The sequence below is a fragment of the Magnetospirillum fulvum genome (assembly GCF_900108475.1).
Taxonomy (GTDB): Bacteria; Pseudomonadota; Alphaproteobacteria; order Rhodospirillales; family Magnetospirillaceae; genus Phaeospirillum; species Phaeospirillum fulvum_A.
The window spans coordinates 115,344-172,539 of record NZ_FNWO01000008.1 but is presented as its reverse complement, the minus strand read 5'-3'; the positions used below and the strand labels follow the sequence as shown (position 1 = coordinate 172,539).

The following is a 57,196-nucleotide window of genomic DNA, read 5'->3' as shown; positions in this document are numbered from 1 at the left end:
ATCGTGAGTTAAGGGGGCGTTTCCTAAATCACTCGATACTCATGCGCTGTCCGGAGATGATCCCCGCCGCACCAACCGGTGGGACAGGTCGTCCATCAGCACGAAGATCGATGGCACCACCAGCAAGCTCAGCACCGTCGACGTCAGCAATCCGCCGATCACCACGATCGCCATGGGCTGGCGAAAGCTGGGGTCGGCACCCAGGCCGAGGGCGATGGGCAGCATGCCGGCGCCCATGGCGATCGTGGTCATCAGGATCGGCCGCGCCCGCTTGTGACAGGCGTCCAGCAAGGCGTCGGCCCGGTTCATGCCGTGGTCGCGCCGGGCCATCACCGCGTATTCCACCAGCAAGATGGAGTTCTTGGTTACGATGCCCATCAGCATCAGCAGGCCAATGACGGTGGGCATGGAAAAGGTGTTGCCGGAAACCAGCAGGGCGATCAGAGCACCGCCCACCGACAACGGCAGGGCGGCCAGGATGGTCGCCGGCTGCAAGAAGTCGTGGAACAGCAGCACCAGCACGCCGTAAATGCAGAACACGCCCACCGCCATGGCCACACCGAAGTTGCCGAACAATTCGCTCATGCGTTCCAGTTCGCCCTGTTCCACCAGCCGCACCGATGGCGGCAGCGTGCGCATGGACGGCAATTGCTTGGCCTCGCTCATCACCTCGCCCAATGCGCGGCCGCCCAGTTCCACGGTTAGGGTAACGTTGCGCGAGCGGTCGATGCGGTCCACCTGAGCCGGGCCACTGCCGAAGCCGATTTCGGCCAACGAGGCCAGCGCCACTGGGCCATCGGTACCGCGCACCCGCAATTGCCCCAGCAGGCTCACGTCCCCGCGCACCGTCGGGTCCAGCCGCACGCGGATGGGGATCTGCCGCTGCGGTAGGTTCAGCTTGGGCAAGGCGGTGGAATAGTCGCCATAAGTGGCCATGCGCGCGGTGTCGGCTAAGTCCTGCGAGGTGACGCCTAATGCGGCGGCATGGGCGAAATCGGGGGTGATCTGGATTTCCGGCCGTTGTAGGGCTGCCCCCGAGGTAACATTGCCAACGCCATTGAGAGTGCGTAACTCGGCCTCGACCGTGTTGGCGGCGTTCTCCAGGGCAATCGGGTCGTCGCTGGCAAGGGCAATTTTCAATTGCTCCCCGTTGCCGCCCCTGCCCACTTCGACGCGGGCACCGGGTACTTGGCGCAGCCGCTCGCGCATGTCCGCCTCGATGGCGGATTGTTTGCGGTGGCGATCGCCGCGTGGCTTCAGTTCGACAGTCAGGGCCGCCGTACGCGGGTCGGTGACGGTCGATGCGTCCATTCCGCTCCCGGCGGTGGCGGTGCCCACCGAGATGAATACCTGCGTGACCTCGGGGAGTTGGCGCACGATCTGGCGGGCACGCAGGGCCATTTCGGCGGTGTCGTTCAGCGTGCTGCCCGGCGGCAGAGTCAAGGTGACCTGACTCTGGGCATCGTCCTGGGCTGGCATAAAGCCGGTCGGCAAAGCCGGGATCAGCGCCAGTGACACCGTGAAGAAGGCCAAGCCGCTCAGTGCGGTGCGGCCTGGATGGGCCAAGCAGGTGCGGACCCAGCCGAGATAGCGGGTCATCAATGCGCTGTCGCGCGCCTCGTGCTGTTGCGCGGTCATGAAGGTGGCGGCCATCAAGGGGGTGAGCATGCGCGCCACCAGCAGTGAGAACAGCACCGCCACCGCGGCGGTGACGCCGAACTGGCGGAAGATCTTGCCCGGAATGCCCCCCATAAAGGCGGTGGGCAGGAACACCGCTACCAGGGTCAGGGTGGTGGCGACCACCGCCAGGCCGATCTCGGTGGCGGCTTCCATGGCCGCCTCGCGCGGGGACTTGCCTTTGCGCATGTGGCGGGCGATGTTTTCCACCTCGACGATGGCATCGTCCACCAGGATGCCCACGACCAGCGCCAGAGCCAACAGCGACACGGTGTTCAGGGTAAATCCGGCCCAGTGCATCACGCCGAAGGCGGGAATGATGGACAGCGGCAGGGCGGTGGCCGAAATGATGGTTGCCCGCCCGTCGCGCAGGAACCACCACACCACCACCACCGCCAAAGCCGCGCCCTCCAGCAGCAGATGCATGGAGCCGTGATAATTGTCGATGATGGGGGTGACGGTGGTGCTGGCCTCGGTAATGGTCACTTCGGGGTGGGCGGCGGAGAAGGCCGCCACCTGGGCATGCACGGCGGCGGCGGTGCTGACCTCAGAAAAACCCTTGGTGCGGTTGATCTGGAAGGCGATCACCGGCTGGTTGTCGAGATACGCCAGGGTGCTGCGGTCGGCATAGGTATCAGTCACCCTCGCCACTTGGTCCAGGCGGACGTGGCGGCCGTCGGTCAGCGGGATGGTGATGGCTGCCACGTCGGCGACAGTGGCGACGGCGCCCAGGGTACGCAGCGACTGGCGCTTGCCGCCCACTTCGCCCAGGCCGCCGGAATTGTCTTTCTGCACCGCCTTGAGCTGCGCCGAAACCGTCGAGGCGGTAACGCCCAGTCCGGCCATCAGGGCTGGGTCCAGGTCCACATGCACCTCGCGGTCGATGCCGCCGATGCGGGTGACGCCAGCGACGCCCTTGGCCGCCAACACGGCCTTGGTGATGTCGTTGTCAACCAGCCACGACAGGTCCTGCTCGTCCAGCTTGTCCGAGCGCACCACATAGGTCAGCAGCGCGCCGGTCACGGCGGTCACCTTGGATACGCTGGGGCTTTCCATGCTGGACGGCAGATCGGCCTTGGCGCTGTCCACCGCGTTGCGCACCTCGTTCAGCGCTTCCTCGGCGTTCTTGTCGATGTCGAAGGTGACGGTGATGGCGACGGCGCCATCCGTGATGGTGGTGGTGATGTGCTCGATGCGGGGCAGCGACGCCAGCTTATCCTCGATCTTGCGCGCCACCTCGGTTTCCAGCTGAGCCGGGGCGGCGCCCTCCAGGCTGGCGGAAATCTTCACCGTGGGCAGATCCATGTCGGGAAATTGCTGGATGCCCAAGCGTTGAAAGCTGATCAGCCCCAGCATGGTCAGCACGAAGAACAGCAGCAGGACTGGGACCGGATTGCGGATGGACCAAGTGGCGAAGTTCATGGCCGCGCCTCCGCAACCGTCACGATCGCGCCGTCCGACAGGAAGGCACCGCCCGATTCCACGACACGGGCGTCGGCGGCCAGTCCCTCGGTAATTTCCACCCGGTTGTCGCGTCGACGCGCCGTGGTCACGGTGTGGCGGGCGACTCGGTTGTCTTCGTTCAGGGTGAAGACGTATGCGCGGCCATCGCGCAGAACCACGGCCGATTGGGGCACGGTCAGCGCCGACCGCGCCTCCAGCTCGATTTCGCCGCTGGCGTAGGAGCCGACGGTGGCGCCGCTGCCGCCGGGCAGCGCCACATAGACGATTCCCCGGCTGGTGCTGGCACTCAGGCTGGGCGCCGCCATGCGCACGGTGCCATCGACGCGGGTGCCGCCGGGCAGGATCAAATGCGCTTTCTGGCCCGGCCTGACCAGGGCTAGCTGCTGGGCGTCCAACTCGGCGTTCCATTCCACCCGGTTCTGGCGCAGCAGGCGGAAAAGCTCGGTTCCCGCCGCTACCACGTTGCCCAGGGTGGCCGAACGCGACGTGATCACGCCATCGTCTACGGCGCGGACCACGGTCTTGGCCAGAGTGATGCGGGTGGCCTCCCGGTCAGCCTCAGCGGCGGCCAGGGTGGCCCGCGCGGTTTCCTCGGTGATCAGGTATTCGGTCACCTGCTGCTCGGATAGCGCGCCGCTGTCCTTGACCACGCGGGCGCGGTGGGCGTTGGCCTGGGCCTGGGACAAGCTCGCCTTGTACTGGGCCACCTGGGCCTCCTGCTTGCGCAACTCCGCGCGTGTGCTGTCCTGGGACAGCCGCGCCAGTTCCTGGCCCTTGGTCACCACCGATCCGACGTCCACAAACAACTCGCTCACTCGAAGGCTACCCACCTCGGCGCCGATTACCGCTTCTTGCCACGCCACCAGGGCACCGCTGGCGCTCAGCAATTGTGGCCAGTCCTGGCGTTGGGGGCTGGTCGCGGTGACGGTCAGCACGGCGGGGCGCGGCGCCTCGGCCGGGGCTTGCAGCGCGCGCAGGGCCAAAGCGCCAGTGGCGACGATCAGCATGGCGGCGGCGATGCCGAACAGAATTTTCTTGCTCACGATTGCTCTCCGGACGCGGGCGCGGTGGCGGGGCTTTCCGGCTGCCAGCCCCCGCCCAGGGCCTTATAAAGCGCGATCCAGTACTGGATCTGATCGCGCTGCACGGTGATGAAGCTGATCTCGGCCGACAGCGCATTGCGCCGTGCCTGCTCGCGGTCGAGCAGGCTGGCCCCGCCAGCCCGCCAGTTGCGGTCGATGGACTCGAAATACTGGCGGTAGCCCTGGGCGGCGGCCTGAAGGTCGCCGGTGCGGCGGGTGGCGCCATCCAGGCGCACCAAGGACTGCTCCACCTCCTTGACGGCGGTGCGCACGCTTTGGCGCCAAGCGGCGAGTTGATAATCATAGGCAGCCTGGGCACTGTCCACCGCGGCCGCCCGCTTGCCGGCATCGAACACCGGCAACGACAGGCTGGGACCCACCAGCCAGGTTGTCATCAGCGAGCCCAGGCTGGCGCCCGAGCGGCTGATAGAGCCGCCGAGGGACAGGCTTGGATAGCGATCCGCCTCGGCGGCGCCGATCTCGGCGCTGGCTGCGGCCAGTTCGCGCTCGGCCGAGGCCACGTCTGGCCGCTGGACCAGCAGGCCGGCTGGCACCGCGTCCACCGCGAACACCGTCGGCTGCGGCAGGCGTGCCTGCGACTGTGCCAGGATGTCGTGCAAAGCGGGTTCGGTCGCGCCGGTCAGGTCCACCAGTGACTTCACCAGCACGTCGCATTCGGCGCGCTGGGCGGTCAGGGTCGCCCAGGCACTGGCGGCACCGGCGCGGGCCAGGGCACCGTCGGCTGTCGAGGTGAACCCGGCGCGCACCGACACATTGGTGGCGTCGGCGGTGGCCTGCTGTGATTTCGCCTCGTCGTCATAGGCAGTCACCAGCAACTGGCAGGCGCGGTACTGCACGTAGGTGTCGGCCACCTCGGCAGCCAACGACACGCGGGCATCGTGCCAGTCGTCGGTGCGCGCGGCCTGCCGCGCCTCGGCAGCCTCGGCGGTGCGGCGAAGCTTGCCGAACAGATCGACCTCCCAACTGGCATCCAGGCCGACACTCAGGCTGTTGGAAATCGTGACGGCAGCTGCCGTGGATTGCTGCCTGCCGCGCTGGGCCGAGCCGCTGGCGGTCAGCGACGGCCAGCGATCTGCCTGGTCGCCGGCCAGGGTGGCACGCGCCGCCTGGATTTTGGCCCAGGCCTGGGTCAGCGACGGGCTGTCGATCTCAGCCAAGGTCAACAGGCGGGGCAATGCAGGATCGTCAAAGCGGTCCCACCAGCCGACCAGACCGGCGGTGCTGCCGCCATGGGGCCGCGGCGCCAAGAATTGCGGGGCGGTGCCGGTGGGGGCGGGCGGTGTATAGTCGGGGCCCACGGCGCAGCCAGCGGCGGCCAAGCAGGCAAGGGTAACGAAAAGAAGGCGAAAACGGCACCGCATCACTTTGGCTCGGAAATTTCACTGCCGCCACCCTAGCGCGGAGTTGCGTTAGCCAGGGTAAAGCCTGTGTAAAGTTAGGTAAAAGTTCTCAATCTCCGTTGACAAGCGGAGGGGAAAGCGCAGTTTTCTCAGTATGGTCAAGGTACTACTTGTCGATGACGATTCCGAACTCACCGCCATGCTCTCGGAGTATCTGGCGCAGGAGAGTTTCGACGTTCACGCCGTGCATACCGGCGAGGAAGGGGTGACGGCCGCCCTCGGCGGCGATTACGCCATCGTCGTGCTCGATGTCATGCTGCCGCGACAGAGCGGGATCGAAACGCTGCGCCGCATCCGCCAGAACAGTGCCATCCCGGTGCTGATGCTGACCGCGCGGGGCGACAACATCGACCGCATTGTCGGGCTGGACTTGGGCGCCGACGACTACGTGCCGAAGCCATGCACGCCGGGTGAACTGGTGGCCCGGCTGCGCGCCATCCTGCGCCGGGTGTCGTCACCCGCGCCGGACTTTTTGCCGTCGGCGACCGTGCAGGTCGGCCACCTAACTCTGTGCCCGGCCAGCCGTACCGCGCTGTGGCGGGGCGCGCCGCTGGAACTGACCGGCATCGAATTCAGCCTGCTGGAGGTGCTGGCGCGCAGCGCGGGCCATCTGGTCAGCAAGCAGGACCTGTCGCTTCGCGCCTTGGGGCGCCCGCTGGCCCCCTTCGACCGCCGTATCGACGTGCATATCAGCAGCATCCGCCAGAAACTGGGCGCCCGTGACGATGGCAGGCCGTGGATTCAGTCGGTGCGTGGCCAAGGCTACCAACTGGTGAGCGCCTGACCATGGGCCGGCTGTTCCAGAAGCTGTTCTTCTCGTTCTGGCTGGCCATGATGGTGTCGTTCGCCGCCGGCGCGCTGTTCCTTAGCTTCTTCGGCTACCGCGGCCCGTCGCCCGGTGACGGGCCGCCCATCCTCCTGCCCACCGCCACCGGCGCGCTGGTCGCGTTCGCGTTCAGCTACGCGCTTGCCTGGTATCTGTCGCGGCCGCTACGCCACCTGCGGCAGGCGCTGCACACGGTGGCGAAGGGCGATTTCACCGTGCGCGTGCGTCCCCTCATGGGGCGCCGCCGTGACGAGATCGCCGATCTCTGCCGCGATTTCGACGCCATGACCGACCGGCTTCAGCAATTGGTCGAGACGCGCCAGCGCCTGCTGCACGACATCTCGCACGAACTGCGCTCGCCCCTGACCCGGATGCAGGCAGCCATCGGCCTGATGCGGCAGGACCCAGGTAAGACCGCCGCCATGGTGGACCGCATGGAAGTCGAAACGCAGCGGCTGGATGCCATGGTGGGCGAGGTGCTGACTTTGGCGCGCCTTGAGGTCGATTCCGGCGTCATCGCCCGTGAGCGGGTCGATTTGATCGAACTGCTGGCCGCCATCATCGAGGACGCCGCTTTCGAGGCAGAGGCGGCCGGCCGCCATGTGCGCTTCTCCGCCCACGGAGCCTTCGTTACCACGGTAGCCGCGGAAGTGTTGTGCCGCGCCTTCGAGAACATCATCCGTAACGCGGTGAAGTACACTGCCGAAGGTACCGCTGTGGATGTCACTGCGGAAGTTCTGCCCGGCACCGGCGGGCTGCGGGTGGTGGTGGAAGATAGCGGCCCCGGCGTGCCCGACGACATGCTGGACAAGATTTTCGACCCGTTCCTGCGCTTTGATGCCTCGCCCCAGCGCGAGGGCTACGGCCTGGGGCTCGCCATCGCCCGCCGCGCCATTGAATCCCACCATGGCCGGGTGTGGGCGGAACGCGCTGGCCCCACTGGCGGCTTGCGGCTGGAAGTGCGCTTGCCCGAGGGCGTGGTCTGACACCAGGCAGAGGTTACGCGCGTCAGTTCCTTGCGCTCGGCCCCCCAAGCCGTCTTCGGGCTCCATCTCGTTGGCGACATCCCAGAGCCAGTCTTCGACTACGACCCAGGTCGGTGGTGCCGCGAGCGATGGTCGTGACGCGGGCGATCTTGTTGCGTTGGGTGGTCATCAGGCCGCGTCGGCAACGCCCGTTCGCGGCGTCCAGTTCCACGGAAGCCGTTTATCGAGCCGATGGGGAATCCCCCTATAAATCAATCAGGGTAGATTCCGTGGCTCATCCACACTGGCGATCATGGTTATGATTCCTCGGTGTCGAGGAGCGGCGTGTCGGTTATCGCGACGCTCGTGTTCGGCTCTGGCGTTGGTCGCCTCTATACCGGTCTTGCCACGGAGCCGAGATGTGGATGAATACCAACACCATGTTTCGGGGTTTTTGGCCCGATTGGACGACGCCGAGGCCGCAATTTCCGAACGTGTCACGCAGGGGCTGCCGCGTGAACGGCTTTACCTTTTTCAAGCCGATTGCGGATCTGATCCATGATGCGGTTTCGAGCTTTAGGCTTTGCTCGCCTATGGATTGCTGCTGGGTGAAGTGCCGCTGAGCGTGCCTAGCGCGCTCTGCCTGCTGATGTCGGCCTTCATCCTTCTCATGAGCGTGTTGCCGCAGCGCAAGAAGGAAGCGGCGGCCGATGTCTTGGCCCCCAAGACCGAACCGCACGACCCCGAGCCACCGAAAGGAGCCACACGATGACCGAAAAGAGCGCCAGCGTGCATTGGGAAGGCCAAGGCAAGGGCGGCCAAGGCGTGATCAGTACAGAAACCGGCACGCTGAACCGCATCCCCTATGGATTCGCCAACCGGTTCGAGAACGACCGTCGTGGCACCAATCCCGAGGAGATCCTGGGCGCCGCCCATGCCGCCTGTTTCACGATGGCGTTTTCGTTCGCGGCGGAAAAGGCCGGGCTGGTCATTAGCGAGGTGGACACCTCCGCCAGTGTCCGTCTCGTTACGCAGGGCGAGGGCTTTGCCATCGACCGCATTGCTTTGACGCTGATTGCCACTGGGACGGGCATCGACAAGGCCAAATTCCAGGAGGTGGCTGCTGGGGCGAAGCGTGATTGTCCGCTGTCGAAGGCGCTGGCCAGCGTCCCCGAGATCACGTTGGAAGCGACATTAAAGGAGGAAACTACAGCAACCGGCAAAACGGGATTGGTTCCATGAGCGCCGACACGGTTGCCGATCTGTTCGTCCAGACGCTTGTCCGCGCCGGGGTCCAGCGGATTTATGGCGTGGTCGGCGACAGCCTGAACGGGATCACTGAAGCGCTTCGGCAACAGGGGGAAATCGACTGGGTCCACGTCCGTCATGAAGAGAGCGCGGCCTTTGCCGCCGGGGCCGAGGCGCATCTGACCGACCAACTGGCGGTCTGCGCTGGCAGTTGCGGTCCCGGCAATCTGCATCTGATCAACGGCCTGTTCGATTGCCATCGCTCGCGCGTGCCGGTGCTGGCGATCGCGGCACAGATTCCCAGCGCGGAGATCGGCCGGCATTATTCCCAGGAGACCCATCCGCAGACCCTGTTCGCCGAATGCAGCCATTTCTGCGAAATGGTTTCAACGCCGGAGCAGATGCCGGGCGTGGTGGAAACGGCGATCCGGGCGGCGGTTGGACTGCGCGGAGTCGCGGTGATCGTGATTCCCGGAGACGTTGCCTTGATGAATGTCTCGGCCGAGACGCGGTCCTCGGCCTCCTTGCTGCCGCCGGTTCCAATCGTCTGCCCCGGCGGCACTACGATTGACGCGCTGGCGGCAATGCTCAATGCCGCCTCTCGCGTCTCGTTATTTTGCGGGCGTGGATGCTATGGCGCTCATGACGATGTGATCCGTCTGGCCGAACGGCTGAATGCCCCGATCGTCCATGCTTTGGGCGGTAAGGAAGGGGTGGAGTACGACAATCCCTTCTCGGTGGGGATGACCGGTCTGATCGGCCTCAGTTCCGGCCATCACGCGCTTCAGACCTGCGACACGCTGCTGATGCTCGGAACGGATTTTCCCTATCGGCAATTTTATCCGACCGGGGCGAAGATCGCCCAGGTCGATCTCCGGGTCGAGAATTTGGGGCGGCGCTGCCCGATCGACCTTGGTGTGGTCGGCGATGTCGGGGCGACGATCGCGGCCCTGTTGCCGTGCCTGACCGCCAAGACCGATCGAACCCATCTCGACGAGAGTCTGGCCAAATATGTCCAGGCCCGCCAGGATCTCGACGATCTGGCGGTTGGTCATCCCGGACGGACGCCGATTCATCCGCAATATCTCGCACGTCTCATCAGCGAGCGCGCCGCCGACGATGCCGTGTTCACCTGCGACGTTGGCACGACGACGATCTGGGCTGCCCGCTATCTTCAGATGAAAGACCAACGCCGACTGATCGGCTCGTTCACCCATGCCTCGATGGCTAATGCGCTGCCGCAGGCGCTCGGCGCGCAGGCCGCTTTTCCGGGACGACAGGTGATCTCGCTGTCCGGCGATGGCGGCTTCACCATGCTGATGGGCGATTTCATCACCCTGACCCAGCAAGCGCTGCCGGTGAAGATCGTTGTCTTCAACAACGGCACGCTGGGGTTCGTCGAACTGGAGATGAAGGTCGCCGGGTTCCTGGAAACCGGCGTCGATCTGATCAATCCCGATTTCGCGGCGATGGCTCGGGCGATGGGCGTGTTCGCCCGCCGGGTCGAGGACCCGGCCGATCTGGAGGGGGCGCTGCAAGAGGTGCTCGACCATCCCGGCCCGGCTCTTCTCGATGTGCTGACCAACCGTCAGGAACTGGCGATGCCGCCCAAAACCACCCTGACCCAGGGGCTTGGCTTTGGCCTCTACGCGCTCAAAGCAATGATGAATGGAAAGAGCGACGACCTGATTGATCTCGCCCGCACGAACCTGTTCCGCTGAGGCGACCTGCCGACACGGGTGCCGCCGTTGAAAGAGAGACGTCATGAACCAGACTCGGATCGCCATAATCGTCGGCAGCCTTCGCCGCGACTCGTTCAACAAGAAGCTGGCGCGGGCGATTGAAAAACTTGCCCCGCCAGAGGTCTCGTTCATCCACATCCCGATCGGCGACCTTCCCCTGTATAATCAAGATGATGATGCCGCCCAGGCAGAACCGGTCACGCAATTGAAGGCGAGCATCCTGGCCGCAGAGGGAGTTCTGTTCGTCACGCCGGAATACAATCGCTCGGTTCCCGGTGTTCTCAAGAACGCGATCGACCATGCCTCGCGGCCCTATGGTCAGAGCGCCTGGCAGAAAAAACCCGCCGGAATCATCGGTGTCTCGGTCGGTGTCGTCGGTACGGCGATGGCACAGCAGCATCTGCGCAATATTCTGGCGAATCTCGACATGCCGACAATGGGCCAGCCCGAGGCCTTCATCCAGGCCAAGGAGGGGCTGTTCGACGCGGACGGAACCATCGGCCTGGACAGCCGGAGCTTTCTTGAGGGCTGGATGCGGCACTTCATCGCCTGGGTGCGGGCGCACTCCGCGATCGGCAACGCGGGATGCGGCCATTGACGGCACATCGTTCCGCGACGGACTTTCCGGTCGTATGTGTCGGCGGTTCGGCGGGAGGTCTTGATGCGTATACCCGGCTGCTGGGGCATTTCCCGGCCGATACGGGGGTTGCGATCGTCATCGTCAATCACCTCCGAACCGTCGCCACGATGCTTCATGAAATTCTGCCGCGCTACACCACGATGCCGGTTGAGTTGATCACCGAGCGGCTGCTGATCCAGCCCAACCATGTCTTCATCATCCCGGAACAGTGCGATCTGCACATGCAAGATGGGGCGTTTCGCTTAAAACCGATCTCGAAACCACGGGGCTGGCCCGACGTGATCACGGTCTTCCTGCGATCCCTGACGGAGAATTGGGACGGCCAGTTGATCGCCGTCATCGTTTCCGGCTATGACGGCGATGGCGCGGCGGCACTGTGCGGCATTAAAGAGGCGGGCGGCATCACGATCGCGCAAAAGCTTGATACCGCGCAACATCCCGACATGCCGGAGAGCGCCATCAACACCGGCTGTATCGATTTCATCCTCTCGCCCGAGGATATCGCTCGGGAAATCGTGCAGATCGTCGGCAAAGGAACACCTTCCGCTCCACAATCCCCGCCGCATTAACAAATGGCAGCCATCCTGGCGACCAGGGCGCGGCAGGCGGTGCGGATATCGTCTTGGTCGGCATCGCGAGCCATTTTGAGCAATTCTTAGAGGTCGACTCTCCCTTACGCTCTTATCCCACCGATCCGAACACCGCTCCGATCGCTGCGGTCACCGCCATCGCCAGAGCTCCCCAGAGCAGGACACGGATCGCACCGACCCGGACCCCGGCGCCCCCGACCCGCGCAGCCACACCCCCCAACAGCGCAAGAAACACCAGCGAGGTCGCCGACACCGCGACCAGCAAAGTGTCATGCGGCGCCACCACCACCACCACCAGCGGCAGCACCGCCCCGACCGAGAAACTGCCGGCCGAGGCCAGCGCCGCCTGAAGCGGCCGGGCACGGAGCGCCTCCGAGATGCCGAGTTCATCACGGGAATGGGCGCCGAGGGCATCATGTGCCATCAACTGATCGGCGACCTGTTTCGCCAAGCCCGGATCGAGGCCACGCCCGACATAGATCGCGGCCAACTCCCGGTGCTCACCCGGGGAGTCGATTCTGAGTTCGGAACATTCACGATCGAGATCGGCCTGTTCGGTATCGGCCTGCGAGTGAACCGACACATATTCGCCCGCTGCCATCGACATCGCCCCGGCGACCAGACCGGCGGTACCGGCGACCAGCACCGCGTGATGGGTCCCTTGCGCCGCCGCGACGCCCAGGACGAGACACGCTGTCGATACGATACCGTCATTGGCGCCCAGGACCGACGCACGCAGCCATCCGATCGTGTCGGTCCGGTGCCGTTCGGCGTGGCGCCTGATCATCGCCTTGAAACTCAACGGTCCCGGCCGTTGCCGGGACCATGACCGTTGCCGGGACCATGACCGTTGCCGGGATGGTCGTTGCCCATCGGGCCGCGAGGCTTCTGTTCGTGCGAATCGCGGCGCTCATGCGGCGGATCGCGATGCCCGTCGCGCGAGCGACGGACATAGTCATGGTTGTACCAGTTTTCCTGCACGAAATAGACCCGCTCACCGCAGGCATCATAACGGCGGCAGTTTTTCCGCCAGTTCCTGGCGTGGTCCGGCGGCACATGCAGATAGATCGGCGCGCGGTCCATCGCGATTGGCCCGATTGATTTTGGCTGGGAATAGATCAGTCGCGGCGGCGGAGAGTCGCCGAGGTCAAGGCGACCGTAGAAACCGGGCTGGTCGATGGTCAGCGTGCCCCCCTGCCCAGCGGCGAGGTTTGGGAGGGCGGCGACGATCAGCATGGCAAGGATGGCTGGGATCAGAGATCGGCTCACGCTGGCTCTCCTGATGGGATCAAAACGGGATGTGGCGTCCGGCCGCGTGATCAAGGCCGAGCGGATTGTCAGCGTTATCAGCATGGAAACACGCAGAGATTCGTGTCGGGATCGTCCAATGCGCGCGCCTTTCTGCCGTCACCGGAAGCTACGGTGGAAGCATCGGAATTTACTCACGACGTCAAATCCCAGTATGGATCGTCTCCACAGCTAATCGACGGATATTATATTAATAAATACATCGTGAAACTATTATTAAATAACAAAACAACTTATGGGTATATTCCGACGCTGCAATGATGCTTGTCTGATACGTTAATATGGCGGCAGCAATAAAACAAGATCGGGTCCAATGTTTTTGTCCAAGGGCTTCCCGATACGCGGCCTTCGGTGCCGATACATCAGCCCCCTCCGGAACCGTTCACTCTCGGACACGATTTCGAGCAACGGCGCGACCCTCCGGACTCCAGCGGGCGGACCACACCATCGGGTAGCGGGCCGCGAGGATTCGCCGCCCGACCCGCCCTTTCAAGGGGCGTCATCCGTCGAAGAGGATAGAGACATGAACAAGGATCGTATCGCCGGGTCGGCCAAGCAGGTCAAAGGCTCGATCAAGGAAACCGCCGGCAAGGCGCTCGGCGACAGCAAACTCACCGCCGAGGGCAAGAGCGACAAGGCCGAGGGCAAAATCCAGAACGCCATCGGCGGCGTGAAGGACGCGCTGAAGAAATAAGCGTGTGGCTCGGCCGGACGACATTCCCGGTCGGGTTGCCCTGCTCACCGTCACTTGAAAGGAAATGGCATGATTCGTTCGATCACGCGTCTGGCGAGCGCCGCCCTGGTTGCCGTGGCGATCGCCCCCCCGGCCTTCGCGCAGGGAGCGCCGCAGACTCTGGGCCTCCTCAAGATCGACGTGAAGTCGGTGGCCACCGGCTACCGGACATCCAAGGTGGTGGGTGCCACCGTCGTCAACGAGGCCAACGAGATCGTGGGAACCATCGACGACCTGATTGTCACGCCGAGCGAGCGGGTGCCCTTCGCGGTACTCTCGGTCGGCGGTTTTCTCGGCGTCGGCGCGAAATTCGTCGTGGTTCCGTTTAGCGCCCTTGAGGTGCGTGACAAGCAGATCCTGCTCCGCGATGCCACCAAGGAATCGCTGAAAAGCCTGCCCGAGTTCAAGTATTCGAACTGAAAACTCCTCCGGGGAGCGGGCTCTCCTGCCCCCCGGAGCATCTACTCCGTCGAGGTCAACCTCGTGCTGACGACTCAGGGCTAAGTGTTGATCGAACGTAATTGAAAAGACGGCTTACGAGCGCACCGGTCCTTCGCGGATTCGTCCTCTGGCGCGGACATTATTCATCGCGCTTCCGGTGGCTGCTGGCGCTGCCCAGGCCGACGATGCCCCCCGGTTCGGCCTGCTTGAGGAGAGCGGTTCTCTCTACACCAGTTACGACAGGCATTACTCTCAGGGGCTTCGCCTCTCCTCCCTTTCCCCCGAACTTGCGGATGAGCGGGGAGACGATCCAGCGCCGGATCCGATCTGACGAAATTCAACCCTAGAGCGCATTTCATTCAAACGAAGTCAGAGTGACATGCGCGACAAGCCCGAGCGGCGCTTGAGCCACGCCAGCCCCGGAGGGCTGCGGCCTTAGGCAAAATCCTAGAGCTGAGTCCATCCGAATGGAAAAGGCTCTCGAGCGCTTGCGATCGGTTTCTTGGCGCCCATCCTGGTGGTCGAGAAAAGGGAATATGGAGAGCCGCAAATGAGTAAACTGATGCTTGCCGGGGCGATTCTGGTTCTTCTTGGCGTGCTGGGGCTCGCCATCCCGTATTTCACGACCAGCGAAACCAAGGATGTGGCCAGGTTGGGCGATTTGAAACTGCAAACCACCGAAAGTACGTCGCATTTCATCCCTCCCGCAGCGGCCGGAGGCGTGCTCAGTCTCGGTGTTGTATTGCTCGTCGTCGGGTTCTTCAAAAAGACTTGAAACGGACTGTCGTCGGCATGTGGTGATCTCGAATGAACGACATTGCAATGCTCGACGTGCTGCTCTTCTTGCGTGCCTGGATCTTCCATCCGTTTCGCGTCGCCGCGATCGCACCTTCAGGGACAGCATTGGCCGAACTGATCACGCGTGAAATCTCATCGACCTGTGGGGCGGTCCTCGAACTCGGTCCCGGAACAGGCGTCTTCACGCGCGCGCTGCTGACGCGGGGTGTGCGAGAGGAAGATATGACACTGGTCGAGAGCGACGCCGATTTCAGTAAACTTCTCAAGAAAAGGTTCCCGAAGGCACGGCATCTCCCGATCGACGCGGCACGGCTTGACCGGGCTCATTTGTTCGCAGGTGCGCCGATCGGCGCCGTCATCAGCGGGCTTCCGCTGCTGTCCATGGCGCCAAAACATGTCCTCGCCATTCTCGCCGGAGCATTTGGCGTCCTCCGTCAGTGCGGAGCGTTCTATCAGTTTACTTACGGTCCGCGCTGTCCAATTTCACGGCGGGTGCTTGATCGGTTGGGCCTCAAGGCGATGTATGTCGGCCGCGTCTACCTCAATATTCCACCGGCGGCGGTCTATCGGATTACCAAGCGCACCCCCTTCCAAACGCATTGACGAATGGTTCGCCGGTCTGGTCAGCGAAGCCGACTCGAAAAATCGTGCATTATGGGGGTGGAGACCAAGACGGAAGCGACAATGTTGATTGCGCAGGATGTCAGCCAGACTGTGGCTGGCGGCGAGATGCGATCGGAAAAAGGCCAGAAGGTCGTCTGAAACGCCGCAGACCTGATCATTAAGTAATTTCCGATTCTTCCACGCTTACCAAGCATGCTTGTATTTATTAAAAAGCCAATCTCTTTGGCCAAAGAACACGGATCGGCTCCGACCATCGGTCGCGCATGGGCCGACGAAAAATAGAAACCAGCCCTATTTAGGGGACTTCAATGCCCCAACAAGCCAGCCTTGTATCCATTGCGACAGCAGTTCCACCGCACTGCATCGAGCAAGACGATGTTGCCGTCGCTGCACGACGAGTTTTCTCAGGAAATATCGGCGATTACGAACACTTGGCGCGGGTCTTCAAAAGCTCGGGAATACGCCAACGCCATGCCGTGAGGCCACTGGACTGGTATTTCGAACCGTTGGGCTGGCCGGAACGGACCGAAGCCTATCTCGACGGCGGATGCCAACTGTTTTTCGACGTGGCGACCAAGGCGCTTGAGGCGGCCGACATCGACGCTGCCGAGGTCGATACGGTGGTCACGGTCTCGTCGACGGGCATCGCCACACCCAGCCTCGAAGCTCGCGTCGCCAGTCGCATCGGCTTTCGCGCCGATATCGAGCGCGTCCCGGTCTTCGGCCTTGGCTGTGCCGGAGGAGTCTCCGGGCTTTCCCTTGCGTCTCGCCTGGCGGAATCCCGTCCTGGCACGATCGTCTTGCTGGTCGTCGTCGAACTTTGTTCGTTGGCATTTCGTCCCGACACCTTGACCAAGGCCAATATCGTCGCGACCGCCTTGTTCGGCGACGGCGCGGCAGCATGTGTCTTGCGTGCTGGCGAACCGGGCATCGCCGAAATCGAAATGAGTGGTCAACACCTTTGGCCGGACACGCTCGACATCATGGGATGGTCGGTTGACCCCCAGGGCCTGGGGGTGATTTTCGACCGCGCCATCCCACCCTTCGCCGAAACGCACATGGCTCCGGCCGTTGCCGCTATTCTCGATCGTGTCGGCTTAACAATAAACGATATTGATCGAATTGCATTCCATCCGGGCGGCACCAAAGTCCTCAGCGCCTTAGAGCGGGCTTTTGACCTGGGGCAGGGGGCTTTGGACCACGAGCGGGCGATCTTGACCGACTATGGCAACATGTCCGCTCCAACGGCTCTTTTCGTGCTGGAGCGAGTCATACAATCAGGGCCGCCGTCCCGCGTCTTGTTGACTGCGATGGGGCCGGGTTTCACCGCGACCTGTGTCTCCCTCCGGAGCGCCACATGACGTCGGCAGCCCTGCTGCTCGTCTTCGTTACTGCGGAGCGTTTGGGCGAGTTGTGGCTGGCTCGCCGCAATACCACGGCCTTGTTGGCGCGAGGCGCATACGAGGTCGCTCCAGGTCATTACCCAATGATCGTCCTGCTCCATGCCTCCTGGCTGGCTGGGCTATGGCTCTTTGGCCAGACCAATCCGCTCAATCCGTATTGGCTCTCAATCTTTATCCTCCTACAGGCGCTGCGCTTCTGGGTTTTGGCAACGCTTGGACGGCGCTGGACGACCCGGATCATCGTTCTGCCAGGGGCCCCTTTGGTCACGAACGGTCCCTATCGGCTTATTGCGCATCCCAATTATCTCGTCGTCGTGGGCGAGGTCGCGGTTCTCCCTCTTTGCCTCGATTTGCCATGGTTTGCGCTGGTATTTTCAGTCGCTAACGCAGCGATTCTCGCCATCCGGATCCGGGCGGAGAACGAGGCCCTTGGCCGATTGCGTGGCCCCCCCGAGGAGATGAACCGTATCCCTCGGGGATTGTGATGTTTTCCACCTGGCTCGGCTTTGCCATGATGTGCATCGGCATGTTTATGGCGATCCTCGATGTCCAGGTTGTGGCGACCTCGCTTCCGACGATCCAAAGTGCGCTTGCCATCCCGCCCGACCAAATGAGCTGGGTACAGACCGCCTATCTCATTGCCGAAGTGATCGCCATCCCGTTGACCGGCTTCCTAACGCGCCTGTTAAGCATGCGTTTGCTGTTCGTCATCTCCATCGTCGCCTTCACATTGACGTCATTGGGATGCGCCGCCAGCAACAGCTTCGGCGAGTTGATTGCCTTTCGTATTCTGCAAGGATTCTCGGGAGGAACGCTGATCCCGGCCGTTTTTTCGGCGGTTTTTCTGCTCTTTCCGGCTGAGCGCCAGAATGTCGCCACTATGCTCGCCGGGGTATTGGCGGTACTGGCCCCGACGGTCGGTCCGATCGTCGGGGGATGGATCACCGATACCTATTCCTGGCACTGGCTATTTTTGATCAACATCATTCCCGGCCTTCTGTCGGCGATTGTCGCCAGTGCCTTATTGCCGAAATCGCCCATGTGCCTCCACGAGGCCCGCACGCTCGATATCCAATCGCTAATCCTGATCGCGATGGCCTTGGCGACGCTGGAACTCGCGCTCAAGGAAGCGCCACAGCGGGGATGGATTTCTGGCCTTGTAATCGGACTGCTGACCCTGAGCGTCGCCAGCATAACCGGCTTTATCCGTCGCACCATCCGCGCCCCCCACCCGATCATTGACTTTGGCTGTTTCGCCGACCGCAATTTCACAATCGGCTGCATTCTGAGCTTTGTTCTGGGGATAGGTTTGTTCGGGTCGGTGTATCTGATGCCGGTCTTTCTCGCCTTCGTCAGGAATCACGACGCGCTGGAGATTGGGGCGATCATGCTGGTTACGGGCTTGGCGCAGCTCTCGGTTGCTCCGATCGCCGTTATACTGGAGCAGCGCATCGATGCCCGTCTGCTGACGGCATGCGGCTTCGGACTTTTTGCCACCGGCCTCGGTCTAAGCGCCTTTCAGACCCCGCAAACCGACTTCGACGCTATGCTCTGGCCGCAGGTTATTCGTGGCCTCGCCATCATGTTCTGCCTTCTGCCGCCCACTCGCCTGGCGCTGGGTTGCCTGGAAAAAAGCCAGGTGCCGGACGCCAGCGGTCTGTTCAATCTGATGCGTAACCTTGGGGGAGCCATTGGTCTCGCCCTGATCGACACCGTCATTTACAGCCGGTCGGCCATACACGTTGCGGAGATCACGACCCGTCTGCAAGCTGGCGATATTGCCACTGCCAAATTTGTCGGCATCCCACTGGCCCTCTTTGCCACGCGTTCGACCGTCATCATTGACGCCGAGATGAAGGCGACTCTCCAAGTGCTCGTCGAAAATGCCGCGCTGACGTCAGCCATTAATGATGCTTGGGCGATGATTGCGTTCCAGACAATTGGGGCCTTGATCTGCATCCCCTTTGCCAGGCGTTTGCTTGTCCTGCCCCGAGGTCATTGAGGGCCGTTATATCCACGGTTTGGATGATGCGGCGATTTGCACGATTTCATGGGCAATTTTATCAGGTGACAAAACAAAATCGATGCAGCCGCTTGCAATGGCGCTCGCCGGCATATCTGGCTGCCCAGCCGTATCGAGCCTCTGCGCAATGGTAATGCCCCCGACATCTCTGATGTCGCACAACGCCGCCGCTCCATCGCCGTCATAGCCGGAGACAATGACGGCGATCAGCTTGCCGTCCCAGTGATCGGCTAAGGACCGCAGGAACACCGTAATCACGTCGGGCCACCCCTGCGGTTTCGAGGTCGGCTTGAGACGGAACGCTCCGTCAAAAACGTGCAAATCACGCTGAGACGGAATGATGAACACCCGGTCGGGCCGGATGAACAATCCCTCCGAGATCAACTCAACCGGCATCTTCGTATAACGGGGGAGAATCTCGTGGAGTTGGGTGGATACAACCTTCAGGTGATTAACAATAACAATGGCAACACCCATATCCGCCGGTAAATTCTGAAGTAATTGAATATAGGCGTCGAGACCACTCGCCGAACCGCCGATACAAACGATGGGGAATTTGTTTTCCATTCTCTTCTGCTTTGCCGAAATATTTCCCAGGGCCGCGCCCCACCGCATCATGTCACGAACACCTTGGTCCGTATAAACTGGCCAGTGAAGACTCGGAAATCACTCATTGGTAAGTAAATTCCGACCCTATCAATTAAATTAATTTTAATTATATAATGAAAATACAGATATTACCTATCCACAACAAACCCGCTTTATGGTGGGTTTAGTGACAAAGGCGCGCGAAATGCAAACAATAATTATCGTCGTATTGCTGATAATACTGCTTGGCGGGGGCGGCGGATATTATGGATACGGCCTCTATGGCGGCGCCGGTCTCGGCGGGGCTTTTGGCTTAGTGCTCGCCGTTCTTCTCATCCTCTGGTTTTTGGGAGCTCTTGGCGGACGGAGATCGTGACGACAACCGACCCTTTCGCCTCATGGGGGCCTCCCCTACGAATGGCGGGGGTCGGAATCGACGTCCAAGAGGAGAGAGATCGCATTGGGTGCGCCAGACTCTGACGTAACCGAACATCCGAAGCTTCTCCAGATCATGGGGCCTGGGCTGATTACCGGTGCCTCCGACGACGATCCCAGCGGCATCGCCACCTATTCGCAGGTGGGAGCACAGTTTGGCTACGGTCTCGCCTGGACCCTGGTCCTGAGCTTTCCGCTCATGGCGGCGATCCAGGAAATCAGTGCCAGAATCGGCCGGGTCACCGGATACGGCATCGCCGGCAATCTGCGCCGTCATTATCCGGGATGGCTGTCGGGAGGAATCGTTGGGCTCTTGCTGCTGGCGAACATCATCAATCTGGGAGCCGACCTTGGAGCCATGGGTGCCGCGCTGAAACTGTTGATCGGCGGTCCAGCACATCTTTACGTCGTCTTGTTCGGCCTGTTCTCGGTCGGCCTTGAAATTTTTGCCCGCTACGCCCGGTACGTCTCGATTCTGAAATGGCTGTGCCTGTCTTTGTTCAGCTATGTCATCTGCGCTTTCGTGGTCAAGGTGCCATGGACCGAAGTAGTGTGGGCGGTCATCACGCCCCCGCTGTCGCTGTCTGCGGACTATCTGATGGCTATCGTTGCCGTTCTCGGCACCACGATCAGTCCATATCTGTTCTTCTGGCAAGCCGAACAGGAAGTCGAGGACAGCAAGGAAAGGCTGGGCGCACGCCCTCTCATCCGCGCCCCCGAGCAGGCGGAATCCGAATTCTCCCGTATTCGTATCGACACCTATCTCGGCATGGCGATATCCAATGCCATTGCCTTTTTCATCGTTATCACGACGGCGGCAACGCTCCATGCCAACGGCGTCACCAATATTCAAACCTCGGCCCAGGCGGCCGAAGCGTTGCGGGAACTTGCTGGCCCCTTCACGTTCATCATCTTCGCCGCCGGAATCATCGGCACAGGTCTGCTGACGGTTCCAGTCCTGGCAGGATCGGCGGCTTATGCCTTGGGCGAGGTCTCGTATTGGCATGTTGGCCTCGCAAGAAGGCCGCTTCGCGCCAAAGCCTTTTATGCCGTGATAGCCGCCGCGACAGCACTTGGCGCAGGCCTGAACTTCACAGCCCTCGATCCGGTCAAGGCGCTGTATTGGAGCGCCGTTCTCAATGGCGTGGTGGCCGTGCCAGTGATGATTGCCATGATGCATCTCGCGATGCGCCCAGCCATCATGGCCGGGTTCATCCTGCCTCGGGCTCTTAAGATCGCCGGGTGGATTGCCACCACGGTGATGGCCATTACCGTGGTGGCAATGATCGTGGCATGGCTTTAAGGCATCGGCGACTTATACCGACCGTCCTATGAAATGACTATTTGATCTATGAGCAGAGGCCGAGCCGCGCAGGCCATCAAGGCATTGATGACGCATCCCTCGTCCCCTAAACAACGCAACGCAACCAAGCGGGACGCGACGCCACCATCAGGGTCCGGCCACCGGCCTTGCTGACCGTCTGATCGGCCAGCCCCTTGGCGCGTAATTGTCCGAGGAAGGGGGCCAGCCCGGCCTTGGCGCCGTCATGCGCCAGTTCCATGACGACAATACGCGATGTCTCCAGGTGTTCGATGGCGTCATGAAGGTCGGCACCGATCGTCTCGACCCCAGTGAACCAGATCACATCGGCCGCCCCCATCTCACGCCGTCCGAAAGAGGCCGAGCGCAGGGCGACTGCGCGCTTGCATCCGCTCCGGGCCAGCCCGGGTAGGTGATCGAAAGCGCCTGGCCCGATCACCACCACCCGGTCATCCGCCCGAATGGCGGTGGCGGCAAGGAGACTCTGGGGGCTGCACTGAACCGGGGTGGAAGGAAGAGGGGAAGGCTGCAATTTCAAGGCGATCGACATGGTGGACCAGTCCTAACCAATTGACGATGGGGCAAACCTACCCCCCACGACAATCATGCTTCCACGCTGTTTTGCGTAAGCAGCGCATCAACGGATCCTTACGCGGTGTCGTCGAAAAACCGTATCGAGACCTTATCGACAAGGCGCTTAGGGTCGATCCGCGTGCAGCGTCAAGGAGGTTTCATGCGTATTGTCCATAGCGTTCCCCATCTTGCCGCTGCGGTGGCGTTCATCGCCGTTTGCAGCTTGGCGCAGTGCGCCGCCGCCCGCGGCGAAGAGCCCGGTCCCCAAAATGGCATCGCGTCCTGGTACGGCAAGGGGCACGTGGGCCGCCGCACCGCCAACGGCGAAATCCACGATTCCCGCATGGCGACCGCCGCCCATCTGCGACTGCCGTTCGGCTCCAGGGTCAAAGTGATCAACCGCAAAACTGGGGTTTCGGTGGTGGTTCGCATCAACGATCGCGGCCCCTTCGTCAAAGGCCGCATCATCGACCTGTCCGAGCGCGCAGCGCGCGATCTCGGTCTATTGGCCGACGGCATCGCTCCGGTCTCGATCTCCCTGATCAAACCGCAGGAGCGGACATGGCGCATCGCATCCCGATGACGACGCAGACCGCCCCGTTCGCGCGCGCTGGCGACGAGCCGACGCTGACGGACCTTCTGGCCGATCCCGTCCTTCACGCCCTGTTACGCTGCGACCGCCTGTCCGAGGGCGATCTTCGGACAGCCATCGAGCGCGGCCGAGCCGCCCTCAGACAGCGCGGGTAAGAAGGTCTTTACGATTCCTTTATGGACTCCCGCTTGGAACCTTGATGCCGGGTCGGCGTAGGTTCCGACCATCTGAAATTTCAACCGGAGAGCACCGATGTTCGACATCGTGTTCGTCGTTGCCGCGCTTGCCTTCTTCGCCCTGACCGGCGGGTTCGTTCGCGCCTGCGAGCGCATCTGAGGGGGGGATCCATCCCATGACTTTTGATCTGATCTTTGGGGGCATCACCGTGGCGGGCCTGGCGGTCTACCTGGTCTATGCCCTCGTCCGTCCCGAACGCTTCTAGGAGAACGGCCGTGAACGCCGCGGGCATTCTGCAAATCGTCATCTTTTTCGCCGTGCTGACGGCAGGCGCCATCCCCCTTGGGGCCTACATGGCGCGGGTCTTTACCGGGGAAAGGACTTGGTTCGATCCGGTCCTCAAGCCGATCGAGCGCCTCATCTACAAGATCTGCCTGATCAAGCCGGACCAGGAGCAGCATTGGACGGTCTACGCCTTCTCTTGCCTGGTGTTCAGTGTGGCCGGGCTGCTGCTGATATACGCCGTGATGCGGCTTCAGGCGTGGCTGCCGCTCAACCCGGCCGAGATGTCCGCCGTCGCCCCCGACCTTGCCTTCAACACCGCCGTCAGTTTCACCACCAACACCAACTGGCAGAACTATGGCGGCGAAAGCACCATGGCCTACCTCACCCAGATGCTGGGCATGACGGTGAAGAACTTCACCTCGGCGGCGACCGGCATGGCGGTTCTGGTGGCGCTGGTGCGCGGCTTTGCCCGTCGGCAGGCGAAGACGGTGGGCAATTTCTACGTCGATTCCGTCCGCTCCATCCTGTACGTCCTGTTGCCGCTGGCCGTCTTGGTCACCCTGGCGCTGGTCTGGCAGGGCATGCCGCAGAATCTCGACGCCTATGTCGAAGCGACCACGCTCGAAGGCGCCAAGCAGGTGATCGCCCAGGGACCGGTGGCCAGCCAGGTGGCGATCAAGCATCTCGGCACCAATGGCGGCGGGTTCTTCAACGCCAATTCCTCCCATCCCTTCGAGAACCCGACGGCGCTCAGCAACCTGATCGAGATTGCGGGCGAGGTGCTGATCTCGGCCGGGCTGGTGTTCGCCTTCGGCCGCATGATCGGCGACAGGCGGCAGGCCCGCGCGCTCTACCTCGCCATGGCGACCATGCTGGCGATCGGCATCAGCGTCTGCTACTGGGCCGAGGCCGGCGGCAATCCGCAGCTTCAGGCGATGGGCGTCGATGTCGCCTCCGGCGACCGTGCCCCCGGCGGCAACATGGAAGGCAAGGAGGTTCGCCTGGGCATCGCCAATTCGGCGATCTTCGCCGCCACCACCACCGGAACCTCGACCGGCGCGGTCAATGCGATGCATGACAGCTTCATGCCGCTGGGCGGCATGGTGCCGATGGTCAACATGATGCTGGGCGAGGTGGTCTTCGGCGGCGTCGGCTGTGGTCTGCACGGCATGATCGTCTTCGTCATCGTCACCGTGTTCATCGCCGGTCTGATGGTGGGGCGCACCCCGGAATATCTCGGCAAGAAGATGGAGGCCCGCGAGGTCAAGCTGGCGGTGCTGTGCATTCTGATCTTCCCACTGTCGATCTTGGGCTTCAGCGCGGTCGCCATGGTGCTTCCGGTGGGGCTGTCCTCGATCGCCGCTCCCGGGCCGCATGGGTTGAGCGAGGTGCTGTATGCCTACAGCTCGGCCACCGGCAATAACGGCTCCGCTTTCGCTGGCCTGTCGGGCAATACGACATTCTACAACACCACCCTGGCGGCGGCGATGCTGATCGGGCGGTTCCTGATCATCGTGCCGACTCTGGCCATCGCCGGTTCGCTGGCGGCCAAGAAGATCGTACCGCCGTCGGTCGGCACCTTCCCCACCCACGGCTCGCTGTTCATCGGCCTTCTGATCGCCGTCATCGTGGTGATCGGCGGCCTGACCTTCTTCCCGGTTCTTGCCTTGGGTCCGATCGTCGAGCATTTCGCGCTCGGCGCTGGCACCCTGTTTTAGAGGGATCATTCCATGGCTATCCATCGTCCGCAGGACCTGTCCCTGTTCGACGGTTCGATCATTCGGCCGGCAATCGTCTCCGCCTTCGTCAAGCTGGAGCCCAGGGATCTGGTCCGTAACCCCGTGATGTTCACCACGGCGGTGGTGGCGGTCCTGTCCACCGTTTTGTTCTTCCGCGACGTCGCCATCGGCGGCGAGTACACGGCAGTCGTCGGCCAGATCGCCGCCTGGCTGTGGTTCACCGTGATCTTCGCCAATTTCGCCGAAGCCGTCGCGGAAGGGCGCGGCAAGGCCCAGGCCGAGTCCCTGCGCAAGACCAAGACCGAAACCGCCGCCAAGAAGGTGGCCTCGGCCGAGGCTTCCGCCTTCAAGTCGGTTGCGGCGACCAGCTTGCGGACCGGCGATCTGGTGGTGTGCGAGGTGGGCGACACCATTCCCGGCGACGGCGAGGTGGTGGCGGGCATCGCCACCATCGACGAAAGCGCCATCACCGGCGAATCGGCTCCGGTCATCCGCGAATCCGGCGGCGACCGCTCGGCGGTCACCGGCGGCACCCGCGTCGTCTCCGACCGCGTCGTCGTGCGCATCACCGCCAATCCGGGCGAAAGCTTCCTCGACCGGATGATCGCCCTGGTGGAAGGGGCCAAGCGCCAGAAGACCCCCAACGAAATCGCCCTGACCATTCTGCTGGTGGGCCTGACCCTGGTGTTCCTGATCGTCTGCACCACGCTTCCCGCCTTCGCCAGCTATTCGGGGACGGTCATTCCGGTGGTGTTCCTGATCGCCCTTCTGGTCACCCTGATCCCCACCACCATCGGGGGCTTGCTGTCGGCGATCGGCATCGCCGGTATGGACCGGCTGGTGCGCTTCAACGTCATCGCCAAGTCGGGCCGCGCCGTCGAGGCGGCAGGCGACATCGACGTGCTGCTGCTGGACAAGACCGGCACCATCACGCTGGGCGCTCGTCAGGCGGCGGAATTCATCGCGCTGCCCAACGTCAACGAGCGCGAACTGGCCGAGGCCGCCTTCCTGTCGTCCCTGGCCGACGAGACCCCCGAGGGCAAGTCGATCGTGGCGCTGGCGCGCAGCCGGTTCGGACTGACCGACCCGGCCTTGGGCCGGGCCACCACCTTCGTCCCCTTCTCGGCGCATACCCGCATGTCGGGGGTGAATGTCGAAACCCCGTCGGGCCTGATGGAAATCCGCAAGGGGGCAAGCGATTCCGTCACCAACCATGTTGCCGCAAAAGAGGGCAGAACCCCCGGCGGCGTGCCGAAAGAATTGGTCCAGACGGTCGAACGGGTGGCCAAGGCAGGCGGCACGCCGCTGGTGGTGGCCCGCGGCAGCCGCCTGCTCGGCGTCATCTATCTCAAGGACATCGTCAAGCCCGGCATCCGCGAGCGCTTCGCCACGCTCCGCGCCATGGGGATCCGCACGGTGATGATCACCGGCGATAATCCGCTGACCGCCGCCGCCATCGCCGCCGAAGCCGGGGTCGATGACTTCCTGGCCGAGGCGACTCCGGAGAACAAGCTCGATCTGATCCGCAAGGAGCAGGCGGGCGGGCGGCTGGTGGCGATGTGCGGCGACGGATCCAACGACGCCCCCGCTTTGGCCCAGGCCGACGTGGGGGTCGCGATGAACACCGGCACCCAGGCGGCGCGCGAGGCCGGAAACATGGTCGATCTCGAAAGCGACCCGACCAAACTGATCGAGATCGTGATGATCGGCAAGCAGCTGCTGATGAGCCGGGGCTCGCTCACCACTTTCTCGATCTCCAACGACATCGCCAAGTATTTCGCCATCATCCCGGCGATGTTCATGGTTTCCTATCCCCAACTCCAGGCGCTCAACGTCATGGGGCTGGCCAGCCCGCAAAGCGCCATCTTGTCGGCGATCATCTTCAACGCCCTGATTATCATCGCGCTGATCCCGCTGGCTCTCAAAGGCGTGAGATACAAGCCCGCCGCCGCCGAGACGCTGCTGCGCCGCAATCTCCTGGTCTACGGACTGGGCGGCATCATTGTTCCCTTCATCGGCATCAAGGCGATCGACCTGCTGGTCACGGCCCTCGGCCTCGCCTGATCCCGGAGTGACTCATATGATCAAGCAAATCCTTCCCGCGATCCTGCTGACCCTGCTGCTGACCGTGCTGCTGGGGCTGGCTTATCCGCTGGCGATGACCGGCCTCGCCGGAACGCTGTTTCCCCGGCAAGCCCATGGCAGCCTGATCGAGAAGAACGGCCAGATGGTGGGCTCGGCCCTGATCGGCCAGAGTTTCGAGACGCCGGAATACTTCCATTCCCGCCCCTCGGCCACCACCGGCGCCGACCCGGCGGATTCCACCAAGACCGTTCCATCGCCCTACAATGCCGCCAATTCGATGGGCTCCAACGCCTCGCCCAGTTCCAAGGCCTACATCGAATCGACCCAGGCTCTGGTGGACCAGATCAAGGCCGAGAACCCCGATGCGCGGGGACCGGTTCCGGTGGATCTGGTCACCGCCTCGGGCAGCGGGCTTGATCCGCACATCTCGCCCGCCGCGGCCGAGTACCAGACCCCCCGCGTCGCCAAGGCCCGCCATATCCCGGAAGGGGATTTGCGGGCGCTGGTGGCGGCCCACACCGAGGGTCGCGTGTTCGGCATCCTCGGCGAATCCAGGGTCAACGTGCTGAAGCTCAACCTCGCCCTCGACGAGCGTAGACCTTTGGCGAAATAGGACGAGCGAAGCGATCATGGCGCGCGTCCTGGTCGTCGATGAGGACCCGCAGGTCCGCAGGTTCCTGGGCGTCAGCCTGGAAACCTGCGGCCACCGGGTGGCGGAGGCCGAAAACGCGTCGGACGGCCTCCGTCTCTGCCAGGGACGCAAGTACGATCTCATCATCCTCGATCCGGGAGTTTCGGACATGACCGGCCTGGAGGTCATCAGCTCGATTCGACGACGAAGCGCGGCGCCGATCATCGTGCTGTCGAACCGTGCCGACGAAGCGACCAAGGTTGAAGCGCTCGATCGTGGCGCCGACGATTATGTGGTCAAGCCGTTCGGCATCGGCGAGTTGATGGCGCGGATGCGTGCCGCCCTCAGGACTTCGCGGCCTCTCCTCAAGCCCGCACTGGTGGTGGTCGGCGACCTTCGCATTGATCTGAGTGAGCGCCGCATCACCCGCAACGGCCGCGATGTTCATCTGACCAAACGGGAATTCGATCTTCTGAAAGTCCTGGCCTCCACGCCCGATCACGTCATCTCCCATCATGCCCTGCTCAAGGCGGTTTGGAAGACGGTCCGGGGAGACGGCGTCACCTACCTCCGGGTCTACATCATGCAATTGCGGGAAAAGCTGGAGCGGATTCCCTCGCGCCCGACCCTCATCGTTACCGAGCCTGGGGTCGGCTACCGTTTGAAAACGTCGGGCGACCAGTTGTCCAAGGGCGACGGATCGTGAAGGTCCCGCGCCTGGGCATGCTGTCCCGCTCTCTCCTCCGCGCCGCCGCCCGAGGCATCACCACCGATTCCGTTCGTCATCTTGTCGATGCCTCGAGCGTGAAGGCAGGTATGATCGACATTCGAACGCTCAACCTGGAATTGGACGCCCAATGGCCGATGAAATGATGCCGACGCCATGAACGACGACCGGCCCTCGCCCGATGCCCTCCTGGCCGTCGCCCAGCGTGAATCGCACGGGAGGCTGAAAATTTTTCTCGGTGCCGCTCCCGGCGTCGGCAAAACCTACGCCATGCTTCAGGCGGCCGCCGAGCGTCGGCGTGAGGGGGTGGACATCGTCGCGGGTGTGGTCGAAACCCATGGTCGGCGCGAGACCGAGGCGCAACTCGGCGGTCTCGATGTCCTACCCGCGCGGCAGATGGAGTACCGGGGCAAAAGTTTCCGGGAAATGGACCTCGACGCCATCCTGGCCCGTCACCCGCAATTGGTGCTGGTGGACGAACTGGCCCACACCAATGTTCCCGGTTCGCGCCACCTCAAGCGCTGGCAGGATGTGGAGGAGATTCTTGCCGCGGGCATCGACGTCTTCAGCACACTGAACATTCAGCATCTGGAAAGCCTCAACGACATCGTCGAGCAGATTTCCGGCGTCAAGGTGCGCGAAACCCTGCCCGACAGCGTGCTGTCGTCGGCCGACGAGATCGCGCTGATCGATCTGCCGCCGCAGGAACTGATCAAGCGGCTGCACGAGGGCAAGGTCTATGTTCCCGAACAGGCCAAGCGGGCGGTGGGGAACTTCTTCTCGCCGGGCAATCTCACCGCGCTGCGCGAGATGGCGTTGCGCCACGCCGCCGAGCGGGTCGATGCCCAGATGGTCGATTACATGCGGACTCACGCCATTCCGGGGCCATGGCCGACCCGCGAGCGGATCTTGGTCTGCATCGACGAGCGGGTCGAAGCGGCCAAGCTGGTCCGGGTGGCCAAGCGGGCCGCCGACCGCCGTGGTGCCGCCTGGGTGGTGGTAACGGTAGAGACATCGACGTCCCATACGCTGACCGAAGCCGACAAGGATCGAATCTCCGAGGCGTTGCGCCTGGCCCAGCAATTGGGCGGCGAAACCGCGCTGCTGCAAGGCGACGACGTCGTCACCACCGTGCTCGATTACGCTCGGGAGCGCAACGCCACCCAGATCGTCGTCGGCCGGGCGCGGCCCCGCCGCTGGCGCATTGGAAAATCGGTGACGGAACGGCTGTTCGCCGAAAGCGGCGACTTCAACGTCTTCGTGGTCGGCGGCCAGGATGACGAAAAGCCTGTCCCGAGCCTACGACGACCGAAGATCAAGGAGAAACCGGACTGGATCAATCTGGCGTTTGCCGCGCTGTGCGTCAGCGGCGCCACCGGCATCGGCTTCCTGATCGACAGGTGGCTTCCCGCCGCCAGCATTTCGGTGGCCTTCCTGCTGGCGGTGATGGTGGTGGCGATGCGCTCGGGGCTGCGTCCGGCCATCGTGGCTTCGGTGGCCAGTTTCTTCGCCTTCAACTTCTTCTTCACCGAGCCGCGCTGGACTTTTGCGGTCAGCGACACCAAGAACATCCTGACCTTGGTGTTTTTCCTGATTGCCGCGGTGATCGTCTCCAACATGGCCAGTCGGCTGCGTGCCCAGATCCTGGCAACGCGGGAAAGCGCCCGACGGACGACCAATCTCTACGATTTCGGCCGCAAGGTCACGGCGGCGGTGACTCTGGACGACGTTCTGTGGGCGGTGGTCCACCACGTCGCGACCACCATCCACGGCAAATCGCTGGTGCTGCTGCCGGATGGCGCGGGTTTGTCCATCGCCGCCGGCTATCCGCCAGAGGATCAGTTGGACGACCGGTCTGCGGCGGCGGCCGACTGGACCTGGACTCATGGCAAGTTGGCTGGACGAGGCTCGACGACGCTGCCGACATCACTGTGGTTGTTCCTGCCGCTGAAGACGGCGCGAGGGCCGTTCGGTGTGTTGGGGGTCCAGATGAGCGAGGATGCCGACATGCCGTCGCCCGAGCAGATGCGCCTGCTGGAAACTCTGGCCGATCAGGCGGCGGTGGCCATCGAGCGCACGACCCTGGTGGCCGACATCGAAACCGCTCGTGTCGCCACCGAACGGGAACGCTTGCGTTCCGCCCTGCTGTCGTCCTTGTCCCATGATCTGAGGACGCCGCTGGTCTCGATCATGGGGGCGGCATCGAGCCTGCAAAACTATGACGACATGATGGATCATGCCAACCGCCACGAGCTGACCCAGACCATTCAGGATGAAGCCGAGCGTCTGAACCGCTTTGTCCAGAACCTGCTCGACATGACCAAACTGGGGGCGGGGGCGCTGAAGCCGAGGGCAGACTGGGCCGATCTCAACGATATCGTCGGTGCGGCGGTGGAGCGAACCGGACGTCTCGCCCGCGACCACACCATCAAGGTGGATATCGATCCGGGCGTGCTGCTGCTCTGCGTCGATCCGGTGCTGATGGAGCAGGTGTTCTTCAACTTGCTCGACAATGCCTGCAAATATGCTCCTCCGGGCACGGTGGTGAAGGTCTGGGCGCGGCGGACTCCGAATTACGTCACCATCGAGGTCATCGACCAGGGCCCCGGCATCCCGCCGGAGGCGAGCGAGAAGGTGTTCGACATGTTCTATCGAGTCGATCACGGAGACTCGAAGGCGGCCGGCACCGGGTTGGGGCTGGCGATCTGCCGGGGGATCGTCGAAGCCCATGGCGGCACCATCAAGGCCGAGCCGGGGCTGAACGGGGCTGGAGCCGCCATCGTCATTCACCTGCCGCAATCCCACGACATCGATGGTTTGGCGGCGCGCATCAGCGCCGATGCCGAACCGGAAGGGACATGATGAGTACGCGCATTCTGGTGATCGACGACGAACCTCAAATCCGCAAGTTCATGCGGATCTCCCTGACCGCCAACGGTTACGAGGTGATCGAGGCCGAGAATGCCGCCCAGGGTATCGAGGCGGCCCGCAGCCAGCAGCCGGACTTGCTGGTACTCGATCTCGGCCTGCCCGATCTCGACGGCCAGGAGGTCATCAGCGCGGTGCGGGAACGCTCGGACGTTCCCATCATCGTGCTGTCGGTGCGGGCGCATGAACTGGACAAAGTTGAAGCGCTCGACCGCGGTGCCAACGACTATATCGTCAAGCCGTTCGGGGTAGCCGAGATGATGGCCCGGGTCCGCGCCGTACTCCGCCAGCGGGCCGCCAAGGGCAACAACGATATAGTCGCGGCCGGGCCGGTCCTGATCGATCTGGGGCGGCGGATCGTTACCCGCAACGGCGATGAGGTCCATCTGTCCAAACGGGAATGGGGTCTGCTGGCCTTCCTGGCCAGCCAGCCCGACCATGTGCTGACCCATAAACAGATCCTCAAAGAGGTCTGGGGGCCGGCGCATGGCGAGGACACCGCCTATTTGCGGGTCTACGTCAATCAACTGCGCCAGAAGCTGGAAGCGGATCCGGCGGCGCCCACCCTGATCGTCACCGATGCCGGGGTGGGGTACCGTCTCAGGCGGGGGGAATAGCCTGTACGAGGCCGAGCTGCCCGATCAGAAACGAGTATAACTCGGTCGCGTTGGTGGTGCGGCGCAACGTCTGACAGACATGGTCATCGCGCAGCATTCGGCAGACCTGGCTGAGGGTCCGCAAATGATCAGCCCCCGCCGTTTCCGACGAGAGCAGCAAAATGAGCAGATCCACCGGCTGCTCATCGATCGCATCGAAGTCGATGGCGCGATCAAGCTTCAGAAACACGGCGCAGAGGCTGTCGAGACCGGGCAGCCGGGCATGGGGAACGGCAATACCCGATCCCACCCCGGTGCTCCCCAGGCGCTCGCGATCGACAAGGGCATTGAGAATGGCCCGTTCGGGCTGACCGGTGCGGCTGGCGGCCTGCCGCGCCAACAGCCCCAAGGCTTCTCTCTTGCAACCGACCCGCACCCCGGTCAGGACGGATTGCGGCTGAATAAGGTCACCAATCTTCATAAGGTTCATAAGGCATCCCACTTTGTCATCACCTGTCCGCTCGACGTCATGCGGGATGACGCACCACTGGCCGCGGGCCGCATCGAGCCGCCACCTGTGGTCGGCCCGTATCGGCAGGCCTGCTCCATCCGAAAGTCCGCGGCGCCGCTCCATCGCTGCTTCGCGCGGCATTCTGGGCGAGGAACATATGAAACATCACGTCTTCGAACCCTAGGGCGCTCGCCGATAAAGGTTCCAGACGGCCTTTCAGCCGTTGGCATAAGCCGATCATAAACAAACCTTTATCGCCTCTCGTCTCGATCCTTAACCCCCATCGACGGGAAAATGACTCGACCGCACGAAGAGCCCCTGCACGCCGGGGGCGGCGAAACGGAGGGGGTCATGTCCGGCATTGATGTGTTGGGTATGCTGATCGGCATCAGTCTGGTGGTTGCGGTGGCAGCCTATCTTCTCTTTATCTATTTCCATCCGGAACATTTCCGCTGGCTGGTTTCCGCAGACCTAGGGTCAAAGTCCAATCATGATCCATCGCTGACGCGTGAATTTGACCAACGCATTTAGCCGGTCAATTGACAGCCTGGTTTGGCAGGGGAGCTGGAATCCGGACCCAGGGCAACTGTCCGCTTCCCGAGCGACCGTATCTCGGCATGTCGGACGACAACTGGGGCGACGTGGCCGCCTTCATCCGTCGCTATGACCGTCCGGGCACGCTGTTCTATTGCGACCCGCCCTACGTCGGCTCCGAGGGGTATTACGGCAAGGCTCTTTTCGGCTCCGACGATCTCGACCGTCTGGCCACCGTTTTAACGGGCATTCAAGTCCGCTTCATCCTGTCCAACCTCGACTGCCCCGAGGTCCGCATCGCCTTCGTTGGCTGCGAGATCAGGGAGGTCAAGACCCGCTATTCCTGTGTCGGCGGCAGCGATCGTGACTCGGTCGGCGAGGTGGGACCTGAGGGTTACGCTGCAAAACCATGTGGCGCGCTACACTGCATGATGTCGGTGGGAACGCGCTTCTGGAGGGAGAAATAATCGCCCTTGCGCTTCAGGTAAGGAGGCATGCCCCTGTCCTCGATTGTAGGCCAATCGAGAGTGCCTGACGTGGCGGAAACGCAGGCTTTGGCGGAATCCTGGGGTCTGGAAAGGGATTGGTGGGCCCGGCAGGACTCGAACCTGCAACCAGACCGTTATGAGCGGCCGGCTCTAACCATTGAGCTACAGGCCCCACCGGGGGGTGACCATACCCAAAGGGCGGAAGAAATCAACGGCGGATCGCGGGTGACGGCCAGTTTGACGGTGGCGCTACTTCAGCCCGATCAGAACGGCGATGGCGACGGTGGACACCACCGCCGCCAGCACGACCAGCCGACGGCGGCCGCCAGGCTGGACGTTGTCGTTGGCGGGCGGAGGAATCCGTCGGAACGGCGCCCGAAGGCGCCGCCCGTCGTTCGGATCCCGCTGTCGGCCGGTGCTAGCCACGCTGGTGCAGCGGCAGATAGTGGCGGGGCGGCGAGCCAACATAAAGCTGGCGCGGGCGACCGATCTTCTGTTCCGGATCGGTCAGCATCTCGTTCCACTGGGCGATCCAGCCGACGGTGCGCGCCAGCGCGAACAGGCTGGTGAACATCTGGGTCGGGATGCCCATGGCACGGAAGATGATGCCGGAATAGAAATCGACGTTGGGGAACAGCTTGCGTTCGATGAAATACTCGTCCGACAGCGCGATCCGCTCCAGTTCCATCGCCAGTTCGAGCAACGGCTCGTCCTTGATGCCCAATTCGTCGAGCACTTCGTGGCAGGTGCGCTGCATGATCTTGGCGCGGGGGTCGTAATTCTTGTAGACCCGGTGACCGAAGCCCATCAGACGGAACGAATCGTTCTTGTCCTTGGCGCGCTTCAGGAATTCGGGGATGCGCTCCTTGCTGCCGATTTCGTGCAGCATCGCCAGAACCGCTTCGTTGGCGCCGCCATGGGCCGGACCCCACAACGAGGCGATACCCGCAGCGATACAGGCGAACGGATTGGCCCCTGACGACCCGGCCAGACGCACCGTCGAGGTCGAGGCGTTCTGCTCGTGGTCGGCATGCAGGATCAAGATGCGATCCATCGCGCGCGCCAGGGTCGGGTTGACCTTGTAGGGCTCGCACGGCGTCGCGAACATCATGTGGAGGAAGTTCGAGGCGTAATCGAGATCGTTGCGCGGATAAACGAAAGGCTGGCCCATCGCGTATTTATAGGTCCAGGACACCACCGTCGGCATCTTGGCAATCAGGCGATAGCTGGCCACCATCCGCTGGTGCGGATCGTTGATGTTGATCGAATCGTGATAGAACGCCGCCATCGCGCCGACGACGCCGCACATGACCGCCATCGGGTGGGAGTCACGGCGGAAGCCGCGGAAGAAGAACGAAATCTGTTCGTTCAGCATCGAATGGCGCGAGATGTCGGTGACGAACTTCGTCCGCTGGGCGTCGTTCGGCAGTTCGCCCTTCAGGATCAGGAAGGCCGCTTCGAGAAAGTCGCCATGCTCGGCAATCTCCTCGATCGGATAGCCGCGATGGAGCAGAACCCCTTCGTCGCCGTCAATATACGTGATCGCCGATTTGCACGATCCGGTCGAGGTGTAGCCGGGATCGTAGGTGAACAGGTCCATGTCCGAATAAAGCGACCGGATGTCCATCACCTTCGGCCCGACCGTACCCGCGATCAACGGCAGTTCGACGCTTTTGCCCGAGCTGTTGTTGGTCAGCGTGACGGTCTCTTTTGGCGACGCGGGGGAATCTGTCATTTTTTTTATCCCTGTTTGTTCAAAAGGATCAGAGTCGGCTCCGTCAATCAGACCGCGACCGCTTGCGAGGGAAGCGAACCGGTCAGCACGTCACCGATGCGGCCCAGGGACTCTTCGCGGCCCAGGACCTCCATCACTTCGAAAATCGGGGGGGAAACCGTCGCTCCGGCCAGGGCGGCGCGGAGCGGCTGAGCGACCTTGCCCAGCTTCAGGCCACGTTCCTCGGCCATCGTGCGGGCGATCTCTTCCAGCGTTTCGCGGTTCCACTCGGTCAAGGCGGCGGCGCGGGCGGCGAACAGGGCCAGATCGGCCTGCGCGTCGGGATCGGCGACGATCTTGGCCGCCTTGTCGTCCAGCGCCAAGGGGCGGGCCTGGACGTAGAACAGCGCGGAGTCCGCCAGTTCCACCAGAGTCTTGGCCCGATCCTTCAACCCGGTCATCCCGGCGACGAGGCGGGTGGTTTCGGCTTCGGCGAGCGGGCGACCCAGCTTTTCTTCAAGCCGGGGCGCGATCAGACCGGTCAGGCGACCATTGTCGGCCTGACGCTGGTAATGGCCGTTCAACTGGGTCAGCTTGGCGAAATCGAACCGCGACGGCGAGCGCCCGGCCGAATCGAGGGTGAACCACTTGATCGCCTGCTCGGTCGAAATGATTTCGTCGTCGCCGTGGCTCCAGCCCAGGCGCAGCAGGTAATTGCGCATCGCCTCGGGCAGATAGCCCATGTCGCGATAGGCATCGACGCCCAGCGCGCCGTGACGCTTCGACAGCTTGGCCCCGTCGGGGCCGTGGATCAGCGGAATGTGGGCGACGGTGGGCACCTCCCACCCGCTGGCCCGGTACAATTGGGCCTGACGGAAGGCGTTGGTCAGATGGTCGTCGCCGCGAATCACATGGGTCACCCCCATGTCGTGATCGTCGACCACCACCGACAGCATGTAGGTCGGCGTGCCGTCGGCGCGCAGCAGGATCATGTCGTCAAGCTGTTCGTTGGCGACGCGGACGTCGCCCTGGACCAGATCGGCGATCACCGTCTCGCCCTCGGTCGGGGCCTTCAGCCGGACGACGAACGGGGTATTGGCCGGAGCATCGGCGGGATCGCGGTCGCGCCAGATGCCGGGATAGCGCATCGGCAGCCCCTTGGCCCGCTGCTCCTCACGGATCGCGGTCAGTTCCTCGGGCGTGCAGTAACAGCGATAGGCCTTGCCCTCGTCGAGCAATTGGTGGGCCACCTGGGCGTGGCGCTCGGCGCGGGCGAACTGCATCACCGCTTCGCCGTCCCAATCGAGACCCAGCCATTCCAGGCCGTCAAAGATCGCGGCGACGGCGGCGTCGGTCGAGCGGGCGCGGTCGGTATCCTCGATTCTGAGGAGGAAGCGGCCGCCGTGATGACGCGCGAACAGCCAGTTGAACAGAGCCGTCCGCCCCCCTCCGATATGAAGGAAGCCGGTGGGCGACGGAGCAAAGCGGGTAACGACGGTCATGATAAGGGTTCGGCATCCTTTGCCGCGAGAGACAGAGCCCTCTTGTTTACCATATTCTCGAGGCCCTGACAGCCCGGTGTTGGAAACAATGGCTGAAGACACGTCCGCGTTCCGTGCAATCCTCCCCGCGGTCAGCAGGGGGATGCTGGCCGAGCGGACGCGGTGGCCGTTGTGGATACCGGTGTTTTTGGGCCTTGGCATCGGCGGCTATTTCTCCCTCCCGGTCGAACCGCCATTGTGGCTCTCCGGGTTGGGACTTGCGGCTACGGCCCTATTCCTGGTGCTGGCCTTGGCGCGGCGGCGATTGGCTCTGGTCGCGGCGGCGGCGGCTCTGCTGGCGCTGGCGACCGGTTTTTTCGCGGCCGAGCTCCGCACCGCCCTGGTCGCCGCCCCGGTGATCGAGCGGGCGAGCGGGGCGCTGATGCTGGAAGGGCGGGTGGTCGAAATCGAGCGCCTGCCCGGCGAGGCGCTCCGCGTCACCTTCGACCGGCTGAGGCTGGAGCGGGACGAACCGATCGTCGTGCCGGAGCGGGTACGGTTGCGGTTGAAGCCCGGCTCTCCCCCCTTTACCGTCGGCGACCGGCTGCGGCTGCGGGCGATGCTGATGCCGCCGCCGCACCCGTCGATGCCCGGTGCATTCGACTTCGCCCGCTTTTCCTGGTTCAAGCGGCTGGGCGCGATCGGGACCGCGCTCGGCCCGCCCGAGATCGTCGCCGCTGCGGAACCCAACCTCGACGGCGGCTTTGGCGTTGCCGTCAACGCCCTGCGCCATCGCCTGACCGAACGGATCGTCGCGGTGCTGCCGGGCGATCGCGGCGCGGTGGCGGCGGCGTTGATCACCGGCGATCAGATGCCGATTTCGGCTCCGATGATGCAGGCCTATCGCGATTCCGGGCTGGCTCACATCCTGTCGATTTCGGGGCTGCATATCAGCCTTGCCGCCGGGCTGGTGTTCGTCGGTCTGCGCGCGCTGCTGGCGCTGATCCCGCCGGTGGCGCTGCGCTATCCGATCAAGAAATGGGCGGCGGCGCTGGCGATCCTGTTCGCCTGGGGCTACACCCTGTTGGCCGGGTCGCCGGTGCCCGCCCAACGCTCGTTCCTGATGATCGCCCTGGTGTTGCTGGCGGTGCTGCTCGACCGCACCGCGCTGTCGATGCGGCCGGTGGCGCTGGCGGCGACGCTGGTGCTGCTGGTCGAGCCGGAAGAGCTGATCGGCCCCAGCTTCCAGATGTCGTTCGCGGCGGTAATCGCCCTGATCGCCTGGTACGAGACCCAGGCTCCGCGTCAGGCGGCATGGCGCGAGGCCCATCCCGGTCCGCTGGCCGGGATCGGCCTTTATGCCGCCGGGATCGCGCTGACCACCCTGATCGCCGGAAGTGTCACCGCGATCTTTGCCATCTACCATTTCAACCGGTTCGCGGTGTGGTCGGTGCTGGCCAACATGCTGGCGGTGCCGCTGACCGGCTTTTGGGTGATGCCGTGGGCGCTGGTGCTGTTCCTGCTGCTGCCGTTCGGGCTGGAGGCGGGGGCGCTGGTGCCGATGGGGTGGGGGGTCGAGGCGGTCAACCAGATCGCGCTGTGGGTGGCAAGCTGGCCCGGAGCCGCTTTCACCACGCCCACCCTGCCGATGGCCGGACTGGTTGTCTTTGCCCTGGGCGGCTGCTGGTTGTGCCTGTGGACCAGGCGCTGGCGCTGGTGGGGGCTGGTGCCGATGGTTTTGGGGCTGGCCTCGATGGGTCTGGCCGATCCGCCTGATCTGCTGGTCGATGGGCGCGGCGCGGCGATGGCGGTCCGGACTGCCGACGGGGCCTTGCTGCTGAACGGCAAGGGCGGCCGCATCCTCAAGGAGACCTGGAGCCGCCGCGCCGGACCCGAAGCGCCGGAACGCTGGCCGCGCCAGAGTTCCTCGCGCGATGGGCGGCTGCGCTGCGATCCTTTCGGCTGCGTCTGGCGGGCCGAGGGACGGGTGGTGGCGCTGATCCGCGATGAAGCGGGGATCGAGGCGGCTTGCGCCGGGGCCGGGCTGGTGGTCAGCGCGGTGCCGCTGCGGGGAACCTGTCGGGGGGCGGGGCTGGTGATCGACCGCTTCGACCTGTGGCGGCGGGGCGCCCATGCGCTGTGGCTCAGTCCCACCCATGTCCGGGTCGAAACCGTCGCCGAGGTCCAGGGCGACCGGCCGTGGTCGTGGCATCCCCAGCCCAGGCGGCGCAAGGCGGTCGTACCTGCGCCCGCGCCGTCCGAACCAGTCGGGTCCGAGACGGCGGACGAAGAGGAATAGCCTCTCTCGGTTAATCGACGATGGTGAACGCGCCGTTCCGGATTTCCAGCATGTGGAAGGCATCGGGGCCGAGGCCGAGATGATCGGTCGGCGAGAAGGTGACCATTCCGGCAGTGCCGGGGAAGTTGGCGGTCGCCTCCAGCGCGTCGCGGACCGCCGCTTTGTCGGTGGTTCCGGCGCGGCGGATCGCGCCGACCGCCAGCATCAGGGCGTCATAGCTGTGCCCGGCCATCATGTTGATGTCGGTGCGGGTCCGGGCCTCATACGCGGTCTTGAAGCCGATCAGCAGCGCCTTGCGCGGGTTGGAGTCGGGCAATTGCTCCGGGGCCGACAGCGCGCCGCCGGGCAGCCGCATTCCATCGGCGGCCCCGCCGACGAGACGGAGGAAATCGCGCGAGGCGACGCCGTGCGACTGATAGACCGGCAGGGTCAGACCGATCTGGCGGATGTTCTTGGTCACCACCGCCGGGCCGTTGCCGGTGCCAAAGACGAACAGGGCCTGAAGGCCGGGGGTGGCGCGGATCTTGGTCAGTTGCGGGGTGACGTCGGCATCCTTGGGCGAGTAGGTCTCGTCGGCGAGAATCTCGATGCCATAGCTGGCGGCGCGGGCGACGGTCTGGTCGTGGCCCGATTTGCCAAAGCCGCCATTCTCCGACAGCAGGGCAATCTTGGTCAGTCCGCGCTTCTTCAGATCGGCCAGCACCTTTTCCGCCGCCATCCGGTCGGTCTGCGGCACCTTGAACACCCATGTGCGGACCGGATCGACGATCGCACCGCCGCCACCCATCGAGATATAGGGAACCCGCTCGCGCTCGATCTGGTTCAGCACGGCCAGACTGGTGGGGGTACCCGATCCGCCGATGACGAGATCGACCTGATCGTGGTCGATCAGACGGCGGACGAACGAAACCGCCTTTTCCGGGTCGGAGCCATCGTCATAGACGATCAGGCTGATCTTGCGCCCCAGCACGCCGCCCTCGGCATTGACGGTTTCGACCAGCATGTCGAGCGCCTTCTTTTCCGGGTCGCCCATCAGCGACATCACCCCGGTCAGCGACAGGAACGCGCCGATCTTGATATCGTCTTCGGCGCGCGCGCCCGAAAGCGGAGACAGACAGAGAGTCAGGGCGAGGAGAACCCCGCACACTCGGTTCAAAATCATCATCCGATATCCTCTTGCGTTCATCGGCGCACCCCGCTTTCGCCCTGTGCCAGGGGAGAATGCGTCTATGACTTGCAGGATGTAAATAGACCTTCAGACGGTTTGACCTCGGGTACCCACCTTAGTATGAATCGGGGGCGGAGCCGAATGGCTGGATCGGCTCTCGTCAAAAGGGTGGGTAACAAACGCCATGTTTCGCTGGAACATGTCCCTGGAAACGGGGATCGAGGCCATCGACCGGGGAAGACGGGCGCTGATTGAGGCAATGGCCGATTTCTTCCGCGCCCTGGACGATCCGTTTCTCGACCGCCGGATGGTGGCCGAACGGACCGGGGCTATTTTTATCGCGATGAAGGCGGCCTTTGCCGCCGAGGACGAATTCCTGAACGGGCGGGACGGCGGCGAGGCGCATCAGGCCAAGCACGGCACCTTGATCCTGGCCTATGTCGATCTGTGCAAGAAGATGGTGCCGAAGATCGGCACCGCGAAGCAGGCCCAGCAGACCTGCCTGGAAATCTATCGGATCATTGATGGCGGGCTTTATCATCACCTCAAGGACGAGGTGCTGCCCTACAAGGCCATGGTCCGCTCCCGCAAAAGCGCCTGAGGCCACGCCCAGGATCGCCCCCGAACAAAAGCTTACTGTCCGGGGGTCGCCTTCGTGGGGACGGCTTAGGGTGCGGTGACACTTAGCCCATCGCCGCGTCCCTTCGGGCTGCGGGAAGTGTCAACGTACCCTAGGCCTTCTTGACGAATTCGGACTTCAAATTCATCGCGCCGATCCCGTCGATCTTACAGGCGATGTTGTGCCCGTCGGCTCCATCGACCAGACGGATGCCCTTGACCTTGGTGCCGCCCTTGACGACCAGGGACGAGCCCTTGACCTTCAGATCCTTGATCACCGACACCGAATCGCCATCGGCGAGGACGTTGCCGTTGGCGTCGCGAATCACCCCGTCTTCGACGGCGGAATCGCCTGCGCCAGCCTCCGGATTCCATTCATGGGCACAGTCCGGGCAAACCCAAAGGGTGCCGTCGTTGTAAACATTTTCCGAGTTGCACTCGGGACACTTCAATCCATCGCTCATTGTCTACCTCGTCAACAGAGGCGAAATCCTAATGCACCGGCACCGCGAAAGCCACCGGGGTTCGCAGGAAGGCGCCGATCCGGCTGGCGGGGACGAACACCGTCAGGTCAAGTCGCCGCCCCGACGATTTCGCCCGGCCGCTCAATTCCTGGATCAGCACCCCCCACAGGCAGGCGCGGCTGGGATCGAACACGCCGCCTCCCGACGCTCCGGCATGGAAACCGGTGGCGAGAATGTCGGTCCAGTTCCCGGTCTGCCCGTCCGAGGTGATCGGCGAGGCGATGGTGGCGGACGGAGTCACCGTTCCCAGCGCGGCGACCTGCACCGGTTGGCGGGGGGCCGGGTTGTCGTTGCAGATCCGGACCTGGGGCTGGGTCCGGCGATGCGGCGGCAGGCTGTCGGGGGCAAGCCGGATCAAAGCGAGGTCGAGCCCGTCTTCCCGGCCGTCGCGGATCACCTCGCCGTCCAACCGCTGTCCGTCGAGCAGGATGGTGACGGCGGTGCTGGCGGGATTGACGGTGACGACGTGGGCGGCGGTCAGGATCAGCCCGTCGCCAAGATAGGTTCCCGATCCTTGCGAAAAATGAACGCCGTCACCCGTCGGCTGTTCGACCCGGACGCCTCGTTCGGCGGCCAGATTGCCGCCGCTTTCTTCCTCGCCTCGCGCCGGAAGCGGGATCAGCGCCAGCCCGGCCAGCAAGGTGACGAGGGCCAGAGCCAGAAGCGTGTGCCGCGTCATGGTCAGAGCGGCCGGTCCGGGGCGGCGATCGCGGCGGGAAACAGCCGCCGGTCGGGGGCGATCGGGCGGCGGCGGTGGCGGCGCAGCAGAAGAGACCGCCACCATTCCGGGTAGTTTTCGACGGTCTGAACCTCAAGCTCGTCGTGGTTGATCTGGGTTCCCACCTCCAGATAGACGTCGAGATTGGCAAGATCGGGGACCGGCTGGGTGCCGGTCCGATGTTCCGCCCACATCTCGGCGTAAAGCTGCTCCAGCCGGTTCACCAGCAGGGGCACGTCGAACAGGGTGCAGGTGTCGCGTCCCGCCTCCAACCGCTGGCGATAGGGCACGAGCAGGGTACGGTCGCGGCCTAGTGCGACGGCGCGTTCGACATAATCGGAGACGGTCTCGCAGACCAGATCGGCCAGACCGGCGGCGCGGACCAGCGAGCCGCAGACTCGCGAGGCGAACGAGCGCCCGCTGACGGTCAGCACCGGAACCCCCATCCATAGCGCGTCCGAAGCGGTGGTGTGGGCACCATAGGGGGTGGTGTCGAGGAATAGATCGGCCAGCCGATAGCGGGCGAGATGGTCGGGATTGGCCAGCTTGTCGGCGAAGATCAGGCGGTTGGGGTCGATGCCGCGCAGGGCGGCATGGGCCTTCAACCGCTCGTGCGCCGGTTCGGTGCTGCTCAGCAGCCACAGCACGCTGTCCGGAACCTGAGCCAGGATCAGCATCCAGCGGTCGAAGGTGAAGCGGGTGATCTTGTGGGTGCCGTTGAAGCAGCAGAACACCGTTGCCGCGTCGGGAAGCCCGGCCTCGGCCCGGGTCGGCACCCGCTCCGACACCGTCCGCAGGCGGTTGGTCGGCTGATAGCAGGGCAGCCGCACCACCTTTTCCGAGTAATAGATCTCCTGATCCGCAGGGATGATCCAATCGTCGGCGATGATGTACTGGTGATAGGGGCTGGCCATCGTGCCGGGAAAGCCCAGCCAATTGACGATCACCGGGGCGGGGCGGAGCGCGACCAGCTTGTGGCGGGCCTCGCGGGTATAGCCGTTGACGTCGATCAGGATCTGAATCCGGTCCTCGGCGATCCGCCGCGCCGCGCTTTCGTCGTCGAGATCGCCCAGCGAACACCAGTGATCGCCCGCACTCTTGAACGCGGAATGCATCTCGTCGTCGCTGTGCGGGCCGCAATAATAAAGGAACACCTCGACCTTGCTCCGGTCGTGCAGTCCGGGCACCTCGGCGAACAGATGCCCGACCGCATGTTGGCGCAGGTCTGACGACAGATAGCCGATCCGCACCGGCCCGTCGGTCGCTTCGGCCGCGTCCCATTCCAGCCGTGCCCCCTCGGGATCGCCGATATCGTGCCGGTTGTAATGGGCGGCGATGGCCAGATGCAGCATCGGATCGTCGGTCAGCGCGGCGGCCGACAGCGGCGACAGTCCGGTCATCAGGGCCGAGCGCTCGACCCGGTCCCACGGATCGACGATCGGCCATTTGCTTTGGCGCTGGCGCAGGGCCAGCAGGTGCTGGGCCACCTCGCGCTGGCGGGGGTCGATCTCAAGGCTCTGCCGCAGCATGTCCTCGGCGGTGTCATCCTGGTTGGCGGTCTCCAGGGTGCGGGCGATCTGGTTCAGCGCGGTGATCTTGTGGGTGATCGCGTTGCCGTTGATCTGCTCCAGCTTCTTCAAGACCACCGACCATTGCACCACCGAAAGACCGACGGTGCCCTGGCGTTCGTAGATCCGCCCCAGATTGATATAAGCGGGCATGAAATCGGGGTTGAGGGCGATGGCCCGCTCCAGCGCGGCCCGGCCCGCCTCTAACTTGCCGAGATCGGTGAGGACGACCGAGTAATTGAACAGGGCGGCATAGAACAGCGGATCGTCCTGATTGTGCTGGATCCAACTGGCGTAAAGCGGTTCGACCGCCTCGGTCTGGGAACTGTTCTTCAGGGTCTCGGCGCTGCGAATGAGGTCGAGGAGGCTCATCGTCCGCGCCATCGAGTGAAGAAGGGCTGGGGCCAGAACGGTACTCGTCATCGGTCTGTCTTACTCCAGAAGGATCGTCCACCCCCGGTCAGGAGGTGGCGGCGGTCAGGGCCGCGATCTGTTCGGCGGTCATCGACGCCAATTGGGTCGCGGTAAAGGCTTCGATCTGCGCGGCGTCCAGGGCCTCGATCTCGGTGGTGGTCAGGTACGAGATCGTCGTCGAACTGAGCGCCGCAATCGTCGTCGTCGTCAATCCGCTGATCTGGGTCGAGGCCAGCGACCCGAACTGAGTCTCGGTCATCGCCGCCAGTTGGGTTACGGTCAGCGCCCCGATCTGGGTCGAGACCAGCGCCCGCAACTGGGTTGCCGACAGGCTTTGAATCTCGGTTGAGGTCAGGCTGGATACCTGGGTTTCGCTCAAGGCGGCGATCTGGCTGGTCGAGAGCGCGGCGATCTGGTCGGCGCTGAGCGCGCGCAACTGCATCCGCACCAGCGCGCCAAGCTGGGTAATGGTCATCGCCGCGATGCTGGTGGTGGTGATGTCGTCGATCTGATCGACGGTCAGTTCCCCGATCTGGCTGGTGGTCAGACCGCTCAATTGGGTCAGCGTCATCTGCTCGATCTGGGTTTCGGTCAGCCCCGAGATCGCGGTCGAGGAGATGGACCCGATCTGGGTCGCGGTCAGGGTGGCAAAGGCGGTGGACGTCAGCGCCCCGATCTGGGTCGCGGTCAGGCCGTTCAATTCGGTGGTGGTCAGCAGTCCGACCTGGGTGGTGCTGAGGCTGGCAATCTGGGCGGTGGACAGGCCGGCGATGCCGCTGGCCGACAGGCTGCGGAACTGGGTGGTGCTGAGGGCGGCAAAGGCGGTGGTGGTCAGACCGCCGACCGCTGCGGCGCTGAGCGCGGCGATTTCCGTCGCCGTCATCGCCTGAATCTGGCTGGTCGTCAGCGTCGCGACCTGGGTCGCGGTCAGGCCGCCGATGCCGGTGGTGGACAAAGCGGCGATAGCGGTGGTCGTCAAGGCGGCGATCTGGTCGGCCGACAGGCTGGCGACCTGGGTCGCGGTCAGTCCGGCGATTTCGGTGTTGGTCAGATCGTCGATCTGGTCGGTGGTCAGGCTGGCGATCTGGGTCGTCGTCAGCGCCGCGATTCCGGTGGCCGACAAGGCGCGCAATTGCGTGGTGGACAAAGCGGCGATGATGCCGGTTCCCAGCCCGGCGATTGCGGTGGTGGACAGCGCGCCGATCTCGGTCGCGGTCAGCGCGGCAAGCTGGGCGGTGGACAAACCGGCGATCTGGGTCGCACTCAGCCCGCTGGCCCCGGTGGAAGACAGCGAGGCGATCGCGGTGGTGGTCAAGGCGGCGATCTGGGTCGAAGACAAGGTCGCGACCTGGGTCGCGGTCAGGCCGCCGATCTGGGTCGCGGTCAGCACCTCAAGCTCGGTCGCCGACAACCCGCCGATCTGGGTCGCGGTCAGCGCCGCGATCTGCGCCGTGGTCAACGCGGTCATCTGCTTGGTCGAGAGCGTTCCGATCTGGGTCGCCGACAACCCGCCGATCGCGCTGGTGGAGAGCGCCGCGATTTGAGTGGTGGAGAGCGCCGCAAGCAGGGTGGACGGCAGCGCCGCGACCTGGGTCGCGGTCAGCCCGGCAAGACCGGTCGCGGTCAGGCTGGACAGATCGGTGGACGACAGCGCCGCCAATTGGGTCGCGCTCAACGCCCCGATTGCGGTCGAGGTCAGGCCGCGCAATTGGGTCGTGGTCAAATCGTCGATCCGGGTCACCGACAATTGACCGATCTGGGTACTGGTCAGCGCCGCCAGTTCGGTCGTGGTCAACGCCTCGAACTGGGTGGTGGACAGCGCTTCGATCTGGTCGGCGCTCAAGCCCCTCATCGCCGAGGTCGCGAACGCGGCGATCTGGCTGGTGGACAGGCTGGCGATCTGATCCACGCTGAGGCTGGCGATTTGGGTGCTGGTCAGCCCTTCGATCCCGCTGGTGGACAGCGCCCCGATCTGGGTCGCGTTCAGGCTGGCGATCCGGGTGGTGGTCAGGCTGCCGATCTGGGTCTCGGTCAGCGCCGCCAGTTGCTTGGTGGTGAGGGAATCCAGCCCGGTCTGGGTCAGTCCCGACAAAGCGGTGGTGGTGAGCGCGGCGATCTGGGTGGTGGCGAGCGCGCCGAGCAAGCTGGTCGGCAGGCTGGCGATCTCGGTCTCGGTCAGCCCCTTGATCTGAGCGGTGGTCAGCACGGCCAATTGCTTGGTCGATAACGCCGCCAATTGGGTGCTGGAAAGTGCGCCGATCTGGGTCGCGGTCAGCCCTTTGACCTGGGTGGTCGAGAGCGATTCGATCTGGGTCGCCGACAGCACCGCCAGCTGTTTCGTCGTCAGCGCCCCGATCTCGGTCGCGGTCAATTGGGTGATCTGGGTGGTGGTCAGCGCCCCGATCTGGGTCGCGGTCAGCCCGGCGACGGCGGTGGAGGTCAGCGCCGCGACCTGGGTGGAGGACAGCGCCGCGATCTGGGTGGTGGTCAGAAGGGCGATCTGGGTCTCGGTCAGGCCGCTGATTTCGGTGGTGCTCAACTGGGCGATCTGGGTCTCGGTCAGGCTGGAAAGCTGGGTCGAGCTCAGTTCGGCGAATTGCTTCGCGGTCAGCGCCGCCAATTGCTTGGTCGAGAGCGCGGCGAGGGTGCTGGTGCTCAATCCGGCAATCGCCGAGGTCGAGAGCGCGGCAATCTCGGTCGTGGTCAGCGCCGCCACTTGGGTCAGGCTCAGCGCCGCCACCTGGGTCGAGGTCAGCCCGGCGATCTCGTTGGCCGACAGGCTGGCAATCTGGGTGGACGACAGCGCGGCGATCTGGGTCGTGGTAAAGGCGGCCAGTTCGGTCGAGGTCAGACCGCGCAATTGGGTGGTGGACAAAGCGGCGATCTGGGTCGCGGTCAGCCCCTTGATCTGGCTGGTTTCCAGACTGCCGAGCAGGGTGGTGGACAGCGCCGCGATCTGCGTAACGCTCAGGCTGGCGAGATCGGTGACGGTCAGACCGTCGGACGCGGTGGCGGACAAGGCGGCGATCTGGGTCGCCGACAGCGCCGCCACCTGGGTGTCGGTCAACGCGTCGATCTGGGTCGAGGCCAACCCGGCGATCTGAGTCGCGCTCAATCCGGCGATCTGGGTGACCGACAGGGCCTGAATCTGGGTCTCGCTGAACGCGCCGATCTGGGTCGCGGTCAGGGCGCCGAGCAGGGTGGTGGACAGGCCGAGCAGTTCGGTGGTGGAGAGGCCGCCAATCGCATCGGTCGAGATTGCCGCGATCTGACTGGTGGTGAGGGTGCCCAACTGGGTCACCGACAGCGCCGCCACTTGGGTGTCGGCCAGGGCGGCGATGGTCGCGGTGGCCAGGCTGGCGATCTGGGTGGTGGAGAGTGCCGCGATCTGGGTCGTGCTCAATCCCTCGATCGCGGTCGATCCCAGCGCGGCGATCTGGCTGGTGGAGAGTGCGGCAATCTGGCTGGCCGACAACGCGGCCAGTTGAGTCTCGCTGAGTGCGGCGATGCCGCTGGTGGACAGCGCGGCGATCTGGGTCGCGCTCAATCCGGCGATCTGGGTCTTGGACAGCGCGCCGGTCTGGGCGGCCGACAGCGCGGCGACCTGACGGGTCGTCAGCGCCGCCAGATCGGTCGTGGTCAGTCCCTCGATCGCGGTGGCGGTCAGGGCGGCGATCTGGCTGGTGGCGAGGGAGGCGACCTGGGTCGAGGTCAGCGCGGCGACCTGGGTCGAGGTCAGGCCGCCGATCCCGGTCGCCGACAAAGCGGCCAACTGGGTGACAGACAAAGCGGCGATCTGGGTCTTCGACAATTCGCCGATTGCCGTCGCCGACATGCCCTTGATTTGGGTGGTGGTCAGCGCAGCGATCTGGGAGGTTGCCAGCGCCGCAAGCAAGGTATCGTTGAGGGCGCTCAATTGCGCCGTCGTCAGGCTGCTCAGTTGGGTGGTGGTCAGCACCGCGATATCGCTGGTGGTCAGCCCGTTGATTTCGGCGGTCGCGATCGCGGCGACCTGGGTCGAGGACAGCGCCGCCACCTGGGTGGTGGTGAGCGCGGCCAATTGGGTATCGGTCAGACCGCCGATTCCCTTGGCCGAGATCGCGGCGATCTGGGTGGCCGACAGCGCCTTGATCTGGGTGGTGAGCAGCCCCGACATCTGGGTCGATCCCAGCGCGGCGATCTGACTGGTCGATAGCGCCGCCAGATCGGTCAGGGTCAGACCGGCCAGCGCGGTGCTGGAGATTGCGGCGATCTGGGTGGTGGTGATCGCGGCGATCTGGCCGGTCGAAAGGGCGGCGGCCTGGGTGCTGGTCAGTCCGCTCAGTTGGGTGGTGGACAGCGCGGCAATCTGCGTGCTGGTCAGTCCGCTCACCTGGGTCGCGGACAGGGCTCCGATCGCGGTGCTGGTCAGTCCCTTCAACTGGGTGGTGGACAGGGCAGCGATCTGGGTCGCGGTCAGCCCGGCGACCTGCGTGGTACTCATCCCGGCGATGTTGGTCGCACTCACTGCGGCCAACTGGCTGGACGAGATCGCGGCGATCTGGGTCTGGCTGAACGATCCCAGTTGGGTTGCGGTCATCGCCGCCAATTGGGTCGCGGTCAACGCGTTGATCTGGGTGGCGGACAGCCCGGCAATCGCACTGGTGGCCAGGGCGGCGATCTCGGTGGTGGCCAGGGCGGCGATCTGGGTCACCTTCAGCGCGGCAAGCTGGGTACTGGCCAGACCGCTGATCGCGGCGGTACTCAAGGATTTGACCTGGGTGGTCGTCAGGCCGGTCAGTTGGGTGGTGCTAAAGACGGCGATGTCGGTCTTGCTGAGGCCCTTGATCTGGGTGGCAGACAAAGCGGCGATCTGGGTGACCGACAGAGCGGCGATGGCGGTGGTGGACAAAGCGGCGATCTGGGTCGAGGTCAGCGCCGCGATCTGCCCGGTCGAGAGGGCGACGATCTGGGTATCGTCCAATCCGGCGATCGCACTGGTGGACAGCGCCGCGATCTGGCTCGCATTCAGGGTCTCGATCTGGGTGGTGGCCAGCGCCGCACTCTGGTCCGAGGTCAAGGCCCCGATGTCGGTGGTGGTGATCGCCGCGATCTGGGATTCGGTCAGGGCGGCGATCTGGGTGGAGGAGAGCGCCGTCGCCTGGGTCGCTTTCAGCGCCGCGATCTGACTGGTGGTCAGTGCCGACAGAGTAGACGTCGAGAGTGCGGCGATGGCGGTGGTCGAGAGCGCGGCGATCTGGGTGGTGGTCAGCGCCGCCGCCGCAGTCGCGCCCAACGCTTCGGCCTGGGTGGCGGTCAGATTGGCGATCGCGGTGGTGGAGAGCGCCGCCAGTTGGGCGCTGTCGAGGGCGGCAAGCTGGGTGGTGCCGAGGGCGGCGACCTGGGTTCCGTTCAGTCCCTTGACCTGGGTGGTGGTCAGGGTCTTGATCTGGGTGGCCGAGAGCAGGCCGACCTGGGTGGTGGTCAGCCCGGCCAGAACGGTCGAGGCGATCAGGCTGAAATCGGTGGCCGTCAGCGAGGCGATCTGCTCTTCGGTCAAGCCCCGGATCTGGATCGCGGTCAACGCGGCGAACTGGGTATCGCTCAGTTCGCCCAGATCGGTCACGGTCAAATCGGCGATGTCGCTGCTGGTCAGTCCCTTTAACTGGGTGACGGTCAATGACTTGGTCTGGGTCGCCGACAGCGCGCTGAACGCGGTTCCGGTCAGGGCCGATATTTGGGCCGAGGTCAGCCCGGCCAGTTGGGTGGTGGACAGCGCGGCGATTTCGGTCGCGGTCAGGCCCGTTGCCGCCGTCGTGGTCAACGCCGCCAGTTGGGTGCTGGCGAGGGCGGACAATTGGGTCGTGGTCAGCGCTTCGGCTTCGGTGCTGGTGATCCCCTTGATCTGAGTGGTGGTCAGGGCCGCCAACTGGGTAAGGGTGATCGCCTGAAGCTGAGTGACGCTAAGCGCTCCGATCTGGGTCGAGGACAGTCCCTTGAGCTGGGTGGCGGTCAGCCCCTTGACCTGGGTGGTGCTGAGATACCCGACCTGAGTGGTGGTGAGCGCGGCCAGCCCGGTCGAACTTATCGCCGCCAACTGGGTCTGGTCCAACCCGGCGATCTGCTCTTCGCTCAGACCCTTGATCGCCGTCGCCGACAGCGCCGCGATCTGGGTGGTGGACAATTCGGCAAGGTCGGTATCGGTCAGCGCGGCCAGCGTGGTGCTGGTCAGCCCCTTGATCTGGGTGGTGGTCAAGGTAGCGACCTGGGTGGAATCGAGCGCGTTGAACGTCGTCGTCGATAGCGCCGCCAGCTGGGTCGAGGTCAGCCCGGCCAGTTGAGTCGAGGTCAGAACGTCGATCTGGCTCGCGTCCAGCGCCGCGATCGCGGTGGTGGACAAAGCGGCGACCTGGGTCGCGGCCAGCGCCGCGATCTTGGTGGTGGAGAGCGCGTCAATGCCGGTGCTGGTGAGTCCCTTGATCTGGGTGGCGGTCAGCGCCGCCAACTGGGTGGTGGACAGCGCCGCCACCTGCTCGGACGACAAAGCGGCGATCTGGCTGGTGGTCAGGCCCTTGGCCTGGGTGGCGGTCAATTGGGCGATCTGGGTGGTCGAGATCGTCCCGATCTGGGTGACGGTCAGCCCGCTTAATTCGGTCGAGGTCAGCGCGGCCCATTGCGTCGCGGTCAGGGAGCCAATCTGATCTTCGCTCAGCCCCCGGATCTGGGTGACCGAAAGAGCCGACAATTGCGTCAGCGTCAGTTCGGCCAGATCCTCGACGGTCAGGGCGGCGATCCCGGTGCTGGTGAGTCCCTTGATCTGGGTGGTGGAGAGCGTGGCGACCTGGGTCGCGGTCAGGGCATTGAGCGCCGAACTGGTCAGCCCGGCAAGCTGGGTCGAGGTCAGCGCCGCCAACTGGGTCTGGGGCAGGGCGGCGACCTGGGTGGTGGTCAGCCCCTTGATTTGGGCGGCGGTCAGCACCGCGATCTGGGTGGTGGTGAGGGCGGCGACCTGGGCGGTGCTCAATTGGGCGATCAGGGTGGTGGTCAGCCCCTTGACCTGGGTGGTGGTCAGTGCGGCGATCTGGGTGGTGACGAGCGCCGCCAGACGGTCGTCCGACAATGCGGAAATCTGGGTGGCGGTCAGGCCCTTGACCTGGGTGGTCGAAAGCTGACCGATCTGGGTCACCGACAATTGGCCGATCTGGGTGGTGGAGAGCGCCGCCACTTGAGTGGCGGTCAGAACGGTCAATTGGGTCGAGGTCAGCCCGCCCAATTGCTCTGCGGTCAGGCCCTTGATCTGGGTCGCGGTCAGCGCCGCCAGTTGGGTGGTGGACAGTTCCAGCAGGTCGCTCTGGGTCAGTTCGCCGATCTGGGTGGTGTTCATCCCCCGGATCTGGGTGACGGTCATCGCCCCGATCTGGGTGGTATTCAGGGCCAGAATGGCCTGGGTCGACATTTTGGCGATCTGGGCGGCGGTCAGTCCCTGGACCTGCTCGGTCGAGAGTGCCGCCACCTGGGTCTCGGACAGCGCTGCCGCCGCCAGGGTGGTGAGGACGGCAAGCTGGGTCGAGGTCAGCGCGGACAATTGCCCATTGGTCAGCGTGGCGATCTCGGTCGCGGTGAGTCCCTTGATCTGGGTGGTGGTCAGCGCGGCCAACTGGGTGGTGGACAGCGCCGCCACCTGCTCGTCGGACAAGGCGGCGATCGCGGAACTGGTCAGGCCCTTGATCTGGGTGGTGGTGAGCGCGGCGATCTGCTCGGTCGAGAGCAACTGGACCTGGGTGGAGGTGAGACCGCTTAATTCGGTCGAGGTCAGCGCGCTCAACCGGTCTCCGGTCAGGCTGGCGATCTGGCCCTCGGTCAGGCCCTTGACCTGGGTGGTGGTCAATTCCGCCAACTGGGTGTCGGTCAGTTCGGCGAGATCGGCGACGCTCATCGCGGCGATGTCGGTGCTGGTCAGCCCTTTCAATTGGGTCGTCGTCAGTGATTCGACCTGGGTCGCGTCCAGCGCGACGATGGCGCTGGACGACATCGCGCCAATCTGGGCCGAGGTCAGTCCGTCAAGCTGGAGGGTGGACAGCGCCAATGTCTGGGTTTCGTCAAAACCGCGCACCGCCGTCGTCGTCAGGGCCGCGATCTGCGTTGCCGACAGGGCGGCAAGCTGGCTCTGCGACAGCGCTCCGACCTCGGTCGAGGTAAATCCCTTGATCTGAGTGGTGGTCAGCGCCGCGACCTGAGTCGGCGTCAGCGCCTCCAGCAGCGTCGTCGTCAGCGCGGCGAGTCCAGCGGCGGACAATCCCTTGACCTGGGTGGTGGAGAGCGCGGCAAGCTGGGTGGTGGACAGGCTGTTGATCTGGGTCGAGGTCAGCGCGGTCAATTGGGTCGAACTGAGGGCGGCAAACTGCTCGTCGCTCAAGAGCCCCAGTTCGGTAACGGTCAGCGCCTTGATCTGGGCGGCGGTCAGCACCGAAATCTGGGTGGGGGTCAGCGCGGCCAATTGCTCCGAGGTCAGGGCGGCGATCTCGATCGCGGACAATCCCTTGATCTGGGTGGTGCTCAGCGCCGCGATTTCATCGGTGCCGAGCGCCGCGATCTGCACGCTGTTCAACACCGACAATTGGGCGACGGAAAAGCTGAGCTGGCTGGTCGTCAGCGCCGCGATCTGGGTTGTCTCCAACCCCTTCATCTGGGTGGTGGTCAGATAGGAAAGCTGGGTCGCGCTCAATCCCGAGATCTGGGTGACGGTCAGTCCGTCAAGCTGGGTCGATGTCAGGGCAAGAAAATCGGTCTTGGTCAGCGAAGAGACGACGCTCAGAGATAATGCGGAAATTTGTGCCGACGAATAGGTGGAATAGACTGACGAGGATACCGACGATACCATGACGCAGCTCCCTGTCAGTCTCTGGATTGTTGATTTATAATTAAGATTGAAGCCACGTTATTCGCCCTTCAGTCGCGGGCGGGACCACTTTGGTCTTGATCGCTCCTTGTCAGGTGATACGGCGGCGGCGGGCATTTCAGGCGTTGAAGAGTTCCGCCCGATGCCGCACGGCCCGGTGCCATGGGGGCGGACGGATATGATCCTCAGCGAGTTTTGCTGAAAATAAGTCTCGTATGCGCTTAATGTTCTATCGAAAGGCGTCCTGGTTGGGGCGAAACGCGATATTCGCGTGACGGACTCCATCACTTCAATCGCTTTGACCATTGACATTCCGGACAATACTCAATCCATATCGACAAGCAATCCGGGGAATCCCCATCATCCGAGATGGTCGCCAGATTTTCCGCTATCCTTTATTGTCGATGCTGTTGTGGCGATTTGGGCGTCTGTCGCCTTACCCTGTCGATGGTTCGGCGTCATGGACAATGGGGCGGAGTGTGAGGGCGTGACACAGTGGTTCTGCGCCCTGCTGGCGGGGCTGGCTTTTCTTCTCGTCGCAGCCATGCCGGGCGGGGTGTGGGCGGCCGATCCGATTGCCGTCCTCCCGGTCGCCGAACTCGATCTGTCGAAACAAGTCGATTGGTGCGCGGCGGACCCCGGTCTGGACGTCGTCGCCATCGCGGCGGGTGGCTGCCGGTTTGCCCCCGCCTCGTCCAAAGCGCTGGCGCGCGGATTTTCGAAACAGGCGTTCTGGCTGCGTCTCGTCCTGGTCAATCCGGCGGCGGAGCCGGTCGTTCGCTGGTTGCGGGTCGGCCATGCCCGCCTGTTGCGGGTCAGCTTCTTCGAGGCGGTCGCCCCGGGCCAGTGGCGTCGCTCCGACACCGGGCTCACGGTCCCAGCGACCCGGCGACCGGTCTTTTCCATTGATCCCATCCTGCCGGTGACCTTGGCGGCGGGAGAGCGTCGCACCCTTCTGGTCCGGGTCGAATCGACGACCTTCATCGACCTCAATCCGACGCTGTGGCAACCCAACGCCTATGCCAAAAGCCGCGGACAGATCGTGCTGTTCCAGGCCGCCAGCATCGGCTGCCTGCTGGTGACGACTCTGTTCACGATGATGATCTATTTTCAGTGGAAGGATCTGGCCTACCTTTACTTCGCGGCGGGTTTGTTTGCCAAATCGGTCTATCTATCGACCGATACCGCGCTGCTGCCGACCTATCTGTGGCCCGAGGATCTTTCCTTCGATATCCGCCTCCACGCGTTGGCAGGGCTCGCGATCGGGCTGTTTTTCGTGCTGTTCATCAGACGGTTCGTCGGCACCCGTCCGGCCTATCGCGGGTACCATGCCGTGCTGCTCGTCCTGCTGTTCGGCGGGATGATCCCGGCGGCGATCTGGTCCTGCCTGGTCGATTACAGCGCCGGCATCAGAGTCATGCTGCTGCTGTCGCTGTTGATGTCGACCCTTGCGATCGCGCTGTGCTGGCGGGCTTGGCGTAACGGGTTCCGCCCGGCCGGATTCCTGATGATCGCCTACATCATCTTCGTGGCGAGCCAATTGACCTATGCCTTCGTCGCCTTTGGCGGCGGGGCCTATGTCGATCTGATCTCGATCATCAATCTGTGGGGCTTCCTGATGAGCTCGCCTACCGCCTTGTTCGGCATCGCGATGCACAAGGACGATATGCAGCGCCAGTTGATCGCCGCCCAGGCGGAAAGCGCGGCCCGGGTCGATTTCCTGGCCCGGATGAGCCACGAATTGAGGACGCCGCTCGACACCATCCTCGGCACCGCGCAATTGCTGTCGCGCGCGCCCGGTCCGCCGCGACAGGCCGAAGGGCTGTCCACCATCCGCGACAGCGGGTGGCATCTGCTGCGGATGATCGACGACATTCTCAACCATGCCCGCGGTCTGGCCGGGCGGTTCACCCTGGTTCCGGTTCAGGTGGATTGGCCGTCCTTCCTGCGCGGAATCGAGGCGAACGGACGGCTGCTGGCGGCGCGCAACGGCAACACCTTTCTGCTGCGCTGCACCGGCGCTCCCCTCCGCACCGTGCGGTTCGACGACGGACGGGTGAGGCAGATTCTCGACAATCTGCTGAGCAACGCGACCCGCCACACCCGGAACGGCCGGATTCAGGTCAATTGCGTCCCGATCTGGACCGACCGGCCGAATCAGCTTCTCCTTCATTTCGAGGTGATCGACACCGGCGAAGGCATCGCTCCGGCCGATCGCGATCGCATCTTTCTGCCGTTCGAACGGGGGGGCCGCACGACCCGTCAAGGCGGGCGGGGGGTGGGCATGGGGCTGGCGATCTCGCGGCAATTGGTCGAATTGATGGGCGGCCGACTGACGGTGGAAAGCCAATTGGGGATGGGAGCCTGCTTCCGCTTCCAGGTGATGGCCGAGGCGGCGTGGGCGGGCAGCGGTCCCTCGGCCGACAGCTCTCTTCCCGCCGCCGTCTTGGGCGGGCAGCATAGCGTTCTGCTGGTCGAGGACGAAGAGGAGAGCCGCCGGATTCTCGCCACCCTGCTGAGCGAAAGCGGCTTTGTTGTCCATGAGGCGAGCAGCGGCCGGGAAGCGGTCGAATGGTGCGCGATGGTCGATTCGGTCGATGTGGTGATGACCGATCAGTTCATGGATGACGGCGATGGGTGGATGGTTCTCCAGACTCTGAGCCGTCTCTATCCCGATTTGCCGGTGGTGCTGATGTCGGCGGCCCCCCCCACTCCTCCCGCCGGATTCCCGGCCCAACTCAGCTTCGCCGCCCATCTGTTGAAGCCGCTCGACCATCGCCGGGTGGTCGGCTGTCTGGGCGATCTGCTCGGGTTGGGGTGGGAAGATAAAGCCGAGCCCGAGCCCGCTCCGGTGGACGAAACCCCGGTTCCGTCATCGTGTCGCCCCGATCGCGCTGAAATCCGGGTGTTGCGGGAAATGATCGCGAACGGCCAGATGAGCGCGATCATGGCCTGGGCCGACGAGCTCGCCTTGCGCGAGCCTCGCTGCGCCCCGTTTGCGAAACGCGTCCATGCCGCCGCCCACCAGCTTGATTTTCCCACCCTCCAGGCTCTGGCGGAGCAATAGCGCCGGGCTACAGCGATCGGACGTTGCCGAGAAATTCGCCGACGCATTGTTTCAGTTTCCCCGCCTCGGTGCCAAGGCCGGAAGCGGCATGGGCGACGTTGCCCGCGACCGCGCCGGTCTGCCGGGCCGCCCGGCCTACTTCATCGACACCGCCCGCCATCTCCGCCGTTCCTCCGGCGGCCAGTTCGGTATTGCGGGCGATTTCGGCGGTGGCGGCCCCCTGCTGCTCGACGGCGGCGGCGATCGCGACCGAGATTTCCTTCATGTCCTCGATGGTGTCCTTGATGCCGAGGATCGTATCGACGGCGCGTTGGCTGACCGTTTGCATCGCCTCGACCTGTCGGGCGATTTCCTCGGTCGCCTTGGCGGTCTGCGCCGCCAGGATTTTCACCTCGCCCGCCACCACCGAAAATCCCTTGCCGGACTCTCCGGCCTTGGCCGCTTCGATCGTCGCGTTCAAGGCCAGAAGGTTGGTCTGGGACGCAATCTCCCGGATCAGCGTCACCACCGCGCCGATATTTCCGGTTGCCGAGGTCAGGCCGGTGACGATGTCGTTGGCGTTGCTGGCTTCGGCAGCCGCCATCGTGGCGATTGCCTCGGATTGCGCGACCTGACGGCCGATTTCGCTGATCGAGGAACTCAGTTCCTCGGCCGCCGTCGCCATCATCTGGATTGTCTGCGAGGCTTGGGTGACGGCATCGCCGACTTCGGACGCGGTCTGGGTGGTGTTTTCGACCGAGGAACTGATCTCGCCCGAGGCCTGGGTCATGTTGGCCGCCGCCCCTTCGAGCGCGACCAGGACGGATTCGACCGACTGATCGAAACTGTGGGTCAGGTCGAGCAGGGCCTGAGCCCGCTGTTCCCGGCGGATGAGGTCGGCCCGTTCCCGCTCGGCGAGGGCTGCCGCCTCCTCAAGCTTGTCCTTGAAGACGGACAGGGCGCGCGCCATCGTCCCCACTTCGTCCTGGCGCGCGGTATAGGGAATCTCAATCTGCCGGTCTCCGCCCGCGAGTTGGACCATCGTCCGGTTGAGGCGCAACAATGGGTGGCTGACCGAGCGACCGACTCCGACTGCCATCGCCATTGCCAGCAGGACGACGGCAAAAGCGAGCCCGAGATTATGCATCCTGGCCTGGGTGAAGGTCTCGCCGCGCTGGCGCAGCAGCCGGTCGAGTTCGCCCCGCGAGGCCCGCCACAACGCATCGGCGCGGATGAGCACATCGTGCTGGAGCGCGGTCAGACGCGTCGGGCTGGTCTGAGGCGTGCCCCGGTCCTGGGTGGCGACGGCCTGCAATTCGGTCAGATAGGCCTGGGCCGTTTTGGCCAGGGCGGCGTGCGGAGCCTGCAAAGCGGCGGCCATTTGCTGGTCGGGATTGCCCCGATATCCGGACTCGAGCGAGGCGGCCACCCCCTCGACGACAGAACGAAAATCGCCGATCCGGCTGAGCAGTTCGGCCAATCCGGCGATGGTCCGGTTCTCATCGCCCGCGACCGGAAGGGCGGCCCAATAGACCTTGGCCGCACCCTCGATCAATTCGGGCAGCTTCACCAC

The 57,196-nt window shown here is 64.0% G+C and carries 49 protein-coding genes, 1 tRNA gene and 1 pseudogene (1 of these 51 running past the window's edge); 32 read left to right on the top strand and 19 right to left on the bottom strand.

Annotated elements, in window-relative coordinates:
- Positions 1-39: 39 nt before the first annotated feature.
- Genes BLW40_RS11045 through BLW40_RS11035 form a run of 3 tightly spaced genes read right to left on the bottom strand, consistent with a single transcriptional unit; the run spans position 40 to position 5,605 of the window.
- Positions 40-3,099, bottom strand: coding sequence for an efflux RND transporter permease subunit (locus BLW40_RS11045; protein ID WP_074768513.1), 3,060 nt, complete (start codon positions 3,097-3,099; stop codon positions 40-42).
- On the bottom strand, positions 3,096-4,184 hold the full coding sequence (locus tag BLW40_RS17960) for an efflux RND transporter periplasmic adaptor subunit (protein WP_244511145.1): 1,089 nt from the start codon (positions 4,182-4,184) through the stop codon (positions 3,096-3,098). Before BLW40_RS17960 ends, BLW40_RS11045 begins: the two co-directional genes overlap by 4 nt.
- A complete protein-coding gene (locus BLW40_RS11035; RefSeq protein ID WP_074768511.1) occupies positions 4,181-5,605 on the bottom strand; it encodes an efflux transporter outer membrane subunit in 1,425 nt (474 codons plus the stop codon). The genes BLW40_RS17960 and BLW40_RS11035 overlap by 4 nt, the downstream gene beginning before the upstream one ends.
- 133 nt (positions 5,606-5,738) lie before the next feature.
- Between BLW40_RS11035 and BLW40_RS11030 the strand changes: the two genes are divergently transcribed.
- From BLW40_RS11030 to BLW40_RS11000, 7 genes are all read left to right on the top strand, one after another.
- The gene (locus BLW40_RS11030; RefSeq protein WP_074768509.1) at positions 5,739-6,428 is read left to right on the top strand and encodes a response regulator; all 690 of its coding nucleotides are present in this window, start codon (positions 5,739-5,741) and stop codon (positions 6,426-6,428) included.
- A gap of 2 nt (positions 6,429-6,430) precedes the next feature.
- Complete coding sequence (locus tag BLW40_RS11025) at positions 6,431-7,456, top strand: ATP-binding protein (RefSeq protein ID WP_074768507.1); 1,026 nt, start codon at positions 6,431-6,433, stop codon at positions 7,454-7,456.
- A 562-nt stretch (positions 7,457-8,018) separates the two neighbouring features.
- Entirely contained in the window at positions 8,019-8,207 is a 189-nt protein-coding gene (locus tag BLW40_RS17800; RefSeq protein WP_074768505.1) for a hypothetical protein, read from the top strand.
- Positions 8,204-8,677 carry an OsmC family peroxiredoxin gene (locus BLW40_RS11015; protein ID WP_074768503.1) on the top strand — a complete coding sequence of 158 codons (474 nt, stop codon included), beginning with the start codon at positions 8,204-8,206 and terminating at the stop codon, positions 8,675-8,677. The genes BLW40_RS17800 and BLW40_RS11015 overlap by 4 nt, the downstream gene beginning before the upstream one ends.
- Positions 8,674-10,404, top strand: a complete 1,731-nt coding sequence (gene poxB, locus BLW40_RS11010; protein ID WP_074768501.1) for a ubiquinone-dependent pyruvate dehydrogenase — start codon at positions 8,674-8,676, stop codon at positions 10,402-10,404. The genes BLW40_RS11015 and poxB overlap by 4 nt, the downstream gene beginning before the upstream one ends.
- A 43-nt stretch (positions 10,405-10,447) precedes the next feature.
- Positions 10,448-11,023, top strand: coding sequence for an NADPH-dependent FMN reductase (locus BLW40_RS11005; protein ID WP_074768499.1), 576 nt, complete (start codon positions 10,448-10,450; stop codon positions 11,021-11,023).
- Positions 11,011-11,634 (top strand): chemotaxis protein CheB, encoded by a 624-nt coding sequence (locus BLW40_RS11000; RefSeq protein WP_074768497.1) that lies wholly within the window; start codon positions 11,011-11,013, stop codon positions 11,632-11,634. The genes BLW40_RS11005 and BLW40_RS11000 overlap by 13 nt, the downstream gene beginning before the upstream one ends.
- A gap of 112 nt (positions 11,635-11,746) precedes the next feature.
- Here the strand turns inward: BLW40_RS11000 and BLW40_RS10995 are convergent, their stop codons facing one another.
- Positions 11,747-12,442, bottom strand: a complete 696-nt coding sequence (locus BLW40_RS10995) for a VIT1/CCC1 transporter family protein (protein ID WP_074768495.1) — start codon at positions 12,440-12,442, stop codon at positions 11,747-11,749.
- Between the two features lie 11 nt (positions 12,443-12,453).
- On the bottom strand, positions 12,454-12,924 hold the full coding sequence (locus BLW40_RS10990) for a hypothetical protein (RefSeq protein WP_211656764.1): 471 nt from the start codon (positions 12,922-12,924) through the stop codon (positions 12,454-12,456).
- Positions 12,925-13,486: 562 nt separating this feature from the next.
- Here BLW40_RS10990 and BLW40_RS10985 point away from each other — a divergent pair.
- The 7 genes from BLW40_RS10985 to BLW40_RS10955 all read left to right on the top strand — a co-directional run bounded on the left by BLW40_RS10985 (position 13,487) and on the right by BLW40_RS10955 (position 18,964).
- A complete protein-coding gene (locus tag BLW40_RS10985; protein ID WP_074768491.1) occupies positions 13,487-13,657 on the top strand; it encodes a CsbD family protein in 171 nt (56 codons plus the stop codon).
- A 69-nt stretch (positions 13,658-13,726) separates the two neighbouring features.
- Positions 13,727-14,116 carry a PRC-barrel domain-containing protein gene (locus BLW40_RS10980; protein ID WP_074768489.1) on the top strand — a complete coding sequence of 130 codons (390 nt, stop codon included), beginning with the start codon at positions 13,727-13,729 and terminating at the stop codon, positions 14,114-14,116.
- A 571-nt stretch (positions 14,117-14,687) separates the two neighbouring features.
- A complete protein-coding gene (locus tag BLW40_RS10975; protein ID WP_074768573.1) occupies positions 14,688-14,912 on the top strand; it encodes a hypothetical protein in 225 nt (74 codons plus the stop codon).
- Between the two features lie 32 nt (positions 14,913-14,944).
- Positions 14,945-15,538, top strand: coding sequence for a class I SAM-dependent methyltransferase (locus tag BLW40_RS10970; protein ID WP_074768487.1), 594 nt, complete (start codon positions 14,945-14,947; stop codon positions 15,536-15,538).
- A gap of 329 nt (positions 15,539-15,867) precedes the next feature.
- A complete protein-coding gene (locus BLW40_RS10965) occupies positions 15,868-16,920 on the top strand; it encodes a type III polyketide synthase (protein WP_074768485.1) in 1,053 nt (350 codons plus the stop codon).
- The gene (locus BLW40_RS10960) at positions 16,917-17,447 is read left to right on the top strand and encodes an isoprenylcysteine carboxyl methyltransferase family protein (protein WP_074768483.1); all 531 of its coding nucleotides are present in this window, start codon (positions 16,917-16,919) and stop codon (positions 17,445-17,447) included. The genes BLW40_RS10965 and BLW40_RS10960 overlap by 4 nt, the downstream gene beginning before the upstream one ends.
- Positions 17,447-18,964 carry a DHA2 family efflux MFS transporter permease subunit gene (locus tag BLW40_RS10955; RefSeq protein WP_074768481.1) on the top strand — a complete coding sequence of 506 codons (1,518 nt, stop codon included), beginning with the start codon at positions 17,447-17,449 and terminating at the stop codon, positions 18,962-18,964. Before BLW40_RS10960 ends, BLW40_RS10955 begins: the two co-directional genes overlap by 1 nt.
- A gap of 6 nt (positions 18,965-18,970) precedes the next feature.
- Here the strand turns inward: BLW40_RS10955 and BLW40_RS10950 are convergent, their stop codons facing one another.
- Positions 18,971-19,603 carry a chemotaxis protein CheB gene (locus BLW40_RS10950; protein ID WP_244511142.1) on the bottom strand — a complete coding sequence of 211 codons (633 nt, stop codon included), beginning with the start codon at positions 19,601-19,603 and terminating at the stop codon, positions 18,971-18,973.
- Positions 19,604-19,748: 145 nt separating this feature from the next.
- Between BLW40_RS10950 and BLW40_RS18175 the strand changes: the two genes are divergently transcribed.
- Together BLW40_RS18175 and BLW40_RS10940 are read left to right on the top strand one after the other, a co-directional pair.
- Positions 19,749-19,949, top strand: a complete 201-nt coding sequence (locus BLW40_RS18175) for a DUF3309 family protein (RefSeq protein ID WP_425283709.1) — start codon at positions 19,749-19,751, stop codon at positions 19,947-19,949.
- Between the two features lie 84 nt (positions 19,950-20,033).
- The gene (locus BLW40_RS10940; protein WP_244511141.1) at positions 20,034-21,311 is read left to right on the top strand and encodes an NRAMP family divalent metal transporter; all 1,278 of its coding nucleotides are present in this window, start codon (positions 20,034-20,036) and stop codon (positions 21,309-21,311) included.
- Between the two features lie 106 nt (positions 21,312-21,417).
- Here the strand turns inward: BLW40_RS10940 and BLW40_RS10935 are convergent, their stop codons facing one another.
- Positions 21,418-21,879: a hypothetical protein gene (locus BLW40_RS10935; protein ID WP_074768477.1), complete on the bottom strand. Its 462-nt coding sequence runs from the start codon at positions 21,877-21,879 to the stop codon at positions 21,418-21,420.
- 183 nt (positions 21,880-22,062) lie between these two features.
- Between BLW40_RS10935 and BLW40_RS10930 the strand changes: the two genes are divergently transcribed.
- From BLW40_RS10930 to BLW40_RS10890, 10 genes are all read left to right on the top strand, one after another.
- The gene (locus BLW40_RS10930; protein WP_074768475.1) at positions 22,063-22,485 is read left to right on the top strand and encodes a septal ring lytic transglycosylase RlpA family protein; all 423 of its coding nucleotides are present in this window, start codon (positions 22,063-22,065) and stop codon (positions 22,483-22,485) included.
- The gene (locus BLW40_RS10925) at positions 22,464-22,649 is read left to right on the top strand and encodes a hypothetical protein (protein ID WP_074768473.1); all 186 of its coding nucleotides are present in this window, start codon (positions 22,464-22,466) and stop codon (positions 22,647-22,649) included. The genes BLW40_RS10930 and BLW40_RS10925 overlap by 22 nt, the downstream gene beginning before the upstream one ends.
- Before the next feature lie 197 nt (positions 22,650-22,846).
- On the top strand, positions 22,847-22,936 hold the full coding sequence (gene kdpF / locus BLW40_RS10920) for a K(+)-transporting ATPase subunit F (protein WP_074768471.1): 90 nt from the start codon (positions 22,847-22,849) through the stop codon (positions 22,934-22,936).
- A 10-nt stretch (positions 22,937-22,946) separates the two neighbouring features.
- Positions 22,947-24,674, top strand: a complete 1,728-nt coding sequence (gene kdpA, locus BLW40_RS10915; RefSeq protein ID WP_074768469.1) for a potassium-transporting ATPase subunit KdpA — start codon at positions 22,947-22,949, stop codon at positions 24,672-24,674.
- Positions 24,675-24,686: 12 nt separating this feature from the next.
- Positions 24,687-26,759, top strand: a complete 2,073-nt coding sequence (kdpB, locus tag BLW40_RS10910) for a potassium-transporting ATPase subunit KdpB (RefSeq protein WP_074768467.1) — start codon at positions 24,687-24,689, stop codon at positions 26,757-26,759.
- A 16-nt stretch (positions 26,760-26,775) separates the two neighbouring features.
- Positions 26,776-27,393, top strand: a complete 618-nt coding sequence (gene kdpC / locus BLW40_RS10905) for a potassium-transporting ATPase subunit KdpC (protein ID WP_074768465.1) — start codon at positions 26,776-26,778, stop codon at positions 27,391-27,393.
- A gap of 16 nt (positions 27,394-27,409) precedes the next feature.
- Positions 27,410-28,117 carry a response regulator gene (locus BLW40_RS10900; RefSeq protein ID WP_074768463.1) on the top strand — a complete coding sequence of 236 codons (708 nt, stop codon included), beginning with the start codon at positions 27,410-27,412 and terminating at the stop codon, positions 28,115-28,117.
- A complete protein-coding gene (locus BLW40_RS17640; protein ID WP_170834564.1) occupies positions 28,114-28,284 on the top strand; it encodes a hypothetical protein in 171 nt (56 codons plus the stop codon). The genes BLW40_RS10900 and BLW40_RS17640 overlap by 4 nt, the downstream gene beginning before the upstream one ends.
- Positions 28,285-28,294: 10 nt before the next feature.
- Complete coding sequence (locus BLW40_RS10895; protein ID WP_074768461.1) at positions 28,295-31,000, top strand: sensor histidine kinase; 2,706 nt, start codon at positions 28,295-28,297, stop codon at positions 30,998-31,000.
- Positions 31,000-31,683 carry a response regulator gene (locus tag BLW40_RS10890; RefSeq protein ID WP_074768459.1) on the top strand — a complete coding sequence of 228 codons (684 nt, stop codon included), beginning with the start codon at positions 31,000-31,002 and terminating at the stop codon, positions 31,681-31,683. The genes BLW40_RS10895 and BLW40_RS10890 overlap by 1 nt, the downstream gene beginning before the upstream one ends.
- Here BLW40_RS10890 and BLW40_RS10885 read toward each other — a convergent pair.
- Positions 31,667-32,296: a PTS sugar transporter subunit IIA gene (locus tag BLW40_RS10885; RefSeq protein ID WP_342027664.1), complete on the bottom strand. Its 630-nt coding sequence runs from the start codon at positions 32,294-32,296 to the stop codon at positions 31,667-31,669. The two genes, BLW40_RS10890 and BLW40_RS10885, sit on opposite strands and share 17 nt — an antisense overlap.
- A 228-nt stretch (positions 32,297-32,524) precedes the next feature.
- Here BLW40_RS10885 and BLW40_RS10880 point away from each other — a divergent pair, with 228 nt between their 5' ends.
- Positions 32,525-32,704, top strand: coding sequence for a hypothetical protein (locus BLW40_RS10880; protein ID WP_139305570.1), 180 nt, complete (start codon positions 32,525-32,527; stop codon positions 32,702-32,704).
- An 86-nt stretch (positions 32,705-32,790) separates the two neighbouring features.
- Positions 32,791-33,174 (top strand): DNA adenine methylase, encoded by a 384-nt coding sequence (locus tag BLW40_RS10875; RefSeq protein WP_074768453.1) that lies wholly within the window; start codon positions 32,791-32,793, stop codon positions 33,172-33,174.
- 117 nt (positions 33,175-33,291) lie between these two features.
- On the opposite strand, the gene BLW40_RS10870 is transcribed toward BLW40_RS10875, so the two are convergent.
- The 4 genes from BLW40_RS10870 to gltX form a co-directional block, all read right to left on the bottom strand.
- Positions 33,292-33,367: transfer RNA gene (locus BLW40_RS10870), tRNA-Ile, on the bottom strand.
- A gap of 77 nt (positions 33,368-33,444) precedes the next feature.
- Positions 33,445-33,621, bottom strand: coding sequence for a hypothetical protein (locus BLW40_RS17635; RefSeq protein ID WP_170834563.1), 177 nt, complete (start codon positions 33,619-33,621; stop codon positions 33,445-33,447).
- A complete protein-coding gene (gene gltA, locus BLW40_RS10865; protein WP_074768451.1) occupies positions 33,614-34,930 on the bottom strand; it encodes a citrate synthase in 1,317 nt (438 codons plus the stop codon). The genes BLW40_RS17635 and gltA overlap by 8 nt, the downstream gene beginning before the upstream one ends.
- Positions 34,931-34,977: 47 nt before the next feature.
- The gene (gene gltX, locus BLW40_RS10860; protein WP_074768449.1) at positions 34,978-36,411 is read right to left on the bottom strand and encodes a glutamate--tRNA ligase; all 1,434 of its coding nucleotides are present in this window, start codon (positions 36,409-36,411) and stop codon (positions 34,978-34,980) included.
- 88 nt (positions 36,412-36,499) lie between these two features.
- On the opposite strand from gltX, the gene BLW40_RS10855 reads away from it, so the two are divergent.
- Positions 36,500-38,689, top strand: coding sequence for a ComEC/Rec2 family competence protein (locus BLW40_RS10855; protein ID WP_074768447.1), 2,190 nt, complete (start codon positions 36,500-36,502; stop codon positions 38,687-38,689).
- 10 nt (positions 38,690-38,699) lie between these two features.
- Here BLW40_RS10855 and BLW40_RS10850 read toward each other — a convergent pair whose 3' ends face one another.
- Positions 38,700-39,851 (bottom strand): ABC transporter substrate-binding protein, encoded by a 1,152-nt coding sequence (locus tag BLW40_RS10850; RefSeq protein WP_074768567.1) that lies wholly within the window; start codon positions 39,849-39,851, stop codon positions 38,700-38,702.
- Between the two features lie 205 nt (positions 39,852-40,056).
- On the opposite strand from BLW40_RS10850, the gene BLW40_RS10845 reads away from it, so the two are divergent.
- On the top strand, positions 40,057-40,458 hold the full coding sequence (locus BLW40_RS10845; RefSeq protein ID WP_244511140.1) for a hypothetical protein: 402 nt from the start codon (positions 40,057-40,059) through the stop codon (positions 40,456-40,458).
- Between the two features lie 130 nt (positions 40,459-40,588).
- Here the strand turns inward: BLW40_RS10845 and BLW40_RS10840 are convergent, their stop codons facing one another.
- The 4 genes from BLW40_RS10840 to BLW40_RS10825 are packed head-to-tail and all read right to left on the bottom strand — an operon-like array spanning position 40,589 to position 51,614.
- Positions 40,589-40,939 (bottom strand): zinc ribbon domain-containing protein YjdM, encoded by a 351-nt coding sequence (locus BLW40_RS10840; protein WP_074768444.1) that lies wholly within the window; start codon positions 40,937-40,939, stop codon positions 40,589-40,591.
- 28 nt (positions 40,940-40,967) lie between these two features.
- A complete protein-coding gene (locus tag BLW40_RS10835) occupies positions 40,968-41,678 on the bottom strand; it encodes a S1 family peptidase (protein WP_074768442.1) in 711 nt (236 codons plus the stop codon).
- 2 nt (positions 41,679-41,680) lie between these two features.
- Positions 41,681-43,708 (bottom strand): O-linked N-acetylglucosamine transferase, SPINDLY family protein, encoded by a 2,028-nt coding sequence (locus BLW40_RS10830; RefSeq protein ID WP_074768441.1) that lies wholly within the window; start codon positions 43,706-43,708, stop codon positions 41,681-41,683.
- 37 nt (positions 43,709-43,745) lie between these two features.
- Positions 43,746-51,614, bottom strand: coding sequence for a hypothetical protein (locus BLW40_RS10825; RefSeq protein WP_425283714.1), 7,869 nt, complete (start codon positions 51,612-51,614; stop codon positions 43,746-43,748).
- A 7-nt stretch (positions 51,615-51,621) separates the two neighbouring features.
- On the opposite strand from BLW40_RS10825, the gene BLW40_RS18170 reads away from it, so the two are divergent.
- A complete protein-coding gene (locus tag BLW40_RS18170) occupies positions 51,622-51,891 on the top strand; it encodes a hypothetical protein (RefSeq protein ID WP_425283713.1) in 270 nt (89 codons plus the stop codon).
- An 89-nt stretch (positions 51,892-51,980) separates the two neighbouring features.
- Here BLW40_RS18170 and BLW40_RS18165 read toward each other — a convergent pair.
- Positions 51,981-52,364: pseudogene (locus BLW40_RS18165) on the bottom strand (beta strand repeat-containing protein); the annotation flags it as partial.
- 700 nt (positions 52,365-53,064) lie between these two features.
- Between BLW40_RS18165 and BLW40_RS10820 the strand changes: the two are divergent.
- The gene (locus tag BLW40_RS10820) at positions 53,065-55,644 is read left to right on the top strand and encodes a hybrid sensor histidine kinase/response regulator (protein ID WP_170834562.1); all 2,580 of its coding nucleotides are present in this window, start codon (positions 53,065-53,067) and stop codon (positions 55,642-55,644) included.
- Between the two features lie 7 nt (positions 55,645-55,651).
- Here BLW40_RS10820 and BLW40_RS17195 read toward each other — a convergent pair whose 3' ends face one another.
- Positions 55,652-57,196 carry the 3' portion of a methyl-accepting chemotaxis protein gene (locus BLW40_RS17195; RefSeq protein WP_170834561.1) on the bottom strand. It continues 456 nt past the right edge of the window, so 1,545 of the gene's 2,001 nt are visible here — the last part of the coding sequence; its start codon lies beyond the right edge, outside the window; it ends in the stop codon at positions 55,652-55,654.

Excerpts from the sequence above, each read along its gene's own strand:
- kdpF (WP_074768471.1), top strand. The coding sequence starts at position 22,847 with ATGACTTTTGATCTGATCTTTGGGGGCATCACCGTGGCGGGCCTGGCG.
- BLW40_RS11015 (WP_074768503.1), top strand. The coding sequence starts at position 8,204 with ATGACCGAAAAGAGCGCCAGCGTGCATTGGGAAGGCCAAGGCAAGGGC.
- BLW40_RS11045 (WP_074768513.1), bottom strand. The coding sequence starts at position 3,099 with ATGAACTTCGCCACTTGGTCCATCCGCAATCCGGTCCCAGTCCTGCTG.
- BLW40_RS10825 (WP_425283714.1), bottom strand. The coding sequence starts at position 51,614 with ATGAGCGTCGCCGATCTCGCCGAACTGACCGACACCCAGTTGGCGGAA.
- BLW40_RS11035 (WP_074768511.1), bottom strand. The coding sequence starts at position 5,605 with ATGCGGTGCCGTTTTCGCCTTCTTTTCGTTACCCTTGCCTGCTTGGCC.
- BLW40_RS10950 (WP_244511142.1), bottom strand. The coding sequence starts at position 19,603 with ATGATGCGGTGGGGCGCGGCCCTGGGAAATATTTCGGCAAAGCAGAAG.
- BLW40_RS10830 (WP_074768441.1), bottom strand. The coding sequence starts at position 43,708 with ATGACGAGTACCGTTCTGGCCCCAGCCCTTCTTCACTCGATGGCGCGG.
- BLW40_RS10845 (WP_244511140.1), top strand. The coding sequence starts at position 40,057 with ATGTCCCTGGAAACGGGGATCGAGGCCATCGACCGGGGAAGACGGGCG.
- BLW40_RS10855 (WP_074768447.1), top strand. The coding sequence starts at position 36,500 with ATGGCTGAAGACACGTCCGCGTTCCGTGCAATCCTCCCCGCGGTCAGC.
- BLW40_RS11005 (WP_074768499.1), top strand. The coding sequence starts at position 10,448 with ATGAACCAGACTCGGATCGCCATAATCGTCGGCAGCCTTCGCCGCGAC.
- BLW40_RS10975 (WP_074768573.1), top strand. The coding sequence starts at position 14,688 with ATGAGTAAACTGATGCTTGCCGGGGCGATTCTGGTTCTTCTTGGCGTG.
- BLW40_RS11025 (WP_074768507.1), top strand. The coding sequence starts at position 6,431 with ATGGGCCGGCTGTTCCAGAAGCTGTTCTTCTCGTTCTGGCTGGCCATG.
- BLW40_RS10970 (WP_074768487.1), top strand. The coding sequence starts at position 14,945 with ATGAACGACATTGCAATGCTCGACGTGCTGCTCTTCTTGCGTGCCTGG.
- gltX (WP_074768449.1), bottom strand. The coding sequence starts at position 36,411 with ATGACCGTCGTTACCCGCTTTGCTCCGTCGCCCACCGGCTTCCTTCAT.
- BLW40_RS10880 (WP_139305570.1), top strand. The coding sequence starts at position 32,525 with ATGTCCGGCATTGATGTGTTGGGTATGCTGATCGGCATCAGTCTGGTG.
- poxB (WP_074768501.1), top strand. The coding sequence starts at position 8,674 with ATGAGCGCCGACACGGTTGCCGATCTGTTCGTCCAGACGCTTGTCCGC.
- BLW40_RS10935 (WP_074768477.1), bottom strand. The coding sequence starts at position 21,879 with ATGTCGATCGCCTTGAAATTGCAGCCTTCCCCTCTTCCTTCCACCCCG.
- BLW40_RS10985 (WP_074768491.1), top strand. The coding sequence starts at position 13,487 with ATGAACAAGGATCGTATCGCCGGGTCGGCCAAGCAGGTCAAAGGCTCG.
- BLW40_RS10840 (WP_074768444.1), bottom strand. The coding sequence starts at position 40,939 with ATGAGCGATGGATTGAAGTGTCCCGAGTGCAACTCGGAAAATGTTTAC.
- BLW40_RS10960 (WP_074768483.1), top strand. The coding sequence starts at position 16,917 with ATGACGTCGGCAGCCCTGCTGCTCGTCTTCGTTACTGCGGAGCGTTTG.
- kdpC (WP_074768465.1), top strand. The coding sequence starts at position 26,776 with ATGATCAAGCAAATCCTTCCCGCGATCCTGCTGACCCTGCTGCTGACC.
- BLW40_RS11000 (WP_074768497.1), top strand. The coding sequence starts at position 11,011 with ATGCGGCCATTGACGGCACATCGTTCCGCGACGGACTTTCCGGTCGTA.
- BLW40_RS10995 (WP_074768495.1), bottom strand. The coding sequence starts at position 12,442 with ATGATCAGGCGCCACGCCGAACGGCACCGGACCGACACGATCGGATGG.
- BLW40_RS10900 (WP_074768463.1), top strand. The coding sequence starts at position 27,410 with ATGGCGCGCGTCCTGGTCGTCGATGAGGACCCGCAGGTCCGCAGGTTC.
- BLW40_RS10965 (WP_074768485.1), top strand. The coding sequence starts at position 15,868 with ATGCCCCAACAAGCCAGCCTTGTATCCATTGCGACAGCAGTTCCACCG.
- BLW40_RS18170 (WP_425283713.1), top strand. The coding sequence starts at position 51,622 with ATGTCGGTGCTGGTCAGCCCTTTCAATTGGGTCGTCGTCAGTGATTCG.
- BLW40_RS10875 (WP_074768453.1), top strand. The coding sequence starts at position 32,791 with ATGTCGGACGACAACTGGGGCGACGTGGCCGCCTTCATCCGTCGCTAT.
- BLW40_RS10925 (WP_074768473.1), top strand. The coding sequence starts at position 22,464 with ATGGCGCATCGCATCCCGATGACGACGCAGACCGCCCCGTTCGCGCGC.
- gltA (WP_074768451.1), bottom strand. The coding sequence starts at position 34,930 with ATGACAGATTCCCCCGCGTCGCCAAAAGAGACCGTCACGCTGACCAAC.
- BLW40_RS18175 (WP_425283709.1), top strand. The coding sequence starts at position 19,749 with ATGGTGGGTTTAGTGACAAAGGCGCGCGAAATGCAAACAATAATTATC.
- BLW40_RS10890 (WP_074768459.1), top strand. The coding sequence starts at position 31,000 with ATGAGTACGCGCATTCTGGTGATCGACGACGAACCTCAAATCCGCAAG.
- BLW40_RS10955 (WP_074768481.1), top strand. The coding sequence starts at position 17,447 with ATGTTTTCCACCTGGCTCGGCTTTGCCATGATGTGCATCGGCATGTTT.
- BLW40_RS10835 (WP_074768442.1), bottom strand. The coding sequence starts at position 41,678 with ATGACGCGGCACACGCTTCTGGCTCTGGCCCTCGTCACCTTGCTGGCC.
- BLW40_RS10885 (WP_342027664.1), bottom strand. The coding sequence starts at position 32,296 with ATGGAGCGGCGCCGCGGACTTTCGGATGGAGCAGGCCTGCCGATACGG.
- BLW40_RS10895 (WP_074768461.1), top strand. The coding sequence starts at position 28,295 with ATGAACGACGACCGGCCCTCGCCCGATGCCCTCCTGGCCGTCGCCCAG.
- BLW40_RS11030 (WP_074768509.1), top strand. The coding sequence starts at position 5,739 with ATGGTCAAGGTACTACTTGTCGATGACGATTCCGAACTCACCGCCATG.
- BLW40_RS10930 (WP_074768475.1), top strand. The coding sequence starts at position 22,063 with ATGCGTATTGTCCATAGCGTTCCCCATCTTGCCGCTGCGGTGGCGTTC.
- kdpB (WP_074768467.1), top strand. The coding sequence starts at position 24,687 with ATGGCTATCCATCGTCCGCAGGACCTGTCCCTGTTCGACGGTTCGATC.
- BLW40_RS10850 (WP_074768567.1), bottom strand. The coding sequence starts at position 39,851 with ATGATTTTGAACCGAGTGTGCGGGGTTCTCCTCGCCCTGACTCTCTGT.
- BLW40_RS10980 (WP_074768489.1), top strand. The coding sequence starts at position 13,727 with ATGATTCGTTCGATCACGCGTCTGGCGAGCGCCGCCCTGGTTGCCGTG.